This is a genomic window from Amycolatopsis sp. NPDC043885, from assembly GCF_056435685.1.
In genome coordinates this window covers 571143-628328 of record NZ_JBWKEA010000002.1, presented here as the reverse complement: position 1 = coordinate 628328, position 57186 = coordinate 571143, and the positions used below count along the sequence as shown (strand labels likewise).

Genomic DNA, 57186 nt, shown 5'->3' with positions numbered 1-57186 from the left:
GTCCCGCCGGGTTCGCCGCCGCGGCGGCCAGCCACTCCGGCGAGGAGATCCATCTGGCCGAGGTGCGCAGGACGCTCGGCGGCGCCGGGCTCACCACGGAGGATCTGCGGACGCCGGAGGACCTGCCGTTCGACCCGGTCGAACGCGACGCGTGGGTCGCGTCCGGACGGACGGCTTCGCGGGTGGCGCACAACTGTTCCGGCAAGCACGCCGCCATGCTCGCGACGTGCCGCCTGCACGACTGGTCCACAAAGGACTACCTGGATCCCGGCCATCCGCTTCAGCACGCGATCGCGGAGTGCGTCGAAGACCTGACCGGGCAACGCGTCCCGAAGGTGGCCGTCGACGGCTGTGGCGCTCCCCTGTTCGCGGTCTCGCTGCGCGGGCTCGCCCGTGCGGTCGGCAAAATCGCCGCGTCGGCGCCGGGGACACCGGAAGGCCTTGTCGCCGCAGGGATCCGAAAGCATCCGGAACTGGTCGCCGGCACCCGTCGCGACGTCACCGCGCTCATGCGCGCGGTGCCCGGCCTGATCGCCAAGGACGGTTTCGAAGCCGTCCAGGTCGCCGCCCTCCCGGACGGGACTGCGATCGCGCTCAAGATCGCCGACGGCGGTGACCGTGCGCGACGGCCCGTGCTCGCCGCCACGCTCGCGTTGTGCGGTGTAGACCAGAACGTGTTGGAGCCCACCCCCGGCCTGCGCGTGACCGGCGCGCTGGCCGAACTCGACCTCGCCGCCTGAGGAGTCTTCGATGCACCGCGTGGAACACGATCTGCTGGGGGACAAGGAAGTCCCCGCCGACGCTTACTGGGGCGTGCACACCGCCCGTGCCAGGGAGAACTTCCCCATCACCGGCACCGCGATCTCCGCGTACCCACACCTGATCGCGGCGCTCGCCTCGGTCAAGGAGGCCGCCGCCCGTGCCAACGCCGACCTCGGGTTGCTGGAGCCGGACGTCGCCGACGCGATCCGCCGGGCGTGCCGTGAGATCCGCGAAGGCGCGTTGCACGACCAGTTCGTCGTCGACGTCATCCAGGGCGGCGCGGGCACCTCGACGAACATGAACGCCAACGAGGTGATCGCGAACCGCGCGCTCGAACTGCTCGGGCACGAGAAGGGTGACTACGCCCGCGTGCACCCGAACGAGCACGTGAACCTCGGGCAGTCGACCAATGACGCGTACCCGACCGCGGTCAACGTCGCGACGATCATCGCCGTCCGCGAACTGGCCGGGGCGATGGTCGTGCTGGAACAGGCTTTCGCGGCCAAGGCCGTCGAGTTCCGCGATCTGCTGAAGATGGGCCGCACGCAGTTGCAGGACGCCGTCCCGATGACATTGGGGCAGGAATTCGGCACCTACGCGGTCATGCTCGGCGAAGACCGGCTTCGGCTCACCGAAGCGGTGACGCTGCTGCACGAGATCAACCTCGGCGCGACCGCGATCGGCACCGGGCTCAACGCCGCGCCCGGATACGCCGAGGCCGCCGTCGCGCATCTGCGCGAGATCACCGGCCTGCCCGTCGTGTCCGCGGCGGACCTCGTCGAGGCGACACAGGACTGCGGCGCGTTCGTGCACCTTTCCGGCGTGCTCAAGCGGATCGCGGTGAAACTTTCCAAAAGCTGCAACGATCTGCGGCTGCTCTCGTCCGGGCCGCGGGCGGGGCTCAACGAGATCAACCTGCCGCCGGTGCAGGCCGGGTCGTCGATCATGCCCGGCAAGATCAACCCGGTGATCCCCGAGGTGGTCAACCAGGTCGCGTTCGAGGTCATCGGCAACGACGTCGCCGTCACGATGGCGGCCGAGGCCGGGCAGCTGCAGCTCAACGCCTTCGAGCCGCTGATCCTGCATTCGCTTTCGGAGAGCATCACGCATCTGCGGTCGGCGTGCCTGGTGCTGGCGGAACGATGCGTCTCCGGGATCACCGCGAACGCGGACGTGTTGCGGGGCTACGTCGAGAATTCGATCGGGCTGGTGACCGCGCTGAACCCGAAGATCGGGTACGCGGCGGCGACCGAGATCGCCAAAGAGGCGCTCCAGACCGGGCGCGGGGTGGCGGAACTCGTCGTCGAGAAGGGGCTTCTGCCCGCCGAAGAGCTGGCGAAGCTGCTGAAGCCGGAGACGCTCGCCCGGCTTTCCTGAGACCCGCGGGGCGGTACCGGGCGGTCCGCCCCGCGCCAGTGTCAGGAAAGTGGCTTTCAGGACATTTTCGTCCTGAAAGCCACATTCCTGACATGCGGGTACGGTCGTAAGCGGAAGGTGATCCTCCGCGCGAAAGGCGGCCAGTGTGCTCGACCGACTCCTCGACCGGTACCTCGGCCTCCCACCCGCCGAAGGCCCCGCCCCCTCGGTGACCAAGGCGATCCCCGTCCCGATGCCCGACGGTGTCCGGCTGCTGGCGGATCGCTACGCCGTCCCAGGCGACGAGCCGCGACCGGTGGTGCTGATCCGCACGCCGTACGGCCGCAAGGGCCTGATGGGCAAGATCTTCGGCGAGACGTTCGCGCGGCACGGGTTGCAGACGGTCCTCCAGAGCACTCGCGGGACCTTCGGCTCAGGCGGCGAATTCCGGCCCTTCCACCTGGAGAAGGAGGACGGCCTCGCCACCGTCGCGTGGCTGCGCGAGCAGCCATGGTGTGACGGCCGGGTCGCGATGGCCGGCGCGAGCTACCTCGGCCACACGCAGTGGGCCGTCGCGCCGTATCTCGGCGAGCCGCTCGAAGCGCTGTGTCTCGGCGTCACCGCTTCGGAGTTCGTGTCGACCTTTTATCCAGGCGGAATCCTCGCTGTCGACAACATGGTCTCGTGGTCGGCGCTGATCGGCCGCCAGGAAGGCCGGTTCGCCGGCCTGCCGAATCCCTGGCAGACGAAGAAGACCCGCCGCGCCATGGCATATCTGCCGGTTTCCGGCGCCGACGTCGCGGCCATCGGCAAGCAGGTGCGGTTCCTGCAGGACGTCTCCGCGCACGCCGAACCCGGCGACGACTTCTGGGCGCCGTCGGATCACAGCGCCGAGGTCGCCGCGCTGACGACCCCGGTGTCCATGGTGACCGGCTGGTACGACCTGTTCATCTCCGCCCAGCTGCGCGACTTCAAGGAACTCGCCGCGGCCGGACGCGCACCGCGGATCACCATCGGCCCGTGGGCGCACGGCGAGCCCGCGAGCCTGAAAACCCTGATCACCGACCAGATCGGCTTCCTCTCCGCCCACCTCCTGGGTGATCGCGCACCGCTCAGGCAGTCACCCGTGCGCCTGTATCTCCAGGGTTCTGGGCGGTGGCTCGACTTCGCAAGCTGGCCACCGGAGTCCGACACCACCTCGTACTTCCTGCGTCCCGGCAGGCTTTCCCTCGATGCGCCGGTGGAGTCGAAACCGGGCAAGTTCACCTTCGATCCGGCCGACCCGACGCCGACGGTCGGCGGCCCGCTTCTGTCGGGCGTGCAGAAACAGCAGGACAACAAGGAAATCGAGGCCCGGCCGGACGTACTGCTGTTCACCGGTGACGTGCTGGAGCGCGATCTCGACGTCATCGGCGAGATCTCCGCGCTGGTGCACGTCCGGACCGACGTCGGGCACGGCGACGTGTTCGTCCGGCTGTGCGATGTGGACCGTCGCGGTGTCTCCCGCAACGTCACCGACGGGATCCTCCGCCTGCGACCCGGCGACCCGGAGTCCGGTGTGGACGGTGTGGTCGCCGCCGAGATCCTGCTCGATCCGACGGCGTACCGGTTCCGGCGCGGGCACCGCCTGCGGGTGCAGGTCGCGGGCGGCGCGTTCCCGCGCTTCGCCCGCAACCACGGCACCGGCGAGCCGGTTTTCAGCGCGGTGGACGGGAAACCCGCGCGGTTCGAGATCTTCCACGACCCCGCGCACCCGTCGCGGATCACGCTGCCGGTGTTCGGCGGCCAGTGAGGGTGGAGAGCACAGGAGCGTGTCGCGAGAGTGGCTTTCGCGACACCTCGCGACGGCGCCGCCTCGCCTGACTCCTCGTCAGGCCGGGACGACCCGCTGGTGCGTGGTCAGCCTGCCGTCGTCGTGCAGCACGTGGAACAGCAGCGACGGCGGCAGGTCGTAGTCGATCGGTCCGCCTTCACTCCAGGACCGCAGTCCGTTCCGTTCCCACGGGAACAGGATGCTCGACCCGACCGACGGTGCCGACCGCAGCGGCACTCCCGCGAACGTCGTCGACGCCGCGGCGTGGACGTGCCCGCAGAGCAGGGCGACCACGCGCGGGTGACGCGCGAGCACCTCGGCCAGCTTTTCCTCACCGTACTGGCGCATCGCGTCCACCAGCGGCAGCCCGAGCGCGACCGGTGGGTGGTGGAAGGCGATGAAGGCGGGGCCATCGCCGTCGCCGAGTACGTCGTCCAGCCAGGCCATGGTCTCGTCGTCGAACTGCCCGTCGGGTTTGCCGGGGATGGTCGAATCGGCCATGACGAACGTGACGTCGCCGACCGTGTGCGCCGCGTTGACCGGGGCGTCACCCGGCGCCTGGCCGAGCAGCCCTTCGCGGAACGGGCCGCGCTTGTCGTGGTTGCCAGGACAGACGAACAGCGGGACGTCGGTCTTGAAGAGCTCGGCCGCGCGCCGGTATTCCTCGAGGGTGCCGTGGTCGGTGATGTCTCCGGTCACCAGGATCGCGTCGACCGGTGTCGCCAGGCCTTCCAGGTACCGCATGACCCGTTCGGTGCGTTCGTCGGCGCGCTCCCCGCCGTCGAGATGGTTGTCGCTCAGATGTGCCGTCACGAACATCGTGTCACCCCATGTCTTCCAGATATGCCAACGTTTTCACCCAGTTCCGCACGAGCAGCTCCATCGCCGTCGCGAGGTCGGAGACGCGGATCGCCTCGACGATCCGGTGGTGCTCATCGATACTCTCCCTGGCGCATTCGACGCCACCGAAATAGCGCGCGTCATAGCGTTTCAGCAGCGGCTTCGTCTGCTCGAGCAGGCGCAGCAGATGCGGATTCGTGCACCGCGAGACGAGCAACGCGTGCCAACGGTCGTCCAAACTGGACAGATCGCCCTGCCGGGCGAGTTCCGCGGCCATCTCGGCGGTGATCCGGTCCAGTCCGCCGGTGAGCCCGGCGAGGTCCTGCGGCGAACTCCAGCGCAACGCGAGCGATTCGAGCTCGGCGACGAGCGGGTACAGCTGCCGGGCCTCGTCCGGGTCGAACGGCGGCACGAGGAAACCCCGGTTCGGCGCCGAGACGAGCAGGCCGCGGTCGGCCAGCCCGATCAGCGCCTCGCGCAACGGGGTCCGGCTGACGCCCAGTTCGCGGGCGAGGTGCACCTCGTTGATGCGGCTGTCCGCGGCGATGCGGCCGTCGAGCACGCGGGCGGTGATCTCCTCCGTGAGGTCGCGCCGGAGCAGGTTCCTCGTCATCGGTGCAGTATTGCATGCACTTCGGTCGTACTGTATTCAGTTAGGCATGACGGACTTCGATGTGCACCGCGCCCGCGCCGAGACACCGGGCTGCGCGGAAGTGGTCCACCTCAACAACGCCGGATCGTCCCTGCCACCCGCCCGGGTGACCGACACCGTCGTCGGCTACCTGCGGGAAGAAGCCCTGATCGGCGGGTACGAGCAGGCCGCGGCGACCGTTGAGCGGATGAACGGCGTCTACGCCTCGGCCGCGCGCCTCGTCGGCGCCGGCCCCGAAGACATCGCCCTGACCGACAACGCGACCCGGTCGTGGCAGGCGATCTTCTACGCGCTGCCGTTCGCCGCGGGAGACCGGATCCTGACGGCGAAATCCGAGTACGCGAGCAACGTCATCTCCTTCTTGCAGATCGCGAAGCGCACCGGCGCCGTCGTCGAGGTGGTCGACAACGACGAGTCCGGGCAACTGGACGTCGAGGACCTCAAGCGCCGCGTCGACGGCGACGTCAAACTGATCGCCGTCTCCCACGTACCCACTCAGGGCGGACTGGTGAACCCCGCCGAAGAGATCGGCGCGGTCGCGCGCGAGGCCGGGATCCCGTTCCTGCTGGACGCGTGCCAGAGCGCCGGCCAGATCGACCTCGACGTCGCGCGCCTGAACTGCGATGCCCTCAGCGTCACCGGCCGCAAGTACCTGCGCGGTCCGCGGGGCACCGGATTCCTGTACGCGCACCCGCGGCTGCGCGAGCGCGTCGAGCCCGCGATGCTCGACCTTCACTCGGCAGCGTGGACCGCGCCCGAAACCTACGAAGTCGATCCGACGGCGAAGATGTTCGAGGTCTGGGAACGCGATCACGCCGCCCTGCACGGCCTCGGCGCGGCGATCGACTACGCCCTCGAATGGGGCATGCCCGCCATCGAAGCTCGCGTCGCCGCCCTCGCGGCGAAACTACGCGACGCGCTCCGCGAGATACCCGGTGTCCGCGTCCACGACCAAGGCGCGCGACAGTGCGGGATCGTCACGTTCAGCGTGGCGAAAACACCGTCGCAGGAAGTGAAACAGCGCCTGGCCGCGGCGAAGATCAACGTCAGTGTCACTGAAGCGACGTCCGCCCAGTTCGATTTCGTCGAGCGTGGATTGCCGCCACTGGTCCGGTCTTCGGTGCACTACTTCAATACCGAAGACGACATCGCCCTCCTCGTCGGCGAAGTCGGAAAACTGGCCTAGCGACGGGAAAGCACCGACTCGGACGGCGGGGCGTACGGCAGCCCCGTCGTCTTCGCGCGCATACCGAGCACCAACGCCTCCCCCAGCAGGCTGACACCGATCGACAGCGTCACCGGCCGCGCGTCGGGATGTGCCCCGGCCATCGTGGCCAGGAAGCCGACCCCGAAGTTCACCAGCATCGACAGCACCCAGACGCCGAACGTCCAGCCGGTGTAGCGCAGCCACAGCACGCCGTCGCGCTCGAACAGCTTCGTGGTGGCGGCGCGCACCGCGCCGAGGCCGCATCCGACGACGGAACCCAGCACGAGCCAGGCGCCGTCCGTGAAGGTGAAGCTTTCCAGCTTGGTCAGGCCGTAGCCCGCGATCGCGAGCAGGACCACCGGCGCCCCGAACACCTCGCGGGCGACCAGCGGCTCCCCGCGCAGCCTGCGCACGACGATCACGATCACCACGGCGACGACCAGCGCGATCAGCAACCAGGTCCGCATGGACTCCCCCTTTGCAGCATGCCTGTGCTAAATAAAATAGCAAGGTCGTGCTATAAAGGCAACATGCCCAAGATCGTCGACCCCGATGCCCGGCGCCTTGAGATAGCCGAAGCCGTCTTCCGGGTGATCCAGCGGGACGGCCTCGCGCAGGCGTCGCTCCGAAGCGTGGCCGAGGAGGCCGGCCTCGCGATCGGCTCGGTGCGGCACTACTTCCGCGGCCACGACGAGCTGATCGTGTTCGCCATGCGGTCGCTCGGTGACCGGCTCGAGGCGAGGCTGCTGGGGCATCTCCCCGACCTGCTCGACCCCGCGACACCGCGCTCACGTCGGCAGGAGATCACCGAAGCGCTGCTCAGCGAACTGCTCCCGCTCACCGAGCAGACCCGGGCCGAAACCGACGTTTGGCTGGCGTTTTCGGCCGCCGCGAAGAACCGCCCGGACCTCGCCGAGGAGGCCGCCCGCATGTACGACGGGGTCCGCGCCCTCGTCCGGCGCGTGCTCGACGGAGCGAACGAAGCGGGAGGTCTCCTCGAAGACCTCGACCTGACCGTGGAGACCGAACGGCTGGCCGCACTGCTGGACGGGCTCGCGTTGTCGACGGGCCGGACTTCGCCGGAGCTGATGCGCACGGTGCTCCGGCGGCACCTGGAGAGCCTGCGGCGCCCCGAATCGGAGGCGAAATGAGCACCTTCTACGAAGTCGCGGAGCGGGATCCAGGCCGCGTCGCGGTGATAGACGTCGACGGGCGCGAGACCACCTTCGGCGAGCTGTCGGCGCGTGCGAATCAGCTGACCCACGCCTTGCGGGCACTCGGCATCGGCGAGGGCGACGGCATCGTCGCGATCATCCACAATGGACTCGCCTATTACGAGCTCCTGCTGGCGACCTTGCAGGCGGGGATGTACTTCACGCCGGTCAACCATCGGTCCTCACCGGGCGAGATCGCCTACATCGCGGCGAACAGCGGCGCCAAGGTCGCCGTCGCGGACGCGGACATCGCCGTCACGTGCACCACGGAATTGCAGGGCCTGCACCGGTTTTCGCGCGGAGAGACGCCCGGCTGGGCGGACTACGCGGCGTGGGGCGCGGGTCGGCCCACCACCACGCCCGAGCAGCGGACCGCGGGCCAGACGATGCTCTACACCTCCGGGACCACGGGGCGCCCCAAAGGCGTCCGGCGCGCCCTGTCCGGGCGGCCGCCCGCGCTGCACCCGATCCACGCGAACGTCCTCGATCGCCTGGACGTCCGGCCGGGGCACGGCGTGCACCTCGTCGCCTGCCCGCTCTACCACGCGGCGCCGGGCATGTTCTCGACCGCGATCCTGCATCTCGGGCACACGCTCGTGCTGATGGACCGGTTCGACGCCGAGGAAACGCTGCGGCTCACCGAAAGGCACCGCGTGACGAGCACGCATCTGGTGCCGACGATGTTCCACCGCATGCTCCGGCTGCCCGAGGACGTCCGCGCGCGGTACGACCTGTCGAGCCTGACGTCGGTCATCCACGGTGCCGCGCCGTGCCCGAAGGAGGTCAAGGAGCGGATGCTCGCCTGGCTCGGACCGGTGGTCCACGAGTACTACGGCGCGTCCGAGGGCCTGATCGCGGCCGTGCACGCGCGCGATTGGCTCGCCGCGCCGGGCACGGTCGGCACACCGCTGGACGGCGTGCGGGTCGAGGTGCTCGACGACGACGGCCGCGAACTCCCCGCCGTCGAGACCGGGACGCTCTACTTCAGTTCCGCGCACACGAAATTCGACTACCACGACGATCCGGACAAGACGGCCGCCGCGCGTTCCGGGGAGTTCGTCACCGTCGGGGACGTCGGCTATCTCGACACCGCGGGGCGGGTGTTCCTGTGCGACCGGCGGACGGATCTCATCCTTTCCGGTGGCGTGAACATCTACCCGGCCGAGATCGAGGCGCGGCTGCTGAGCCATCCCGACGTCGCCGACGTGGCGGTGATCGGGGAACCGGATCCCGAGTGGGGACAACGGGTCGTCGCGGTCGTCCAACCGGTCGAGGGGACGGCCGGGGACTCCGCGCTGGCGAAGCGGCTTGAAGAGCACTGCCGAGCCGAGCTCGCCGGGTTCAAGACGCCGCGCCGGTTCGACTTCCGCGAGCGGCTGCCGCGGACCGAGAGCGGCAAGATGCCACGGCGGACACTTCGGGCGGACTGAACGGCCCTTTCGGGCAGTGCCGGTCGCGGTACGGTTCGTTCATGCGCCTGCGGTCCGTGACCACACTGCTCGCCACCCTCGTTCTCGCGCTGGCCGTCCCCGCGACGGCCGACGCGACGCCCGGCTCCGGCGTGACCGGGACGATCTTCCACCAGCAGACGGTCGGGAACACCGATTACGTGCTGCGCGAGGTCGTCATCCAGCCCGGCGGCTACACCGGCTGGCACTACCACGACGGCACGCTGCACGCGTACGTCAAGGCAGGCACGCTGACGCACAACTCGGCCGACTGCGGGCTCGACGGCTTGTACCGCAAGGGTGCCGTCTTCACCGAACCGAGCGACACCGTCCACATCGGACGGAATCTCGGGGCGACGCCGGTGGTGCTGGAGGTGCTCTACGTGCTGCCGCACGGAAGCCCGCTGTCGCAGGACGCGCCGAACCCCGGTTGCCCTTTCTAGGCCCCGAACCAGCCCGCCACGTCGAGACGGAAGCCGTCCGCGGGCGCCATCGTGCGAAGGTCCGTTTCGAGCGCGCGGACCCTTTCGACGCCCAGCGTGGCGGCCCACTCCTTGCGCAGCTCCTCGAAGATCGCCGCCGTCCGGCCGAGTGAGTCGAACCCGCGGCCGGTGAGCCGCACGACCTTGCGCCGGGCGTCGGCCGGGTCGTCGACACGCGCGACGTAGCCGAGCTGCTCCAGCTTGTCGACGGTCTTGCCCGCCGCCTGCTTGCTCACGCCGAGCCGCCGCCCGATCTCGCTCGCCGTCGCGCCCTCGCGGCCGATCGCCTGCATGGCGAAGCCGTACGCCGGGCGGACGTCGGGATGCCCCTGCTCGGCCAGCTCGGCGTGCATCCGGTCGATGATCGAGCGGAAGCCCGCGAACAGCAGGAGAGGCAGCTCGAAGCCGGGCGGATCGGAATCGCGCTTGCCTGAATCGACAACTTGGTTTACCTTTTCGTCAACCACGTTGACCATCTTAAAGGGGAAGCCTTGTTCACCGATCACACCGTCGAAACCGCGCCCGAAGCCTCGCGTCGCTCGATGGAAGCGACCATCCGGAAGTTCGGCCACCTCCCCACCGCCGTCGCCCGGCAGGCGTCGTCACCCGAACTGCTCGATGGATTCCTGAAACTCAGCGCGAGCTTCGAGCGGACGACGCTCGAACCCCTCGCGCGGGAGACCGTCGTGATGACCGTGGCGACCCGCAACGGCTGCGCAGTGTGCATCGAGATCCACACCGGCAAGTTGAAGGGTCTCCACGCGGACGACGACCTCATCGCGGCGCTTCGCTCCCAGGAGCCGGTGCCCGACGAGCGTCTGGAAGCCATCCGGCAGTTCACACTCGCGGTACTCGAAACCGCCGGCGGCGTCGACGACGAGACCCTGCGGACCTTCTTCGGGCACGGATACACCGAACGGAACGCCCTCGAAGTCGTCATGGGCATCGGGGCCTACACGATGTCGACCTTGGCGAACAGGCTCATCCGCGCCTAGGTGTGTCCTGCGAGTCTGTTCGATGGGCTTCGTGATCCAGGTGATCCCTGACGGCACGGGCGGATCGGCCCCGTACCGGGTCGTACTCGGCCGAGCCCGCCTGTGCCGTCAGGGAGCACCTGGGCGCGAAGACCTCGAACATGACTTGCAGGACACGGCCTCGTCGCTCTGCGTGATCGCCGCTCGTGGCCCGGATCACTCCAATGGACGCCGATCTTGACGTATCTGGGCAGCCCCGCCCGCCTCTTCTCTTGTGTAGCCGAAAGTTCGCCACCCGCGGCGCGGCGCACACCGGCGGTCTGGCCTGCCGAGGGGGCAGACCAGACCGCCGAAGCCGAAAACGTTCCACAGGTGTTGGGGGTGCGTGAAGGCCCCCTTCCCTCGGCTCAGTCGAGGGAAGGGGGCCTTCACGTGTCTTGAGCGCATTTAGTCGACTAAATGCGGAGGGCGGGGTGGCCGAGTCCGGATCGCGGTGGTCCGTGAAGGCCTCCTTGCCTACCCTGAGGGTAGTGAAGGAGGCCTTCACTACCCTCAGGATTGCCACGTGGCCCCCACCTGCAACAGCAACCACAGCGGTCACAGCGGCCGCGCGTGAAGGACCCTTCCCTCGGCTCAGCCTTCATGTACTGCAGTGCCGGTCTGAAGCTCACCGAACGCTTCGTGAGTGACGTCAGGCTTCGAGCGCCCAGCGCACGTAGCGCATCGTCGGGACGAAACCCGTCTTCTCGAAGACCCCGAACGCGCCCGAAGGATCCGCCGAGTCCACGTTCAAACTCGCGCGGTCGTACCCCTGGTCAGCGACGGCCCGCAACGCGTGTCCCATCAGCGCTCCGGCGACACCTCGCCGCCGGTGCTCCCGAAGCGTTCCGATCACCATGAAGTGCGCGTCGCGGACGCCGGTGGCCTCCGTGTCCGCGTCCCAGCACAGGGTCACCAGCATCCCGACCGCACCGCCCGCCTCGCGAAGCAGGAAGCTGACCTCAGGCCGGAAAGTCTGGTTGGTGATCTTGTTCCGCCAGAGCTCGACTGGCATCGGCACCGCGCCCCAGCAGTCGCGGTAGGCCTCGTTCCTGACCGTCCGGAAGTCCTCGTCGTTCCGCTCCGACCACGGCTCGACCCGGAACCCTCGGGGGATCACAGGACCGTTCAAGGCGCCGAGCGAGTGCTCCATCCGCTGGAAGTAGCGCACCGGCACGAACCCCCCGGGAGCGGACGAGTTCGGCCAGGCCCGCGATGCGCTCGGGCCGGTTGACGTCCACCACGAGTTTCGAGTCGGGGTGGTGCAGCGCGGCTCGTTCTACGGCGACTTGGCCCCTTTGGATGCCTTCGATCTCGTGGTGCACATCCCGCGGCTCACTCCCGCCGAGCCGGACGACAGCGCCCTCGGGCACTCTTCCGCCGAAGTCCGGGAAGCATTCGCGCGGTGGCAAAGGACCAGCCGATGACCGCACGAGGACAGGAGGGCGACCGGGCGGGAACTGCCGCGATGATCGGATTCCCGAGGATCGCCGCGGCGCGGGCCTGGCGGGATGTGCCGGTGCGCCGGCACATCATCGAGAGCCTGGCTTGAGATCGACGGGGCCCTCGATGATCTCCGGGGGCCCCAAATCCGTTCGTGGGCGCAGTAGGGATCGAACCTACGACCGCTCGGGTGTAAACCGAGTGCTCTCCCGCTGAGCTATGCGCCCGGGAGGTGGCACCCGAGCACGGGTGCCACCGGTGAAGACTCAGGCCAGCGAGGCCACGGCCTTCTTCCACGCCTGCTGGTCGCGCGCCTCGCCGGGCTGGTTGACCTCGGCGAACCGCACGACGCCGTCCTTGTCGATCAGGAAGGTTCCACGGGTGGCCAGGCCGGCCGCCTCGTTGAAGACGCCGTAGGCCTTCGCGACCTCGCCGTGCGGCCAGAAGTCCGAAAGCAGCGGGAACTGGTAACCCTCCTGCTCGGCCCACGCCTTGAGCGAGAACGGGGTGTCCACGGACACACCGATGACCTGGACGCCCTGGCCGTCGTAGTCCGCGAACTCGTCGCGGAGCTGGCACAGCTCGCCGGTGCAGATGCCACTGAACGCGAACGGGTAGAACACGAGCAGAACCGGCTTGTCACCCTTGAAGGATGACAGCGTCACGGACTGCTTGTTGTAGTCGTTGAGCGTGAAGTCCGGGGCTTGCGATCCGACCTCGACGGCCATACCGGCGGTTTCCTCTCAAGAGCGAACAGGGGCCTGCGACGACAACCCTATCGTGTCGATCGCGCGCCCGGAGAGGTCACCGCTTGGTCTTGGACGACTTCGGCGAAACCAGCCGGGTGCCCGCCCACTTGGGGCCGGCGCTGATGTTGGCCGTCTGCGCCAGCCCGACCTGCGGCACCGCTTCGGCGATCTCACTCGGCTCGACATGCCCAGGCTGGCCCGTCTTCGGGGTCAGCACCCAGATCACGCCGTTCTCGTTCAGGGGAGTCCGGACCTCGATCAGCGTGTCACCGAGATCACCGTCGTCTTCGCGCCACCACAGCAGCACCACGTCGATGACCTCGTCGGCGTCCTCGTCGAGGATGTCGCCGCCGATCTGTTCCTCGATCGCCGCACGAAGGTCGTCGTCGACGTCCTCGTCCCAGCCGATCTCCTGGACCACCATGTCCGGCTTGATCCCGAGCCTTTCGGCGACGCTGCTCTGATCAGCGTCTCCCGCGGCGACCACTGCTGTCACTCCTCCAACTACGACGGAGCATGGTGTCGCGTCGGCCTGATCGGCCGGGCGGGCACCACACTCGGGTACACGATGCCCGTTAGCGAACACTGGTGAAGCGATCCGCGCAACCGTCCACACCGGATCTTGAACAACTCGTGTCGCGGCGTACGGACATTCAGCCCACTCTCACGGGGTCAATTCGGGCGCGCCTGGGCACCTCCGAACGCCCTGCTTTAGGGTGAGAGAGAAAACGCGCGCGCGAGTACAGGCGCGTGCGAGGCGTGTCGCAATCGGGTCCGCGAACGTTACCGATCAGTAGCGGTGACGGGAACGGAACCGGAGGACGACGATGGAAGGCGAACACGCCCGCGTACGAGCACAACCAGCTACCACCTTTCGCAAGGAGACCCCTTGGCCCCGCAGAACGACGGCGCCTCCGGCAAGGAGACCCCGGCACGCGTCCGCGTCATCCGTGACGGATTGGCGGCGCACCTGCCCGACATCGACCCGGAGGAGACCGCCGAATGGCTGGACTCCTTCGACGAGGCGCTGGCCAGGGGTGGTCAGCAGCGCGCCCGGTACCTGATGCTGCGCATCCTCGAGCGGGCCAGGGAACGCCACGTCGGCGTCCCGGCGCTGACGTCGACGGACTACGTCAACACCATCCCCACGGAGAACGAACCCTGGTTCCCCGGTGACGAGGAGATCGAGCGCCGCTACCGCGCCTACATCCGGTGGAACGCCGCGATCATGGTGCACCGCGCGCAGCGTCCCGGCGTCGGCGTCGGCGGGCACATCTCGACCTACGGCTCGTCCGCGGCGCTGTACGAAGTGGGCTTCAACCACTTCTTCCGCGGCAAGGACCACTCGGGCGGCGGCGACCAGATCTTCATCCAGGGGCACGCCTCCCCCGGTATCTACGCCCGCGCGTTCCTCGAGGGCAGGCTGACCGAGAACCAGCTGGACGGCTTCCGCCAGGAGTTCTCGCACGCCGGCGAGGGCGGCGGCCTGCCGTCGTACCCGCACCCGCGGCTGATGCCGGAGTTCTGGGAGAACCCGACCGTGTCCATGGGCCTCGGCCCGATGAACGCGATCTACCAGGCGCGGTTCAACCGCTACCTGCGCGATCGCGGCATCAAGGACACCAGCGACCAGCACGTCTGGGCGTTCCTCGGCGACGGCGAGATGGACGAGCCGGAATCGCGCGGCCTCATCCACGTGGCCGCCGGCGAAGGCCTCGACAACCTGACCTTCGTGATCAACTGCAACCTGCAGCGGCTCGACGGTCCGGTGCGCGGCAACGGCAAGATCATCCAGGAGCTGGAGTCGTACTTCCGCGGCGCCGGCTGGAACGTCATCAAGGTCATCTGGGGCCGCGAGTGGGACTCGCTGCTGCACGCGGACCGTGACGGCGCGCTGGTCAACCTGATGAACACCACGCCGGACGGCGACTTCCAGACCTACAAGGCCAACGACGGCGCCTTCGTCCGCGAGCACTTCTTCGGCCGCGACCCGCGGACCAAGGAGCTGGTCAAGGACCTCACCGACGCCGACGTCTGGAACCTCAAGCGCGGCGGGCACGACTACCGCAAGGTCTACGCGGCCTACAAGTCGTCGCTGGAGCACCACGGCCAGCCGACGGTGATCCTGGCCCATACCATCAAGGGTTACGGCCTCGGACCGTCCTTCGAGGGCCGCAACGCCACGCACCAGATGAAGAAGCTCACCCTCGACGACCTCAAGCTGTTCCGGGACGCCCAGCGCATCCCGATCAGCGACGAGGAGCTCGAGCGCGACCCGAAGCTGCCGCCGTACTACCACCCCGGCAAGGAATCGCCGGAGATCGAGTACATGATCGGCCGCCGGAAGGCGCTCGGCGGGTTCTTGCCGGAGCGGCGCCCGAAGGCCTCGAAGGCGCTCGTGCTGCCCGGCGACAAGGTCTATGAAGGCCTCCGCAAGGGCTCGGGCAAGCAGGAGGTCGCCACCACGATGGCGTTCGTCCGGCTCGTCCGCGAGCTGGCGAAGGACTCCGAGATCGGCAAGCGGATCGTCCCGATCATCCCGGACGAGGCGCGCACCTTCGGTCTCGACTCGATGTTCCCGACGGCCAAGATCTACAACCCGCACGGCCAGACGTACACGTCGGTCGACGCGAGCCTGATGCTGGCCTACAAGGAGTCCGAAAAGGGCGTCATCCTGCACGAGGGCATCAACGAAGCGGGTTCGACCTCGTCGTTCACCGCCGTCGGCACCTCGTACGCCACGCACGGCGAGCCGATGATCCCGGTCTACATCTTCTACTCGATGTTCGGGTTCCAGCGGACCGGTGACGGCCTCTACGCGGCGGCCGACCAGATGGCCCGTGGGTTCGTGCTCGGCGCCACCGCCGGCCGCACCACGCTGACCGGTGAGGGCCTGCAGCACGCCGACGGGCACTCGCTGCTGCTGGCGGCGACCAACCCGGCCGTCGTGGCCTACGACGCGGCGTGGTCGTTCGAGATCGCCCACATCGTGCGGGACGGTCTTCGCCGGATGTACGGCGAGACCGGGCCGGACGGCAACGGCGAGAACGTCTTCTACTACATGACGATCTACAACGAGCCCTACCAGCAGCCCGCCGAGCCCGAGAACCTCGACGTCGACGGCCTGCTCAAGGGTCTCTACAAGTACGCCGACGCGCCGTCGGGCGAGGGCCCGGAGGCGCAGATCCTGGTCTCCGGCGTCACCATGCCGGACGCGCTCCGCGCCCAGCAGATGCTGGCCGAGGAGTGGGGCGTCCGCGCGGCCGTGTGGTCGGCCACGTCGTGGACCGAGCTGCGGCGCGAGGCCGTCGAGGCCGACCACGACAACCTGCTCCACCCGGGCGACTCCCCGCGTGTGCCGTACATCACGCAGAAGCTGTCCGGCGCGAACGGGCCGGTCGTCGCGGTTTCGGACTGGATGCGCGCCGTGCCGGACCTCATCCGCCCGTGGGTGCCGAACGACATGCTGACGCTGGGCACCGACGGGTTCGGGTTCTCCGACACCCGCCCGGCCGCCCGGCGGAAGTTCCTGGTCGACGCCCAGTCGATCGTGGTCGGCACGCTGAGCGCGCTCGCCAAGCGCGGCGAATTCGACCGGGCGAAGGTGGCCGAGGCGGCGCGGAAGTACCGCCTCGACGACATCGCCGCCGCGGGTCCGCAGCTGTCGGACTCCGGTAGCGCCTGACGCTGAGATGAAGGGACCTTTCCTTGCGAATTTCGCAAGGAAAGGTCCCTTCATTGCATCCGGCGGCGGAGCAGCTAGGGTGAGACATCGGATGTTTGCGGAAGCAGGGAAGGGTGAGCGAGTGTGACCAAGCGTCGACTGCCGAAGCCGAGTGAGCTGAAGCAGATCCTGCGGCCGAAGCCGATCGTGCTCAACCCGACCGACCGGCGGCTGGCTGGCGCGCACACGATCGCCGACCTGCGGATGCTCGCCCGCAAGCGCACGCCGCGGGCGGCGTTCGACTACACGGACGGCGCCGCGGAGCTGGAGGACAGCCTCCGCCGCGCCCGGCAGGCCTTCCGCAGCATCGAATTCCATCCGAACGTCCTACGCGGAGTGTCCGATGTGGACACCGGCAAGGAGATCCTCGGCAAGCGTTCGGAGCTGCCGTTCGCGTTCGCGCCGACCGGGTTCACCCGTATGATGAACCACGAGGGCGAGTCCGCGGTGGCCCGTGTCGCGCAGCGCAACGGCATCCCGATGGGCCTGTCGACGATGGCGACGACGTCGATCGAAGATCTCGCGGCGGCTGCCCCCGAGGCCCGCAAGTGGTTCCAGCTCTATGTCTGGCGCGACCACAAGGCGGGCGAAGATCTGATGAATCGCGCCTGGGCCGCCGGGTTCGACACGCTCATGCTGACGGTGGACACCCCGGTCGCGGGCGCGCGGCTGCGCGACGTTCGCAACGGGCTGACCATCCCGCCCGCGCTCACCCTCAAGACCTTCGTCGACGGCGCGATGCATCCGGCGTGGTGGTTCAACCTGCTGACCACCGAGCCGCTGACCTTCGCGTCGCTGAGCCAGTTCGACGGCACGGTCGCCGAACTGCTCAACCAGCTCTTCGACCCGACCCTGAACTTCGACGACCTCGACTGGGTCCGCCAGACCTGGCCGGGCAAGCTCGTGGTCAAGGGCATCCAGAACGTCGACGACGCGCGGGACGTGGTCAAACACGGCGCCGACGCGGTGCTGCTGTCCAACCATGGCGGCCGTCAGCTCGACCGCGCGCCGACACCGATCGAACTGCTCCCGGCGGTTCTCGACGAGATCCAGGGCGATGCGGAGGTGTGGGTCGACACCGGCATTCTCTCCGGTGGCGACATCGTGGCCGCGATCGCGCGCGGCGCGGACGCGGTGCTCATCGGGCGCGCGTTCCTCTACGGCCTGATGGCCGGGGGCGAGCGCGGCGTTCAGCGGTGCGTGGACATCCTGCGCGCCGAGATGGTCCGGACGATGCAGCTGCTGGGCGTCCGCACGCTCGCCGACCTCAAGCCGTCGCACGCCACCATGCGCTGACCCGCACGCGTTTCGTCCTCTGGATGCGGTAGTTCGTATCGGCAACTACCGCATCCAGAGGACGAAACGCGGGTCAGGCAGAGGCCGTGGTGACCCCGGCCGGCGCCGTCCGGACCTGCTTGGCGGTGCGGTTCCAGCTCCACCAGCCGTGCACGACCAGCCCGGCGAACACGATATAGACCGCCGCGGAGAAGTACAGGCCCGAAGAGAGCTGAAGCGGCACGCCGATCGCGTCGACGACCAGCCACACCAGCCAGAACTCGACGAGACCCGCGCCCTGCGCGGCGAAGGCGACCAGCGTGCCGACGAAGATCGCGGCGTCCGGCCATGGCGCCCACGAGGCGTTCAGCGCGTCGAGGACCAGCGCCATCGCGGTGGTGCCGATCGCGAACGCGCCGATCATCGCCAGGCGCTCGCCGAGCCTGCCCTTGCGGACGACCACGCCGTAGACCGGGTCGCTGCGGCGGGACCAGGCCCACCAGCCGTAGATCGAGATGGCGAGGATCGCGATCTGCCTGGTCGCGAGCCCGCCGAGATGCGCGGAGAGGTAGACCGAGAACAACAGCACGGTGGCACCGACCTGGACCGGCCACGTCCACAACGTGCGACGTTGCGCCAGGAAGACCACGGCCAGCGCGAAGATCTGGCCCGCCAGCTCGGCGAACGAGATCCATTGTCCGAGCACCGTGACACCGTTGTGCAGCAGGAAGTCCACGTCCGCACCCCTCTCCGTCTACCGCTCCAACATGCTCCGTTCCGGCCCCATTCCCTAGGGAGTGTGAGGTGCGGAACAGGCGGGCGGCTCGAGGGACGCTGAGGAGATCTCACAGGGTGCGAAAAAAGGCCCTCCACCACGTGTTCCGCGGCGATGGGCCCTTTCGACTCCACGCGGGCCCGGTGCCTTCCTCGATCACCGGGCCCGCGCGGATGCTCAGGAATCTACGCGACCGATGCCCACGGGCGAAGTCGGCGGCTCCGAACGGACCTCCTGCTTGCCGCCCCCGGCCTCCAACTGGCCCTGCAGGTTGGCCAGCCAGCCCTGCCAGCGGTCCTGCGCCGGCTTGATCAGTCCGCCGCCGAAGCCGACGACGATCACGCCGCCGATGGTGGCGAGGACAGTGATCAGGACCGGCCCGGTGATCGCGGTCGCGATGTTCACCTGGCCGAGTGCGGCGATGATGCCGAACGCCATGATCATCCAGTAGGCGATCGTGCCGAGCAGCCGCCCCGCGGGCCGGGTGGACAGCGCTCCGGTCACCAGGTCGCGGACGACCTTCGCGACGGCGGCCGCGACGATCACCAGCACCAGTGCCACCAGGATCCGCGGCAGGAAGGCGATGATGTCGTTGAGCAGCGCGCTGACCGGATTGCTCTCACCGAATACGCCGAACGCGAGCTGCAGCGCGATCAGGAGAATGAAGTAGTACACGAGTTTGACGAGGATCCCGCCCGCGTCGACATTCGCCTGTTTGAGCGTTCCGGTGAGTCCGGTCTTCTCGATGAGCTTGCCGAAACCGATCTTCGACAGAACCAGTCCCAATGCCTTCGACACGGCTTTCGCGATCAGCCAGCCGATCAACAGGATGATCAGGAAACCGATCAATTTCGGCACGAAGGTGGCGACAAGGTTCCATGCTTGTCCCAGACCGTCTTTCAGCTGCTCGCCCACGGCGAACTCCCTCCTCTGCGCATCCGCGACCTACCCGGTGCGGCTTGCGAGGGATCGTTGATCACCAGCCCCGCACCGGCAACTCGGCGCTCCACGATCGAGTGAGTGAGCTAGCGGGAAAAGATCGACAAGTCCCATACTTGTTCCACCGGTGGGGACCGGGGAGACGAGGCCGTCCGGCGCAGCGAAAAACGCTAGCGCCGGGCGGCCTCGAGTTTTTATGCGAACACCTTTCACCATTCATCGCCGATGACCGTCCACTTCGGACACGGACGGCGAAAGGCCGCAGGAAGAAGGCGCCCTTTGCCCGGCGGACTAGGCGGTGTCCGGTAAGTCTGTTCGATGGGCTTCGTGATCCAGGGACCACCTGGGCGCGAAGACCACTTGCCGGACACGGCCTAGGATCGGCTGACCATGGCTGATGCGACCTCCGGACGGCGTGTGCCCAAGCACCACGGGCTGTCCGCCAAGACCCTCCGGCGGCTCGAACACGCCTCCGGCCGGCTCGCGAGCGCGAGCGTGGCGGTGATGGAAGAGCGGCTGAGCTGGTTCGCCCGGCTTCCCGCCGACCAGCGCGCGAGCGTCCTGCTCATCACCCAAGCGGGTGCCGCCGGCTTCGTCGACTGGCTTCGCGACGCGAAGGAGGCCCTCTCCCTCACCACGGAAGCCTTCCGCGAAGCACCCGCCGAGCTTTCCCGGTGGGTGAGCCTGCGGCAGGCGGTCGGCATGGTCCGGCTGGCGATCGAGGTGTTCGAGGAGCAGCTGCCCGAGTTCGCCGCGAACGAAGCGGAACGCGCCGCGCTGATCGAGGGGATCCTGCGCTACGGCAGGGAGATCGCGTTCGCCGCCGCCAACTCCTACGCGGCCGCGGCCGAGGCGCGAGGCGCCTGGGACGCGCGACTGGAAGCGCTGGTCGTCGACGGCATCGTCCGCGGCGACGCCGAGGAAGCGGTGCTCTCCCGCGCCGCCGCGCTCGGCTGGGATCCGGCCGCTCCCGCCACCGCGCTGGTCGGCACCCCGACGTCGGACGACCCGCCCGCCGTCGTGTTCGAAGTGCGCAGCCGCGCCGCGCGGGTCGGGCGCCCGGTCTTGCTCTCGGTGCAGGGCTCCCGGCTGGTCGTGGTCGTCGCCGGGCCCACCGACGGCAGCGTCAAGGACCGCGAGATCCTCACCAAGCTTTCGGTCGCCTTCGCCGAGGGCCCGGTCGTCGCCGGGCCGACGGTGCCCACGCTCGCCGAAGCACACCACAGCGCGACAGAGGCGCTTTCCGGTCTGCGTGCCGTCGTCGGCTGGCCGGGCGCGCCGCGGCCCGCGAGATCGATCGACCTGCTGCCGGAACGCGCCTTGTCCGGCGACCCCGAGGCCGAGCGCCTGCTCGTCGAGCAGATCGCGCGACCACTGGAGGAAGCGGGCCCGGCACTGCTGCGGACGGTGGAGACCTACCTCGACAGCGGCGGCGTCCTGGAGACCTGCGCGCGGACGCTGTTCGTGCATCCGAACACCGTCCGGTACCGGCTGCGGAAGGCGGCCGAACTCACCGGCCGCCACGCCGCCGAATCGCGGGACGCCTGGGTGCTGAAGGTGGCGCTGACGGTCGGGCGGCTGGCCCGTGCCCGCGGCCTCTGGTGACGCGCCCGGTGGATCGTGAGTGGAACCGCAGTGCCGAGAAGGCCTCCTTGCGGGCCCCAGAGTCCCTCGATGTTCCCCTCACCCCTCCCGGAGCACCAACTTGAACCCCAGCAGCACCACCGATCACAAGGGCGGCATGTCCGGCGCCCAGATGAGGGTTTCGTGGCCGCGGGCATGCCCTGAAAGCCCCCTTTGAGACGCAGGATGTCTTCAAGGGACCCTTCAGGACATGGCGTTCGCCACTGAGCACCGAACCAGCCCCGCCACGCCACCTTCGAGCCCCCTTCGGCCATAACGACCCAACACACTCACAAAGGCGCACCTTGCCCATCAACCCGGCTTGGTAACTCTGCGCAGTGACGGAGTTCATAGGGAAAGCTGGTTGAACCCGACAAGGCTTTTGGGTTAAGCGCGGAGATCAGGAAGGCGCTTTTGGAGGGTTCCGACAATTACGTCGGCCGGACTTGGTGAGCGTCGGCATCACGACCATGGTGGCCGAGAGTGTTCTCTAATGGGGTGACAGTTGCAGTCCTCGCCCCCGGTCAGGGTTCCCAAGCCCCAGGCATGCTCTCCCCTTGGCTCGAGCTCGACGGCGCCCGCGCGCGCGTCGAAGCCTGGTCCGAGCGTGCCGGTCTCGACCTCGTCCGCCTCGGTACCGAAGCGGACGCCGAAGAGATCCAGGACACCGCGATCACGCAGCCGCTGATCGTGGCGCTGTCACTGCTGGCGTTCGAGCACCTTCAGCGTGAGGCCCCGGTCGCCGCGGACGCGCCGGTCGCCGGCCACTCCGTCGGCGAGCTGGCGGCCGCCGCCGCCGCCGGGGTGCTGAGCCCCGAAGACGCCGTCGCGCTGGCCGCCGTCCGCGGCGCGGAAATGGCGAAGGCGTGCGCGCTGGAGCCCACGAGCATGGCCGCGGTCATGCTCGGCGACCCCGAGCAGGTCGTCGCGTGGCTCGAGGGGCATGGCCTCGCCGCGGCGAACCGCAACGGCGCCGGCCAGATCGTCGCCTCCGGCGCCGCCGACGCGATCGAGAAGATCGTGGCCGAGCCGCTGGAGGGCACGAAGGTCCGCGCGCTCAAGGTCGCGGGCGCGTTCCACACCTCCTACATGGCACCCGCGCGTGAAGCGCTGGCGGCCCACGCTGCGAAGATCACCCCGGCGGACCCGACGCGTCCGCTGCTGTCGAACGCCGACGGCCAGGTCGTCACCAGCGGGGCCGAGTACCTCGACCGGCTGGTCAAGCAGGTCACGAGCCCGGTGCGCTGGGACCTGACCATGGACGGTCTGGTCGCCGCGGGTGCCACCTCGACGCTCGAACTCCCGCCGGCGGGCACGCTGACCGGGCTGGTCAAGCGGCAGCTCAAGGGAACCGTGACCACCACGATCGCTCTGAAGACGCCGGCCGAGCTGGCGAAGCTTCAGGGGCAGGAGGACGCTTCGTGACCGACCGATCCACTTTGCGGCAGGCACCGGGCGCCGCCGGGACCCGCATCCTCGGTGTCGGGAGCTTCCAGCCCGAGAAGATCGTGACCAACGACGATCTCTCGAAGATCATGGACACCAACGACCAGTGGATCCGCGAGCGGGTCGGCATCGTCGAGCGCCGGTTCGCCGAGAAGGACGAGTCGCTGGTCGACATGGCGGTCAAGGCGGGAACCGCCGCGCTGGCGGACGCCGGCGTGGATCCGTCCGAAGTGGACACGGTCATCCTGCCGAACTGCACGATGCCCACCCAGATCCCGAACGCCGCCGCACAGGTGGCCGACCGGATCGGCATCACGCATCCGGCCGCGTTCGACCTCAACGCCGCCTGCGCCGGGTTCTGCTACGGCATCGGCGTCGCCTCGGACCTGATCCGCGCGGGCAGCGCGAAGAAGGCGCTCGTCATCGGCGCCGAGAAGCTCACCGACCACGTCGACCCGGTCGACCGCGCGAACGCGATCATCTTCGCCGACGGCGCCGGCGCGGCGGTGGTCGGCGCTGCCGACACCGCGCAGATCGGCCCGGTCGCGTGGGGCAGCGCGGGCGAGCACGTCGACCTGATCTACATGCGCGACGACAAGTGGATCTACCAGGAGGGCCAGTCGGTCTTCCGCTGGGCGACCACGCAGATCGCGCCGATCGCCATGCAGGCGCTGGAACTCGCCGGGCTCGAACCGTCCGATGTGGACGTGCTGATCCCGCACCAGGCCAACCTGCGTATCGTCGAGGCCATCGCCAAGAAGCTGCGCGCCAAGGGCGCCCGCGAGGACATGGTCGTCGCCGACGACATCAGGTACTCGGGCAACACCTCGTCCGCGTCGATTCCGCTGGCGCTGGACCATATGCGCAAGGCCGGGACCGCCAAACCGGGCGACGTCGTGCTCGCCGTGGGCTTCGGTGCCGGACTCTCCTACGCGGGCCAGGCCTTCGTCTGCCCGTGATGAATACTTCCCCTGTGGACACCGTGTCCGCGGGGCAGCCGAAAGCATCACCGAGAAGGGAACAACCAGTGGCAGACAACGCAGAGATCCTCGCCGGCCTCGCCGAGATCGTCGAAGAGGTCGCCGGTGTGGCGCAGGACGACGTGACCGCCGAGAAGTCCTTCGTGGACGACCTCGACATCGACTCGCTGTCCATGGTGGAGATCGCTGTCCAGGCCGAGGACAAGTTCGGCGTCAAGATCCCGGACGACGAGCTGGCGAACCTGAAGACCGTTGGCGACGCGGTGAACTACGTGTCGGCCAACTCCAAGTAAGTCCGACTTCTTGATTGGCGCCGACCTTGGGGAGACTCCAATGAGCAACATCGACGTCGTGATCACCGGGATGGGCGCGACCACGCCACTCGGCGGGGACGTCGCGTCCACGTGGGACGGCCTGCTCGCCGGGGCGAGCGGGATCCGCCGTATCGAAGCCGACTGGGTCGACGAACTCGAACTGCCGGTGAAGATCGGCGCCATGCTCGCCGTCGACCCGTCCGAAGTCCTGCCGCGGGTCCAGGCCCGGCGGCTGGACCGCTGTGAGCAGGTGGCGCTCATCGCCGCCCGGCAGGCTTGGGCGGACGCGGGCTTCGAGCAGCCGACCGACGAGCATCAGGATGTGGAACCCGAGCGCCTCGGGGTGACCATCGGTACCGGTGTCGGCGGTCCGGTCACCCTGATCTCCCAGAACGACCTTCTGCACAAGCAGGGACTCCGCAAGGTCTCCCCGCTGACCGTGCCGATGCTGATGCCGAACGGCCCCGCCGCTCACGTCGGGATCGACCTGAAGGCGCGTGCCGGCGTGCACTCGCCCGCGTCGGCCTGCGCGTCGGGCGCGGAAGGCATCGCCGCCGGTTACGAGATGATCCGCTCGGGCCGTGCCGACGTCGTGGTCGCCGGTGGTGCCGAATCGTGCATCCACCCGATCACCCTCGCCGGTTTCGCCCAGGCGCGGACGGTGTCCACCCGCAACGACGACCCGGCGAAGGCTTCCAGGCCGTTCGACGTGAACCGTGACGGTTTCGTCCTCGGCGAGGGCTCCGGCGTCGTGATCCTCGAGCGGGCGGACCGCGCCAAGGCCCGCAACGCGCGGATCTACGCGCAGCTGAGCGGGTACGGGATCACTTCGGACGCGTACCACATCACGGGCAACCACCCGGAGGGCGTCGGCCAGATCGCCGCCATGCGGCAGGCGATGACGATGGCCGGGGTCTCCCCTGCCGACGTCGGCCACGTCAACGCGCACGCGACCTCGACGGTCGTCGGCGACGTCGGCGAGGCGGCGGCGATCCGCAACGCCGTCGGCGAGCACGTCGTGGTGACCGCTCCCAAGGGCGCGCTCGGCCACCTGGTCGGCGGTGCGGGCGCGGTCGAGGGCATCGCCACGATCCTGGCGATCTACCACGGGCTCATCCCGGCGACACTGAACCTCGAAGACCTGGACCCGAAGGTGCAGCTCGACGTTGTCTCCGGTGAGGCGCGCAAGGTCGAGCTGGGCGCGGCGATCAGCAACTCGTTCGGCTTCGGCGGGCACAACACGGCGCTGCTGTTCACCCCGGCGGCCTGATTTCAGTACGTGAAGGCCCCCTTCACCGCGTCTAGCGCGGTGAAGGGGGCCTTCACGTACTTCGAGGCGCGCTGCGGCAGGTGCCCCGCGCGCTATGAAAGGTCCTTTCCTTGCAAATTTTGCAAGGAAAGGACCTTTCATAGCGCGCAGAGGGGGCGAAGCGGTCAGGCTTCCTGACGCTTGACCAGATGCCGCCCGGCCCACCAGGCGATCTCCACCAGCACGATCCCCACTCCGGCACAGGCGAACGCCGACAGCGTGTACGCGCTCACGCTCGGGTCCAGCGCGAAGAACTTCTGCGTGAACGGGATCAGGAACAACGCGAGCGTCAGCACGACCATCCCGCCGATCAGCAGGATCTTCCACCACCGGTACGGCCGCGCGACGATCCCGAGCACCCACAGCGCGATCGTGATGAGCGTGATCAGCGCGGTCGTCCCAGCCTGGATCTTGTCCAGTTCGGACTGTCCGGCTCCCTTGTACACCAGCAGGTAGCTCACGAACGTCGCGGTGGCGATGACCAGCCCGGCCGGGACGGCCATCCGCATCACCCGCCCGACGAAGCCGGTGCGGGCGCGTTCGTTGTTCGGCGCCAGCGAGAGCACGAAGGCGGGCAGGCCGATCGTGAACCACGCGGTGATCGTGATGTGCCGCGGCAGGAACGGGAACGGCACCTGCGCGATGCCGACCATCAGCGCCAGCAGTACCGAGTAGACCGTCTTGGTGAGGAACAGGTTCGAGACGCGCTCGATGTTGCCGATCACCCGCCGCCCCTCGGCGACGACGTGCGGCAGGGTGGCGAACTTGTCGTCCAGCAGCACGATCTGCGCGACCGCGCGGGTGGCCGGGCTGCCGGCGCCCATGGCGACGCCGATGTCCGCGTCCTTCAGCGCGAGGACGTCGTTCACGCCGTCGCCGGTCATCGCGACGGTGTGCCCCTTCGACTGCAGGGCACCGACCATCGCGCGTTTCTGCAACGGGGTCACGCGGCCGAAGACGGCGCGATCCTCGACGGTGTCGGCCAGCTTCTCCGCGTCGTCCGGCAGCTTCCGCGCGTCGACGGGCTTGTCCGCGCCCGGCAGGTCCAGGGTGCTCGCGACGGCGCCCACCGAAATGGCGTTGTCGCCGGAGATGACCTTGACCGCGACGTCCTGGTGCGCGAAGAAGTCCAGCGTGTCCTTCGCGTCCGGGCGGACCTTCTGTTCCAGCACCACGAGCGCGACCGGTTCGATCTCGCCGGGGCCTTCGGCCGTGTCGACGGCCCGCTCGGCACGGCCCAGCAGCAGGACCCGCAGACCGCGGGAACCGATCTTCTCGGCCTCCGCCCGATGCTCGCCCTCGGGCAGCAGGACGTCGGCCGCGCCGAGCACCCAGTCGCCGTCGGGGCCGAACGAAGCACCACTCCATTTGCGCGCCGAGGAGAACGGCATGGTCGTGGAGACCCGCCAGCCCGGATCTGCCCGGTGCGCCTCCGCGATCGCCTGAAGGCTCGCGTTCGGGCGCGGATCGGCGGCGGCGAGCGCGGCGAGCACGGCGTCCACCGGATGGCCCGGCGTGATCTCCCGGACCTCGGAGAGCCGCATCGCGTTCTCGGTGAGCGTGCCGGTCTTGTCCGCGCACACCACGTCGACCCTGGCGAGTCCCTCGATCGCCGGGAGTTCCTGCACCAGGCACTGGCGCTTGCCCAGCCGGATGACCCCGACCGCGAGCGCGACACTGGTCATCAGCACCAGGCCCTCGGGCACCATCGGCACGAGCGCCGCGACCATGCCGCGCAGCGCGTCCGGCCACGCCTGGTCGCCCGCGAGCTGGTTGTAGATCGTCAGCGCGCCCGCCGGGATGAGCAGGTACGTGATGAACTTGAGGATCTTGTCGATGCCCTGGCGCAGTTCCGACTTCACCAGGGTGAACTTGCTGGCCTCCGCGGCCAGCTTCGCCGCGTAGGACTCGTCGCCGATGATGTCCGCGCGGAAGGTGCCGCTGCCCGCGACGACGAAACTGCCGGACAGCACCTTGTCGCCGGGCTGCTTGACCACCGGATCGGATTCACCGGTCAGCAGCGATTCGTCGACCTCCAGCGCTTCGGCCGTCAGCGTCGGGCCGTCGACGACGATCTTGTCGCCGGGCCCCAGTTCGACGAGGTCCCCGAGCACGACGTCTTCCGGCGCGATCTCGGTGCTCTGACCGTCACGGCGGACCGTCGGTTTCGCCTGCCCGACGATCGCGAGCCGTTCCAGTGTCCGTTTCGCCCGGAGTTCCTGGATGATGCCGACCGCGCTGTTGACGATGATCAGCCCGCCGAACAACCCGTCGATGAAGTATCCCGTCGACAGGATGAGCACGAACAGCACGCCGTAGATCGCGTTGATCCGGGTGAAGACGTTCGCCCGGATGATTTCGCCGGTCGTCCGGCTGGTCTTCGTCGAGACCGTGTTGGTCTGGCCCGCCGCCACCCGCTGGGCGACTTCTTCGCTGGTGAGCCCCCTCGAGGCGTCGGTCAGCAGGGCCGGCTGATCAATTGCCATGCCCGCGACTCTATTCCGCCCGGCCCCCCCTCGCGTCAGCCTCGGGGACCATGTCGCCCCTTACTTCAGCATCTTTCGTGTTCGGGGTTGGTGCCGCCGTCGGTGGTGTCGACGCGCCATGATCCGCTCTCCAGCCGCAGCGGCAGCACCAGCCGCCAGCGGATGCACCCCTCCGGCAGGTACAGCGGCGCGTCCTCGACGTCCTGCGTACTGGTGAACGCGACGAGCACCCGGAGCATGGTCGGCGTGCTCGGCTCGACGCGGTAGACGAGAATGCTGCCGTCCCGAGTGGACTGATAGTCCTTCTTCCACTCCGCCGCGGTCTTGGTCTTGGCCCGCTCACGGGTGACCACTGATGTCCACTTCGGATAGTCGCGGTCGTTGATGGAGTCGAAATACCCCTGCAGCACCTGCCGGACGCTCTGGTACTGCGGATGCGCGAAGACGTCCGGAGTCACCTCGACGACGGGCGAGCCGGGCTGCTGCTCCGGGGCGACAGACGTCGGCGACTCGCTCACGACCGGCTCGGTGGGCGCGGCCTCCGGGCGGGTGTAGAGATCACGTGCCAGCAACCCCACGCCGACGGTCAAGGAGATCACGACCACGAGAACGGGGATCAGCCACCGCTGGCGAGAGAGGGGGCGAGGCTGGGCGGTCACCCTGAAAGGTTAGCCGCCCGCCTCTTCCGTCATCACCGGCGTCTACCCGACTTGGTGCAGCCAGGTGACAGGGGCGCCGTCACCGGCGTGCCGGTACGGTTCGAGCGCTTCGTCCCAGTTGGCGGCAAGGAGCTCGTCGAGCTTGTGCGCCAGCGATTCGCCGGTGCGGACCTTGCTCACCAAGGCACGCAACTGGTCCTCGCCCACGACGATGTCGCCGTTGGCACTGGTCCTGCCGTGCCACAGGCCGAGGCCCGGAGCGAAACAGAACCTCTCCCCGTCGACCCCCGCACTGGGCTCTTCGGTGACTTCGAACCGGATCATCGGCCACGCCTTGAGCGCGGACGCCAGCTTTCCGCCGGTGCCCGAAGGCGCACGCCAACCACATTCGGCGCGGAGCTGTCCTGGACTGGCGGGCTGCGCCGTCCACTTCAACTCGACTCGGGCACCCAGGGTGCCCGAAATGGCCCACTCGACGTGCGGACACACCGCAGACGGCGACGAGTGGACGTACACCACGCCACGGGTGTTGCCACGGGTGCTCACTGCTGACCTCCGCTACTCGACGAGGGGCGTCTTCCCCTACGACCTCGCGAGCTGCGCTGGTCTGGTGGCTCGTGCCGCCTCCCGGTACGCGTGAGCACATTGTGCACCCCAACTGTGCTGTTTGGCCACATGAACACCACAAGTCGCACCTGATTGGGACGCAGGACTCGCTTGAAGGCCGCTGCCCCTCATCCGCAGGCACGTGCCGGCGGCGCCCGAAGGGATCCCTCACGCGGGTGGTCGAGTCAGCAGTGGGGAGCGGGGTCGTGAGTGGCGATGAGCGTTCTAACCCAATGCCACGTAGCTTAAGTTGATCTTGAATGAGGTCTTGATCGTAAGCGGCGAGGATTGCCGCAGGTCACGCGCTCGGTGGCCCTGGCCGACAGGAGCCGACCGCGCCCCTGAGTGTCCACCAAGGACACTTTTCGCTGACTCAATGTCCGACTGATGCCCGGAGGGCGATTGTACGAGGTGGTCGTGAGTGGCGTTTCGGGTTAGAACCCGAAACGCCACTCACGACCAACCCGACCCACGACCAGCCCTTCGTCGCATCAGACGCAGCGAAGGGAGCCTTAACCCCACCTGTCACCCTCGCCCAAGATCAACTTAGGTACGTGGCAATGAACGTTCCAACCCTCATTGCCACTCACGACCTCCGCGCCAAAACGCATACACGGAGTCAATCGGACATTTCGCCACCCAAAACTGTCCCTTGTGGACATTCAAGACGTGACCGGCTCTCGTAGCCGGTCCAGATCCGCGCCGTGAAGGCCTCCTTGACGAACCCAGAGTCCCTCAAGGAGGCCTTCACGCACTGGCGTCCGGCTCAGCCCTGGGCGCCGAGGGATTTCGCCGCGGCGAAGGTGTCCACCAGGCCGGTGCCCTTGTCGAAGCTCGACGTGTACGGCCCGGCGGCCACGTACGGCGAGCCATTCGCGAACTTGTACGCCGTGCCCTTGATCGCGGCCTCGATGTCACCCGGGCTCGCGTTCGGCGCGACCTGGAACAACTGCGCGACGATCCCGGTGATCTGCGGCGCCGCCATCGAGGTCCCGCTGATCACGTTGTAGGTGCCGAGATCCAGGAGTCCCGGGCCGTTCTTGGGCTGGAGGCCCTGCGTGCAGATCGGCTGCGTCGGACGGCACGCCGAGAGGATGTTCTCCCCCGGCGCGGAAACGTCGGGCCAGCTCGCCTGGTCGGTCTTGAGGCCGCGCGAGGAGAAGTCGGACACCGTGCCGTCGCGGGTGCCGGTGCCCTGGTCGTTGAACGACGCCGCGGAAAGCACGCCCGGCGTCTGGTCCTGCCCCGGCGGGTTGGAGAGGTTCGCCGAACCGTCGCCGCCGTCGTTCCCGTTCGCCCACACCGTGACGACGCCTTCCGCGGCGAGAGCGCGCTGCAGCTTCACCGTCGCCGAGTTCGGGTCGAAGGTGCCGCCGCCGCTCGGGCCGTAGGAGTTGTTGGTCACCTTGATCGGCGGGCACACCGACGCCGCGACGCCCGCGCCACAAGGCGCCTTGTGGTTCTCCAGCACCCAGTTCAGCGCCGCGTCCGTGCCGAGCACGAGCAGTGCGGCCCCGGTCGAGACCGAAACGATCTTCGAGCCTGGCGCGGAGCCGCCGACCTTGGTGCCGTCGGCCAGCGTCAGCCGGTTCCCGGCGGCGATGCCGGTGACATGCGTGCCGTGGCCGCCCAGGGCGAGGGTGTCGGTGTCGACGGAGGTCGGGACGTCGACGATGCAGTTCGTGGTGGTGCCGTCCAAGCAGAGGCTCTTGAGGTTGCGCACCACCCGTGTCTTGCCGTCGGCGCCCTTGAAGGCCGGATGCGTCGGGTCGACGCCGGTGTCGATGATCGCGACCGAGACGCCCCTGCCGTCCACGGGAGCGCCACCGGCGTCCTTGAGCTGCGTCTGGGTCTGGAGGCTTCGCGTCGCCGTGGTGCCGGCGCTGCCGTGTGCCTTGAGCTTCTCGTTGCCTTCGACGTAGGTGACCCCGGCGGCCCCGCGGACCGCGCGCACCTGGTCCGCCGTGCCCCGGACGGCGACGACGCCGACCTTCGCGAACGAGGTGATCTTCTTGAGCCCGGCCGCGCGGGCGGCGCGTTCGGCGGTGGCGATGTCCTCGGCGTGCACGAGCGCGGTCACTCCCGTGGCGCCGGTGGCGGTCGAGAGCAGCCGGGAGAGTCCGGGGGCGACGGGTGCGACCGGTCCCGCGGCCTGCGCGGGGGCCATCCCCGCGGCCGGGACGGCTAGCAGGGCGACGACGAGTGCTGCACGTCGACGCCAGTGGCGAAATGCGGCCATGTGTTTCTCCTGGTGACAAGGGGCAGGGAACTGTCACCTACCAACGAGTACCACCCGGACGGGTGACGGTACTCACGCGCATTACAACTTTTCGGAGCAATATCACCTCGCCTACCTGCGACGTGTCTTCCCTGGAATCGGTACAGCGGCGCGAAGCGCCACCTTTGAGGGTGGTGGCGGGGGCATGGATGGACGGATGGAGGCGCTAGTTTGTGCACCGAGACCGACGAGATGGGGAGGGGTTCGGTGCGACTCGTTCGCCTCGCTCAGCAGCCGTCCCGGGTGGCCGAGGACGTCCGCGCCGCGCTGGCATCACTCGGCCGGGGCAGCAACGTCGTCGGCGGGGTCGCCCTGATCGGCGCCAGCCCGGTCGACGGCAGGCCCGTCGAAGCCGTCGTGGTCATGCCGAAGGGTGTCCTCATCGTCATCGGCGTCGACCTGCCGGATCCGGCGCTGAAACTCGAAGCCCCGCTCGGCGGGCCGTGGAAGGCCGACGGCTGGCCGCTGGTCCACGGCGACACCTCGATCAACCCGGCCTCGGACGCGCTCTCGCTGTCCGCCGCGTGCACCCACAAGATCGCGGACGTCGCCCCTGGCGCCGGGCCGATCGGCACGATCATCGCCGTCGGGCCGTATGTGGAGACGGTCGACCAGCCCGCCGCGGATCTCGCCGGCTCGGTCCGCGTCCTCTACCCGACGGCGACGACGATGCTCGCCGCGACGGTCTCCCTGGCCACCGCCCCGCGCCCCCGCTCGGTCCAGCAGGCGCGGGAGCTGATCGCCGCGCTCGCCCCGGACGCGCCGCCGATGCCCGAGGAGATGTTGCTCGGGGAAGGGTTCAGCGCCTACTCCGACGACGAGCCGACGGTGATCCGTGAGAACCCGCTCGTCGCGATCGCCCAGACGGTTCCGGTGCAGCATCCGGGGAAGAGACCCACGAAATCGGCCGTCCCTCCCGCTCCGCCCGCCAAGCCGGTGCAAGCCACTCCGCCGGTTCAGCAGGCCGTCGCCGTGCAACCCGCCAGGCAGGCCCCGTCACCGGAGGCCGTCCCCGCCGAGCCCCGCCCGAAGACGTCGCACCAGTCCAAGACGGTGAAATGGCTCCCGATCGCCGCGATCGGCTTGCTGATCGTGCTGCTGGTCGCGGCCATCAGCGTCGCTTCCGGCGGTGACGACACCGCGTCCACGCAGACTCCCCCGCCGCCGACCCCGGCCACCAGTCCGCCGCCGCCGAGCAGCAGCGCGGTGGAGAACATCCAGTTCACGTCGCGGGCGTCCGCCGCGGACCAGAAGTGCGCGTCGCACGCGTACGGCGACGTCCAGGCGAGCCTTCAGCAGACGAGTTGCTCCGCGGTGAAACGGGCCAGCTTCGCCAGCTCCATCGACGGCCGGGCCGCCGCGGTGACGATCGCCGTCGTGGAATTCCCGAGCACGGACCAGGCGACCGCGTTCAAGGCCACCGCCGACACCCCCGGCGGGGGCGGCATCCTCGACCTCGCCACCGAGACCAACCAGTGGCAGGGCGAAGTCCCGGTGTTCGAGGGCGCCGCCTACCAGAGCAGCCTGGACGGGAAGTCGGTCCGGTTGGTCCAGGTGGTGTGGGTGCCGGGACCGTCCACTCCGGACGACCCCGGCCTCGTTCGCGGCGCGAAGGCCGCGCTCGAACTGCCCGTGAACGGCTAGAGCCCGTAAGCCTCCAGCAGACGCAGCCACACCTCGCTGATCGTCGGGAACGACGGGACCGCGTGCCACAGCCTCGACAGCGGGACCTCGCCGACGATCGCGATCGTCGCCGCGTGCAGCAGTTCCGCCACGTCCTGCCCGACGAAGGTCGCGCCGAGCAGGACGCCGCGTTCGGTGTCGACGACGATCCGCGCCTTACCCGCGTAACCGTCCGCGTGCAGTGACGAACCGGCCACCGCGATGTCGATGTCGACGACGCGGTGCGGCTTGCCCTCCTCCGGCCCGGCGAGCCCGACCGAAGCGACCTCCGGGTCGGTGAACACGACCTGCGGGATGGCGTAGTGATCGGCCGTGGCGCAGTGCGCGCTCCACGCGGCGGAGTCGACGGGCTTGCCCGCGGCCTGCGCCGCAACCGCGTCGCCCGTGGCCCTGGCCGCGTATTTGCCCTGATGGGTCAGGGGCGCCCGGCCGGTGACGTCGCCGACGGCGAACAGCCAGCCACCGTCCACGGCGGACACCCGGCCGTTGTCGTCCGTGGTGAGAGGCGCGCCCGCTTCGAGCCCCAGCGTCTCGACGCCGAGTCCGTCGGTCGCCGGGCGCCGCCCGGTGGCGACGAGCAACTCGTCGACGGCCAACCGCTCACCGCCTTTCAAGGCCAATTCCTTACTGTCGTCCACAGCGGACACGGAGTCGAGACCGGAGCCCGTGTGCACGGTGACCCCGGCTTCACGGAGACCCGCGACGACGGCGTCTCCCGCGAACTCCGGCAGCCGAGGCAAAGGACGTTCACCCGAGATGATCAGGTGGACTTCGGCGCCGAGCGTGGCGAAGGCCTGTGCCATTTCGACACCGACTACACCGCCGCCCAGTACGCCGAGGCGGCCCGGAACCTTCTCCGCCGAAGTCGCCTCTCGCGAACCCCACGGGGAAACGGTGTCCAGCCCTGGGATCGACGGCGTCCGCGGGACGCTGCCCGTGGCGACGATCACGGCGTGCCGCGCGGTCAGCACGTCACCGCCGTCGACCGTGATCTCCCGCTCACCGGTGATCCGCCCGTGGCCGCGGATCGGGACGATCCCGACGCCTTCCGCCCACTTGACCTGTCCGGTGTCGTCTCCCTTTCCGGTGAACCAGTCCCGGCGCGCGAACACCTCGGCCGGGTCGACCGTGTCGCCAACGGGGACGCCGGGAACCCGTTTGGCGGCGGCGAGGAGGTTCCCCGGCCGCAGCAGTGCCTTGCTCGGAATGCAGGCCCAGTAAGAACATTCGCCGCCGAAGCGTTCGTGTTCGACGAGCGCGACCCGCAGGCCGCCCCGCGCGGCCCGTTCGGCGGCCACCTCGCCGACCGGGCCGCCTCCGATCACGATCACGTCAAATTCCTGTACTGACATGCATTCAGCGCACACCACCGCGCAGCTTCGCGCAACCTGCCGCTATCCTCGTGTCGCTGCGTGAGTCATCAGCCGCGGGTCAGGTTTCGCCGTGCCGGTTACGCAGTAGAACGATCGAGCGCGGGAGGTTTTTCATGGCCAGGAACACTGCTGTGCATTTGCTGGATGATCTGACCGGCGAGGCGGCCGAAGAAACGGTCGCTTTCGGTTTGGACGGAATCGCTTACGACATCGACCTTTCGGCCGACAACGCCACCGCACTCCGGGAAATCCTGCGTGCCTATGTGGAGAACGGCCGCCGGATCGGCGGACGCAAGCTGCGGCCGCGGGTCGTGCAGCGGCCCAAGGGCGCGCGCGTGGCCAAGTCGACCCCGAAGACCGCGGCCACCGCCGCGAAGGCCGAGGCGAAGACGGCCGCGAAGCCGGGCCGCAAGCCCGCCTCGAAGGGGGTCGCGGGCCGCAAGCCCGCCGCCGCCAAGGCCGCTCCCAAGACCGCCGCCGCGAAGACCACCGCCGCCAAGGCGGAGGCCAAGGCTCCTGCCAAGACCACGGCGAAAGCCACTGCCGCCAAGGCGAAGTCGGCCCGCGGCACGGCGGCGAAGGCCACCTCGGCCAAGGCTCCGGCCAGTCGCGCGAAGACCGCCGCCGCGACCAAGACCACGGCCAAGGCGGCGCCGAAGGTCACGGCCAAGACGACAGCCGCGAAGGCCGCTCCGAAGGCAGCTGCCGCGAAGACGACGGCTGCCAAGGCCGCACCGAAGGCCGCCGCCAAGGCTCCGGTGAAGAAGGCCGCGGAGCCGAAGAAGACCACGCGCGCCGCCCGCAAGGTGCCCGCCGTGACTTTCTCGGCCACGGAAAAATAGTTCCCGAAATACCGATCGGGCCCTCTCGCGCAATTCTGTGAAGAGGGCCCGATTGCATGGGGCTCGTGAGTGGTAAGGACGGTTCTAACCGTCCTTACCACTCACGAGCCCGGACGCTGAGCGCCCTTGGCATGCCATTCCTGGTAGTGATACCGCGTGTGCTGGAGCGAGCGGTGCCGCTCCAGCTCCTCGGCCGAGGGCTTCCGGATGGTGAGTTCACCCAGTCGCGCGGCCGCCGCCACACGGACCGCGGCCGTGACTTCGGCAACACCTTTGCGCAGGCCATGCTCGGCGAGCGACGCGACCGGGCTCCGATGGGAGTCGAGCGGCCGGGGATCCGAGGGTGCCGAAGTGAGATACCGGCCGACCCGTTCCGCCGCGGTAGAGACGAGCAGCGTGGAGTGCGCGAGCAAGCCCGTTCTCGTCCGGAACACGGCGAAACCGCACAGCTTCGCGTCACCGACGAACAGGCCGCGATCACCGAGCCGCGACGGCAGCCCGAGTTCGGCCACCGTCGCGGTCATCAGTTCCCCGAGTGCTTCCAGCGGTCTGTCCGACGGTCCCGGCAGGACGAGCGTGATGTTGAGATTGCCGGGATCGTGGAACACGGTGCCGCCGCCGCTGGCCCGGCGCAGCACCGGGACGCCGTCGCTCGCACAGACGTCGGCCTTGACCTCGCGTTCGATCTTCTGCCCCCGCCCCACGACCACACAGTCGGTGTTGCGCCAGATCCACAGGACCGGCGCCTCCGGTGCGGCACGCAGGAGGGCTTCGTCGAACGCGAGGTTGTCGGCCGGGTCGTCGAACGAGGCGACGACTTCCGAGGGACCGATCACAGTGCTTTGAGTTCCTCCACGATCTCGCCCACCGACGATTTGGCGTCGCCGAAGAGCATGCTGGTCTTCGCATCGTAGAAGAGCTCGTTGTCGATGCCGGCGAAGCCCGAGCTCATCGAGCGTTTGAGCACGATCACCGACCGGCTGTGGTTCACCTTGAGGATCGGCATCCCGTAGATGGGCGAGCCCGGATCGGTCTCCGCGGCCGGGTTCGTGACGTCGTTCGCGCCGATCACCAGCGCGACGTCGGTCTGGGCGAACTCGGAGTTGATCTCGTCCATCTCCTTGAGCTGCTCGTACGGGACGTCGGCCTCGGCGAGGAGCACGTTCATATGCCCCGGCATCCGGCCCGCCACCGGGTGGATGGCGTACGCGACCGTGATCCCCTTGGCCTCCAGCAGTTTCGCCATCTCGCGGACCACGTGCTGCGCCTGCGCGACGGCCATGCCGTAGCCGGGCACGACCACGACCTTGTTGGCGTACGCCATCTGGATCGCGGTGTCGGACGCGCTGGTGCTGCGGACCGGCCGGACCTCGCCGGATCCACCGCTCGCGACCGCCGTGCCGCCGCCGAACCCGCCGGCGACGATGGCCGGGATCGACCGGTTCATCGCCTTCGCCATCAGGTTCGTCAGGATCGAACCCGAAGCGCCGACGATCATGCCCGCCACGATCAGCGCGGTGTTGTCGAGCGCGAGCCCCATGGCCGCGGCCGACAATCCGGTGAGCGCGTTCAGCAACGAGATGACGACCGGCATGTCCGCGCCGCCGATCGGCAGCACGACCACCACGCCGAGCACGCCCGCCGCGACCAGCAGGCCGATCATCAGCAGTTCGGCGTCACCGCCGCTCGCGATGACGACCGCGAGCACGATCGCGGCGATCAGCACCAGGGCGTTCACCGGCTGCTGCAGTTTGCCCAGCGTGATCGGGCGGCCGGAGATGAGTTCCTGCAGTTTCCCGAACGCGATGTTCGAGCCCCAGAAGGACACCGAACCGACGATCGCGGCGAACAACGACGCGATCGCGACGTACGCGGGCTCGTGCGCGTAGCCCTCGGTGGTGCGGAACTCGACCCACGCGATGAGCGCGACCGCTCCGCCGCCGACGCCGTTGAACAGCGCCACCATCTGCGGCATCGCGGTCATCTTCACCTTGCGCGCGGACGGCACGCCGACGACGACCCCGATCGCGACGCCGAGCGCGATGAGCAGCCAGTTGCCCATGCCCGGCGTCAGCAGTGTCGCGATCACCGCGATGCCCATGCCGACCGCGGCGATCCAGTTGCCGCGCACCGCGGTGCGCGGACCGGTCAAGCCCATGAGGCCGTAGATGAACAGCGCGAAGGAAATGATGTAGAGGACGGCGATGAAGGTCGTCACTTGTCACCACCGTCTTCCGGCTTCTTCGCCTTGAACATCGAGAGCATCCGGTCGGTGACGAGGAAGCCGCCGACCACGTTGATCGTGCCGAAGGCGATCGCGATCACCAGCAGGATCTTGTTCAGTACGCCGTCGACCCCGAGGCCGAGCACGATCAGCCCGCCGAGCAGGACGATGCCGTGGATCGCGTTGGTGCCCGACATGAGCGGGGTGTGCAACGTGTTGGGCACCTTGGAGATGACCGTGAAGCCCACGAATCCGGCGAGTACGAGGATCGCCAAACTGCCTACGAGCATCACTCGCCTCCTTCTTCTTTTCCGGCCACGCAGGCCCCGGCGACGATCTCGTCGGAGAAGTCGAGCGCGAGCTTGCCTTCCTTGTCGACGAGCAGTTCGAGCAACTCGGTGACGTTGCGCGCGTAGAGCTCGCTGGAATGCGCGGGCATCTCCGCGGCGAGGTTGAGCGGCGAGCAGATGGTGACGTCGTGCTCGACGACCTCCTCACCCGGTTTCGTCAGTTCACAGTTGCCGCCGGACTCTCCGGCGAGGTCGACCACGACACCGCCGGCGGGCATCCCCTTCACCGCGTCGGCGGTGACGAGGACCGGCGCCCGGCGGCCGGGGACGAGCGCGGTGGTGATCACGACGTCGAACCTCGTGATCGCCTCGGTGAGCCTGCGTTGCTGCTCGGCCTTTTCCTCGTCGGTCAGCTCGCGGGCGTACCCGCCTTCACCGACCGCCTCGATGCCGAGGTCGAGGAATTTCGCGCCGAGCGACTTCACCTGCTCGCCGACCTCGGGCCGGACGTCGTACCCGGTGGTCTGCGCGCCGAGCCGTTTCGCCGTCGCCAAGGCCTGCAACCCGGCGACACCGGCGCCGAGCACGAGCACCTTCGCCGGTGGCACCGTCCCGGCGGCGGTGGTGAGCATCGGGAAGAAGCGGGTGAGCTTCTCCGCGGCCAGCAAGACCGCGCGATAGCCCGCGACGCTGCTCTGCGACGACAACGCGTCCATCGCCTGCGCGCGGGAGATCCGCGGGATCGCCTCGACGGCGAAGGCGCGCACGCCCGCCGATTCGAGCGCCGCTATCCCGCCGGGATCACCCCTCGGATTCAGGAAGCCGATGAGAATGGTGCCCTGTTTGAGCTTCGCGACTTCGGCCGCGCTCGGAGGCGCCACCTTTACCACGATGTCGGCATCCCACGGATCGCCGATCACCGCTCCCGCCTGCTCGAAGGTCTCGTCGGCGAGCAGCGCGCCGGCGCCCGCGCCGGGCTCGACCACCACCCGCAGTCCGCGTCCGGAAACGCGCTCGATGAGTTTCGGTACCAGCGCGATACGGCGTTCGCCTTGTCCGGTTTCCCGGACCACACCGACCGTGAGCTGCTCGTTCTCTGCCGCCACAGGCGACCTCCTCGCTGGAGAGGACCACACGAACCCGCACTTCTTACCACGCCCAGCCGACAACTTTCCTGGCTGAACGTATCCGGATGGCATCTTTCCGTGACATCGATCATCACGATCGATCCAGCCATCGATCCAGGTGCGCGACGTCATAAGGGGCTTATGGCAGCGCTTTCCGCATCACGGAACGCTGCGCCAGTTCGGCACGCCCAGAAAGATCAGCCGCAGCCGCCGTTCGGCCGTGCGCACGATCTCGTCGTCACGCGAAGGTGTTTCGAGCAGCTCCAGCACCGTCGTGAGCATGGTCGTCACGATCAGGTCGGCGAGCAGGTGGAGGTCTTCGGTGCTCCATTCGCGGAGATCGTCGAACCGCGCGAGGTCGACGGCGAGCTCGCTGACGAAGAGCTTGAGTTCGAACGCGATCGCCTGCCGGACCGGTCCCGTGCCGCCGTAACGCTCCCTGGTCAGGAAATGGAAGTGGTCCTCGTGCGCGCGTACGTGCTCGCGCAGGATGCGCACGGACGTCCTGATCATGTCGTTGTACGCGGTCGGTTTGGTGCGTGCCGACCGGATCATCGTGCGCAGCGTGCGCATCGACTCCTCGACGAGCGCCACGCCCAGTTCGTCCATCGACGCGAAATGGCGGTAGAACGCCGTCGGCACGATCCCGGCCTGCTTCGCCACCTCGCGCAGGCTGAGCCCGGAGAACCCTCGTTCCGCCACCAGATCCAGGGCAGCGTCCAGCAGCGCCTGCCGCGTGCGCTGCTTGCGCTCCTGCCGGGAAACGGGCTCCGTTGTCACGACGGACAGCGTAATCGCCTCGGCGGTATCACTCACGTCACATCGCCCTCCTCTCGCGTTGACAAGCGCGACCATCGCCACTTCACTATTGAGTGTACAAGCGTTCACTGAATTTGGGAGAAGTGATGACGGCACTGGTACCGCGCAGGGCCAGGCAGCTGGCCTCGCTGGCCGAGGCCCTGCTCACGCCCCATGGCATGGACCGCTACCTCGAACTCGTCGATCCGATGCTGGTCCGCCGTGAGATCCGCGGCCTGGTCACCGACGTCCGGCGGCAGACGCCCGACACGGTCACGCTGACCATCCGGCCGAGCCGCGCCTGGCGCGGACATGTCGCGGGCCAGTACGTGCGGGTGACCGTCGAGATCGACGGCGTCCGCCGGACTCGCTGCTACTCGCCCGCCGGTTCGGAGCACGACGGATCACTGGAACTGACCATCAAGGCCGACCCGCGGGGACTCGTCTCGCGGCACCTGAACCGCACGGTCACCATCGGTTCGGTGCTCGGACTGTCCACTCCGGACGGCGAGTTCACCCTGCCATCGCCGAGGCCCCGGCGGATCCTGCTGCTGAGCGGCGGAAGCGGGATCACTCCCGTCCTGTCGATGCTGCGCACGCTGGCGGACGAGAAACACGAGGGCGATCTCGCCTTCCTGCACTACTCCAACGGCGCCGAAGACGCGCTCTACCGCGCCGAGCTCGCCGACCTCGCGCGCCGCCTGCCGGGACTGCGGGTGGTACACGCGTTCACTCACGCCAAGACCGGCGGGGACCTGCACGGGTTCTTCTCGAAGGAACACCTCGCCGAGACCGCGCCGTGGTACCCCGACGCCGAAACCTTCCTGTGCGGTCCGAAGCCACTGATGGATTCGGTCCGCGAAGTCTTCGAGGCCGACGGCCTGGGTGCACATCTGCACACCGAGGAGTTCACGCCGCCGGCGCTCACCTTCGACACCGAAAACGCGGAAGGGCAGGTGCGGTTCGCGCGCAGCGGCCGCGAGTTCGCCAACTCCGGGAAACCGTTGCTGGATCAGGCCGAAGAGGCGGGGCTCAGCCCGGAACACGGCTGCCGGATGGGCATCTGCTTCTCCTGCACGCAGATCAAGACCTCCGGCTGCGTGCGCAACGCCAAGACCGGCGAGACCTCCAGCGAAGAGAACGAAGAGATCCAGCTCTGCATCTCCGTCCCGGTCGGGGACGTCGAGATCAACGCTTAGAAAGGAGCCCGTGATGACCGGCTTGCAGGACAAGCTCACCCCCGCCCAGGTCGAGGAGTTCGGCCGCGAACTGGACGAGATCCGGCGGCGGATCGTCGCCGATCTCGGCCAGGCCGACGTCGACTACATCCACAACGTCATCAAGACCCAGCGCGCGCTCGAGGTCACCGGCCGCGGGCTGCTGTTCGCCGGGTTCTTCCCGCCGGCGTGGGTCGCCGGGGTGACCGCGCTCTCGGTGGCGAAGATCCTCGACAACATGGAGATCGGCCACAACGTCATGCACGGCCAGTACGACTGGACGCGCGACCCGGCACTGAGCTCGCAGAAGTTCGAATGGGACACCGTCGCGCCGTCGGAGAACTGGCGACACTCCCACAACTACATCCACCACACGTACACGAACATCCTCGACAAGGACCGCGACATCGGTTACGGCGTCCTGCGGATGGACCCGGCACAGAAGTGGAACCCGTACTACCTGGGCAACCCGGTGTACGCGACGCTGCTCGCGCTGTTCTTCCAGTGGGGCGTCATGCTGCACGACCTCGAGTTCGACCGCGTCGTCAAGGGCGAGCGCAAGTGGTCGGACAACAAGGAGGTCGGCCTGAAGATGCTCAAGAAGGCAGGCCGCCAGGTCGGCAAGGACTACGTGCTGTTCCCGCTGCTGACCGGTCCGCTCGCGCCGCTGACCTTCCTGGGCAACGCCACCGCGAACCTGACCCGCAACCTGTGGGCGTTCTCGATCATCTTCTGCGGGCACTTCCCCGCCGACGTCGAGAGCTTCACCGAGGAGGAGACCGAGAACGAGTCGCGGGGCCAGTGGTACCTGCGGCAGATCCTCGGCTCGGCGAACATCACCGGCGGCAAGCTCTTCCACATCATGACCGGGAACCTCTCGCACCAGATCGAGCACCACCTGTTCCCGGACATCCCGGCGCGCCGCTACCCGGAGATCGCGGGCGAGGTGCGGGCGATCTGCGAGAAGTACGGCCTGCCGTACAACACCGGCCCCCTGCACAAGCAGCTGTTCTCGGTGGCGAAGAAGATCGTGAAACTGGCCCTTCCGTGGAACGGTGAGCCCCGCACTCCGGCTACCGTGGAGAGCGACAAGACCCTCCGAGCGGCTTAAGGTGTCTGACATGGTCGGTCAGTTCGAAAGCACCAAGGACGTGGTCCAAGAGGTCACCGAGTCCGCGGCCACCCACATCGGCAACATCGCGACGATCATCACCGGCGCGATCCGGGACATCGCCCGCGAGACCGGCGACTGGCTGACGGACGTCATCGAGATGCGCGAGGCGTCCCAGCGGGCGCAGGCGGACGAGAGCCGCGAAGACTAGCGGAGTCGCGCCCGGCTGAGGTCGGCTATGCGGGGCTGTGTGGATTTCGGGACGTTGGATGACCCGAAATCCACACAGTCGTGATCACTGTCGGGTGACGGCACGAGCGCGCCGGAGTGAGTTCTAGACGAAGATTACGGAAAACCGGATGGGCACGAGCCGGGTGGCCACGGCAGGCTGAAGCCGTGATCACCCACCTCGCCCTGACTCGACGCGTCCTCAGCGCACAGCTGAGCCGCGCGTACTGGGCCGAGCTGGCATGGGTGATCATCGGTGCGCCGCTGACGCTGGCGTTCGTGGTGCTCGTCGTCGTCGGGCTGCTCCTCGGCTTCGGCCTGAGCCTGCTCACCATCGGGCTGCCGGTGCTCATCGGCGTCCTGGCGGGCGCGCGGCTGATCGGCATCGCCCACGTCGGCCTGGCGCGTGCCCTGCTCGGGACGACGGTCACCCCGCCTGCCCGGCCCGAACCGCGGCCAGGCCTCTGGAACGGCGTGAAAGGGCGGCTCGGGGATCCTCTCGGCTGGCGGTCGATCGCCTATCTGATGATCCGGCTGCCGCTGTCGTTGATCGAGTTGTTCCTGGTCGCGACCCTCTTCGTGTACGCCGTGAGCACGCTGAGCTATCCGCTGTTCTGGTTCACCCTGAACGGCGAGGCCATGCCGACGTTCGACCTCCGCGTCGACACCTGGCCCCTCACCCTGCTGCTCGCCGTCACCGGGCTGGCCGTCCTCCTGGCGATGCCGTGGGTGGTCCACGGTCTCACCGAATTCGACCGCCTGCTGGTGCGCGGAGTCCTCGGCGCCGAGGACCTCTCCCAACGCGTCCGCGACCTCGAACGCAGCCGCGCGACCGCGGTCGACGACGCGGCGCGGCGGCTGCGCCGGATCGAACGCGACCTGCACGACGGCGCGCAGGCCCAGCTGGTCGCGCTGGCGATGAAACTCGGCATCGCGAAGGACGAGCTGGCAGGCGGCGGCGACATCGAGCAGGTCACCGCCCTGGTCACAGCCGCGCACGCCAACGCGAAACAAGCCCTGGTCGAGCTGCGCGACCTCGCCCGAGGGATCCATCCCGCCGCGCTCGACGCGGGCCTCGACGTCGCTCTGTCCACTTTGGCCGCGGGCTCGGGCATCGACGCGCGGATCACCGTGGACCTGCCGGACCGGCCTTCGCCGTCGATCGAGACCATCGTCTACTTCACCGTGGCCGAGCTGCTGACGAATGCCGCCAAACACACTTCCTCCGCGATCGAGGTCGACGTGGGTATCGTCGGCGAAGACCTGCGGCTCGTGGTGCGCGACGCCGGCGAAGGCGGGGCCCGGCCAGTACGCGGCGGAGGGCTCGCCGGGATCGCCGAGCGGCTCGCGACGGTGGACGGCGGGCTCGACATCGACAGCCCTCCGGGAGGGCCTACGGTGATCAGCGCGGAAATACCGATACGGAAATAGGGGGCGGCGTGCGCGTCGTGATCGCGGAGGATTCGGCCATCCTCCGGGCGGGGCTCGTCGAACTGCTGAACCTTCGGGGGCACGAGGTCGTCGCGGCCGTCGCCGACGGGGACAGCCTGTGCGCGGCGGTGCGTGAACACCGCCCCGATGTGTCCATTGTGGATATCCGGATGCCGCCGACGCACACCGACGAGGGGCTGCGTGCGTCCATCGCGCTGCGCGCTGAACTGCCGGGATGCGCGATTCTGCTGTTCTCGCAGTACGTCGAGACGCAGTACGCGACGGAACTCCTGGCGGACCGCGCGGGCGGTGTCGGCTACCTGCTGAAGGACCGCGTCGCGGAGGTGTCGGATTTCCTCGACGCGCTCCGGCGGGTGGCCGACGGCGAGACCGTGCTCGACCCGGAAGTGGTCAGCCAGCTGTTCACCGCCACCCGGAAGACGGACGCGCTCGCCGGTCTGACGCCGCGGGAGCGTGAAGTGCTGGGCTTGATGGCCGAAGGGCGGTCGAACTCGGCCATCGCGGCGGCGCTGTTCCTTTCGGCGGGCTCGGTGGAGAAGTACGTATCGAGCATCTTCGGGAAGCTGGCGCTGCCCCAGTCCGAAGGGGACAACCGACGGGTTCTCGCCGTGCTGCGGTATCTGGAGTCCTAAGAAAAGGGCCGAAGGGGACCTTCCCGCATCTCGTGCGATGAAGGGCGCTTTCGCTGCATCGCACGAGCCTGTTGGCGCATTCGTGGCTGCGCGGAGGATCCCGGTCGTCGCGTGATCTTAAGGCGATCACGCGTGACAGGAGGGCGATCTCGCGTGATCGGACACGGAACTCACGGCGGATCCGGCCATGGGCGAGTTCCGCCTCCAGCCACGCGAGATCGGTGTCCGATCACGGATGATGTCCGTCGACGTGAACCGCCAGGCCACGAATTCGCCAACAGCGTCATCGCATGCGGGGAAAGTCCCCTTCGGCCCCGGCTTATCGAGGTTCCACCGGAACCCCGTCCGGCTGCGGCAGGCACAGCTGCACCCACGCGACATCGCGCCATGCCCCGTGTTTGTACCCGATCCGCCGGTACGTCCCCACCGGCTCGAAGCCCAGCGCGCGGTGCAGCCCGGCGCTCGCGTCGTTCGGGAGCACCATTCCCGCGCAGAAGTTCCGGAAACCGCGCGACGCCAGCCTGTCCAGCAGCGCCTGATAAAGCGCGCGTCCGCCGCCTGTCCTCCGGCGGCCGAGCTCCAGATAGATGCTGACCTCACACGACCACCGATAAGAAGGGCGGCCGCTGAAGGGGCCTCCGTAGGCGTAGCCGGCGACACGGCCTTCGTCGTCTTCGAGCACAAGCCATGCGTGTGAGCGCTGTGCCTTGGCGATGCGCTCGGCCATCTCGTCCGGCTTGGGCGGCTCGGTCTCGAACGAGATCACCGTGTCGGTGACATACGGCGCGTAGATCTCCGCGCACGCCGTCGCGTCGGCTTCCGTCGCATCCCTGATCACCATGGAGACCATAGTAACCGAGACTGCCACTATAGTGAGCAGCATGTCCGATCCCTTGTCCGCGTCGCTCGCCGCGACGCTCCAGTCCGCGAGACTCGACCAGAACCTTTCGGCCAACGCCCTCGCCGAGATGTCGGGCGTGTCCAGGGCGATGATCGGCAAGATCGAACGGGGCGAGGCGCAGCCGACGGCGGTCCTGCTCAGCAGGCTTTCCGCCGCGCTCGGGATGACGTTGTCCGAGCTGATCGCCCGCGCCGAACACGGCGACCGGCGCGTCGTGCGCGCCGCCGATCAGCCGACTTGGACCGACCCCGACACCGGGTACGTGCGCCGCGCGGTGTCGCCCACGCTCGGCGGGCCGCTGGAACTGGTCGAGGTCGTGCTGCCCGCGGGCGCCGAGGTCGCCTTCCCCGCCCACACCTATGCGCTGACCCATCACCAGATCTGGGTGCTCGACGGGCATCTGCGCTTCCGCGAGGGCGACGTCGAGCACGAACTCGACGCCGGCGACTGCCTTCAGCTCGGCACCCCCAAACCGTGCGCCTACGTCAACCCGACCGGCGAACCGGTCCGATATCTGGTCGCCCTCGCCCGGCGGCACGCCTGATACTCGGCTGATGAACCAGTGGGCACTTGCGTACGTCGCGGCGAAAGCACGCGGTGGGCACGAGGCCGGGCTGCCGGTGACGCTGCACTTCCATCCGGACAGGTCCACAATGGACGGACTTCCGCCGCTGGCGGCGATGGCCGAGGACGGGTTCTACCGCAACCAGTTCGAAACCGGGACCAGCAACGGAGGACTCACCGCACATCCCGGCGGAGATCGCCGGCACTGGGAGAGCCGGATGTTCGGCGGCGCCTACGACGACGCGCCCGCCGCCGAACGGCCGAAGCTGAACCCGGCGGATTTCGGCTGCGGCACCAGGGTTTCCGCACTGATCGCGCTGGCGGAGCAGGACGACTCCGATCTTCTCGACGACTACATCGAGGCACACGTCCACGGTCCGGTCGATCTCACGAAGGACGTCGAAGCCCTCGTTCTCGACCCGAGCCACCGCGGCACCGACGTCGAAAAGGCCGCGTCGAGGCTCGGCTGCCCGGTCGAATGGCATCCCGGTTTCCGCCTGTCCACCGAAGAACTCGAACGGCATCCCGGATACCGTGGTCCCGAATTCGTCGAACTCGGCCTGGCACTGGCCGAAGACGGCTACCTCGACCCTCGGGTCCTCGGCGAAGCCCGCGACGTCGACCAGCAGGCCCTCAAACGCGTCTGGCACTACGTGGCGCGCTTCGGGGCACTACCGTGAAGAGCATGTATTCCACGGAGATCGAGGTGCGCACCGGCAGCGTGGCCGTGGTGCACGACCTGACCAAGGACGCCGAGGCCTTCCTGCGCGACGCGGACGCCGAGGACGGGATCCTGCACGTCTTCGTCCCGCACGCGACGTCCGGGCTGGCGATCCTCGAGACCGGCGCCGGCAGCGACGAAGACCTGCTCACGGCGCTCGACGAACTGCTCCCCCGCGACGGCCGCTGGCGGCACCAGCACGGCAGTCCCGGTCACGGCCGTGACCACGTCCTGCCAGCGCTGCTGCCGCCGTTCGCGACGATCCCGGTGCTCGGCGGGGCGATGACGCTGGGCACCTGGCAGTCGGTCTGCCTAGTGGACACCAACCTGGACAACCCGGTCCGGCGTGTCCGCTTCAGCCTTCTGGAGGGCTGACCGGCCCGGCCACAGCGCGAGCACCAGCCCCACCGCGAGCAGTCCGCCGAGCACCCACACCCCGGTCGTGACGTCCGGCGCGCCGGGCACGCCCTGCAGCAGGCTCCGGAGCCCTTCCGCGGCGAACCGGAACGGCGTCCAGGACCACAGCACCGCGCGGTACGCGGGGTTCAGCAGCTCCGGTACCTGACCCGCGACGGCGGGCGCGACCAGGTACAGCGGGCCGAGGATCGCCATCGCCCGTACGCCGAGCAGTCGCAGCAGGCCGGTCTGCAGGGCCGCGAACGCGGTCGAGGACAGGAAAAGAAAGCCCAGGACGTCCCAGCCGAGCGGGAGCGCGGGGTCCCACAGCTTCAGGAACCCGGCCAGCACACCGGTGACCAGCACGCCCGCCGAAACGATCTGTGTGAAGCGTGCGGCGACTCCCGCATCCCTGCCGATCCGTCGTCCGGCCAGGATCAGCACGGCGCCCGCGGCCAGGCAGCCGACCCAAGCGAGCGCACTCAACGCGAGCGGCGCGACCCGGCCCGCCGCACTCGCGGGATATAGCGTTTCGACCTTCGGCGTCCCGCCGAGTGCCTGCGCGGCGCCGGTCAGTACCTGCTGCGCGATCTGCGTTCCGGACGGATTCACCGCGCCGGAGACCACGACCGTCGACGGCAGTTCGAGAATGCCGTAGACCTCCTTGTCCGCCAACAGTTTCCGCCCCTCCTCGGGTGAGGTCACCCGCCACGAGACCTGGCCGCCGCCACGGGAGGCGATCCCCTGCGCGGCCGCCTCGAGGGGACCCGGGGGCGCGGCAACGGCGATGGGCAGCCCGTCGGGCGCGACGGTGGCCTGCGCGCCGAAGGTGAGAAAGCCGAGCACGACGGCGACCAGCGCACCGGCCACCGCGGCGAGTAAGGCGAAGGCCCCGGCGGGGCGACGGTTCGACATGACCGTCCTCCATTTATTCTTCGTCTGTTGAATTAGCTGTCAAGGTAGGCCTCTCGCCCACGGAAGTCAACAGACGTTGAATAAGCTCACCGGTACCGTCGACCGCGTGACTACTCCGCACCGGCTCGTGCTGTGGGACATCGACCAGACCCTCGTGGACCTGCGCGGCATCGGCGCCGCCTGGTACACGACCGCGCTCGCCGAGGTCGCCGGCGTCGAACTGCGGGCGTTGCCGAATTTCGGCGGCCGCACCGAACGCGCCATCAGCGCGGACATCCTGACCTCGCACGGCGTCGAGCCCACCGAGGAGAACGTGCGCAAGCTCTGGCTCGCGCTGATCGCGGTCTCCGAGAGCCACGCCCCGACACTGGCTTCGAGCGGCCGGGCGCTCCCGGGCGCGAAGGACGCGCTGAACGCCTTCGCGACGCATGGCGGCGTCGTCCAGACACTGGTCACCGGGAATCTGCCGGAGATCTCCGTGCACAAGCTGACCGCGTTCGACCTGCACGAGCACGTGGACTTCGAGATCGGCGGTTACGGCTCGCTCTCGGCGCACCGCCCCGATCTGGTGCCCGCCGCCGTCGGCCACGCTTCGGCGAAGCACGGCACCGATTTCGCGCCGGCGTCGGTCGTCGTCATCGGCGACACCCCGGACGACGTGCGGGCCGCGCTCGACAACGGCGCCGTCGCGGTGGCCGTGGCGACCGGGCAGTTCAGCGCGGAGGAACTGGCCGACGCGGGCGCGCACACCGTGCTCGGAGACCTGTCCGACCTGGCAGCGGTACGTGCGGCCGTGCTCGGGGACGTTAACTAAGCTCGCTTCATGGCATACCCAGGCGGCAACGGCTGGCCGGAGCAGCAACCGCAACAGCCCTACCAGCAGCAACCCCCGCAGCAGGGCTACCCACCCCAGTACGCCCAGCAGCAGTACCAGGGTTACCAGCAGTTCCCGCAGCAGACGTACCAGGGGTTCGCGCCGGAGCCGCCGAAGAAGGGCAACAAGGGGCTGTGGATCGGCCTCGGCGCGCTGGTCCTGGTGATCGCCGTGGGCGCCACACTCTTCTTCGTCCTGCGAGACGGCGAGGAGCCGCAGCCCCAGGCCGGGCCGCCGCCTTCCTCCGCGCCGGTGCCGCCGTCGTCTTCGGCGTCGAAGCCGCCGTCCTCGAGCAGTGGTGCCCCGAAGGACAACAAAGTGCCCTCGACGACGCCTGGCTGGCAGGGGATCCTGGCAGTGAAGGACAAAACCGCCTACGACCTGCCCCCGTCGGGCTGGGAGACCAAGCCGGGCCAGATCGTCGGCTACAACGAGGGCGAGTTCAAGATGGTCATCCACGAGGCGTCGACGTACAAACTCGGCGCCTGCCCGGATGCCCGCGGCTCGAACCGCGGTGTCGTCGGCTTCGCCACCGCGGACCGGATCCCGGTCGAGAACGCCGCCAGGGGCGCCGTCCGGCTCTGGATCCAGTCCGCCACCGGCAAGCCCGACGTCCCGATGCCCGCCATCACGCAGGTGCCGATCGCGAGCGGGTCGATCCAGGCGGTCAGCTCGACCGGGACGTTCACCCCTGCCGAAACCGAGGACTGCCGGGCGCCGAGCGTGAAGGTCACTTCGGCCGCGTTCAAGTCCGGCGACCAGACCATCTGCTTCGTCATGGCCATCGACCAGGGCACACCGGACGCGCTGCCCGAGGCGGACGCCCAGAAGATCCTCGCGAGTTTGAGGCCGCAGCAATGACCGGCCCCGGTGGGCGGATCGACGAACCTCGGCCGTGGTTCGTCGATCCGCTCACCGGGCAGCCACTCGAAACCGAAGCCGAGCAGACGAGGCCGCTCCCGGTCGTCCGGGACGCCGTCCCGCCGCGCCGTCGCTTCCGCATCAGGCCGACGCTGGGTGTCCTCGGGCTGGCCGTCGTCCTCGCCGTCGGCACGACGGCCACCTACCAGGCCAAGACCGCGCCTCCACCGCCGTCCGCCCACGATCTCGTCCTGTCCGACCCGGCGCCCGCCACGCGGATCCGGCCCGTGATCGCGGGCTGGCAACCGGTGGTGTCCGACGATCATCCGTTCGTCTACGACGTCCCGCCCGACTGGAAGATCGAAGAGCCCGACGTCGCCATCGGCTACGAGACTCCGGCCGGGGACCTCGTCACCCTGCAGGGGGTCGCGCGGTTCCGCCGCGCCTTCTGCCCCAGCACCGATCTCTCGGCACGCGCGACGGCGGGATTCACCACCATCGACGAGGGTGAAGTCGGCGGCCTCGCCCAAGCCGCCGAGGAAACGACGCTGCGCTGGGCCGAAGCGGCGTACGGACGCTCCCCGAAAGCGGAGATCGGCGAAACCGGTCCGGTGCCGCTCCTGGACGGCGGGACGACCGCCACCGCCGTGACCACCACCGTCGTCCCGGCCCCGGACGGCCCGTGCCCCGCCCCGTCGGTCGCGATCACCGCGATCGCCCTCCCCCTGCGCGCGCTGCCCGGATCAGGCCGCTACCACGTCCTCCTGGTACTGGCGGACCAGGAGATCCCCGGCGCGATAGCCAGGGGTGTCGTCCTCAAGATGGGTGAGAGCATCCGTCGCGAGTAGCACGCCCCTAAGGGAAAAATGGGTCCCGTGCCGGATGTGTCCGAGCACCTCCCGGACCTAATTTGAGTTCCATGCCAAAAGGGGGAAGCGGGACGGCCGCGCCGGGCCGGACGCACAAGATCGCCACGGTGCTGAGGCACCGGCTGCCTTTCACCAGCCTCGTCACGCTGACCATGCTCGCGCTCGCCTTGGCCACGGGCGCGCTCTGGTCGGCCGCCGAGGACCGCGCGGTGTACCCGTACATCGCGTATGGGCTGCCGTCGCTCGAATCAGGCCGGTGGTGGACCTTGTTCACCGGACCGCTGTTCGCGGTCGTCCCGCTGTACTACCTGCCGATGGTGCTCAGCTTCGCGTTGTTCGCCGGGTTCGCGGAATGGCGGCTCGGCACCCGGCGGGCGATGGCCGTCGCCATCGGCGGCCAGTTCGTCAGTGTGCTCGTGGCGGTCCAGTTCCTGGCGCTGAGCCGCAACTCCGGCTGGGAATGGGCGGAACGGGTCGCGGGCAGCCTCGACGTCGGGTTCTCCGGCGGCGCGCTCGCCGCGGTCGCGGTCGCCAGCGCCACCCTGCGCCCGCCGTGGCGCCTGCGGTTGCGTGCCGGCCTGTGCGTCTACGCCGGGGTCGCGATCATCTTCGTCGGCACGCTCGCCGACCTCGTGCACTTCTTCGCCCTCGTCCTCGCCCTGCCGTTCGGCCGGAAGCTGCTCGGTGCCAAGGATTCCTCGCGTGAACGGCGGCCGAGCCTGCGCGAGTGGCGGTTCTACGTCGTGGCCGGTCTGCTGGTGCTGACGGTCGCCGAACTGGTGATGTCCTTCGTACCGGGCAACGGCCCCTTCGGTTCGTCCGAAGAGCTTTCGCTGTCCACCTGGGAAGTCGTCGTCCTGTGCTTGATCGTGGTGCCGATCATGAACGGCCTGCGCAAGGGCAGCCAGGTCGCCTGGTGGTGCGCGATGATCCTGACCTCGTTCGTCATCCTGCAGGTGATGGTCTACGGCGGGGTGCTCACGCTGGCGGAGATCTTCGGTGAGGACGCCGGCGTGGTGGATCCGCCGCTGTTCTTCGTGGACAACCTGCTCTGGACGGTCGAATTCGCGCTGCTGGTCTCTTCGCGTGGCGCCTTCCGGGTGCCGTCGCGACGGAAGTGCCGCCGTCTCGGCCGGATGGGCAACCCCGCGCTGGCCCGCACGCTGCTCAGCCGCCACGGCGGGAGCACGCTTTCGTGGATGACGACCTGGCCGCAGAACTCGTACTTCGTGGCCGCGGACGGCAAGTCCTACCTCGCCTACCGGCGGCACGCCGGGGTCGCCATCGCCCTCGGCGACCCGATCGCCCCGGACGGCGCCGCCGACCGGACGATCGCCGAGTTCATCACGATGTGCGAGAACACCGGTCTCGTGCCGTGCCTGTTCTCCGCCACCGGCGACATCACCGCCAAGACCGAAGAGCTCGGCTGGAAGCAGGTCCAGGTCGCCGAGGACACCCTGATCGAACTCGAAACGCTGGAGTTCCGTGGCAAGCGCTGGCAGGACGTGCGGACCGCGCTCAACCGGGCCAAGAAGGACGGCATCGAGTTCCGGCTCGTCCGGCTCGCCGACCAGCCACGCGCGGTGATCTCGCAGGTCCGCGCGATCTCCGAGGAGTGGATCAGCGACAAGGGCATGCCGGAAATGGGCTTCACCCTCGGCGGGGTCGACGAGGCGATGGATCCCGAGACCCGCGTGGGTCTCGCGGTGGACGCCGACGGCGTGGTCCACGGCGTGACATCGTGGCTGCCGGTCCACACCGGCGCGGGCGCGATCGGCGGCTGGACACTCGACGTCATGCGCAAACGCGCCGACGGATTCCGCCCGTCGATGGAGTTCCTGATCGCGTCGTCGTGCCTGGCCTTCCGCGAGGAAGGCGCGAAGTTCGTCTCGCTGTCCGGCGCCCCGCTGGCGAGCTCCGGCGAACCCGCGCACGCCGTCGAGCGGGTACTGGACGCGCTCGGCACGATGATGGAGCCGTTCTACGGCTTCCGTTCGCTGCACGCGTTCAAGGCGAAGTTCCAGCCGCGCCACGTGCCGCTGTACCTCGCGTTCCGCGACGAGGCGGACCTGCCGCGGATCGGGATCGCGCTCGGCCGGGCGTATCTGCCGAACACCGGGCTGCTGCGGCTGGCGAAGCTCGCGCGGTCGGGCAAGAAACCTCAGCGCCTATCGGTGGACCCGCGTCCACGATCGACGTCGGCGGGGCGCGGGCTGGTAGCCCACGTCGCGGTGGGCGAACAGGGCGCCCTGCCACCGCGATAGTGGGGCCTACGGCCGGCGCGGGTTCGTCAGCCTCAGCGCAGGGTCGAAGGCGGCGGCGTGATGGTCTTGCGGTCGGCCTCCGGGACACCCCGGTAGGTCTTGAGGATCTTCAGGATCAGCTCGCGGTCCGCACCGCCCGGCGCGTCCTGGCCCGAATAGACGGCCAGGGCCGCCGAGGCTTCGCCCAGTTCCGGCGCGATCACTCCGACCAGGGCGCGCTGGGCGCCACACGGTCCCGGCGGGGTGACGACCTCCGCGAGAACGATGCTCGCGGGGACTTTCTTGCCGGTACCGAGGGTGAACTCGGTCGTCTGGGGCGGTTCCGGGGTGATCTTGGCGGTCAGCGGGCCGTTCTCCGGGTTGTAGGCGCTGACCGCGAGGTCGTCGACCGCCTTCTTCGCCGCGGCGGCTGGATCGGCGAGCTTGATGTTGGCCACGCCGGCGCCGCCGATCCTGCTTCGCTTCTCCTGCGGGCAGTAACCCTCGCCGACGAAGGCGCTGGCGACCATGGTGATGCCCGGGACCTGGGTGCCCTTCTCCCAGCCGTGGATCGTGCCGGGTTTCGGCGTCCAGTTCGGCGGGACGTCGTAGGCGTAGACGCCGTCCTTCCCGGCCACCGACTGCCAGCCTTCGGTCACCGGCGGCGCGACGACCCGAGGCGAAGGCGTGTAGACGACCGGGGCCCGGGTGGTCGGCGCGCTGCTGTCCGACGACCTGTCACTGTTGTTCGCGAGCGCGGCGACCGCGATGACACCGATCGTCGCGAAGAAGCCGTACATAGCCCTTCGCCCGCTCCGCGACATCGGCTGCTTCGCGGGCTTCTCCGGCTCTGGTTCAGGAGCCGGGGTCTCGGGAGCTGGCGTGTAGCCGGACGAGTCCGAGGGCTGATAGCCCCCGAACCCGTCCAGCGCCGCGTTGTCCTCGTAGCCTGGGGAATCCCGGCGCTTCTTGCCGAACATTACGAACGGACGAGCTTGACCAGGTGCTCCACGACGGCGTCGACGGCGATCTCCTCGCGGTCGCCGGTGCGGCGGTCCTTGACCTCGACGACGCCGTTCGCCAGGCCGCGCCCGACGACGAGGATCGTCGGCACACCGACGAGTTCGGCGTCCGCGAACTTCACGCCGGGGGTGGCCTTGCGGTCGTCGAGGACGACCTCGATGCCGGCGGCGTCCAGTTCGGCGGCGAGCTTCTCGGCGCCCGCGGCGACCGTCTCGTCCTTGCCCGCGATGACGACGTGCACGTCGAACGGCGAGACCTCGCGCGGCCAGACGATGCCGAGGTCGTCGTGGTTCTGCTCGGCGAGCACGCCGACCAGCCGCGAGACGCCGACGCCGTACGAACCCATGGTGATGCGGATGGGCTTGGAGTCCGGGCCCAGCGCGTCGAGTTCGAACGCGTCCGCGTACTTGCGGCCCAGCTGGAAGATGTGCCCGATCTCGATACCGCGCGCGGCGACCAGGGTGCCCTTGCCGTCGGGCGACGCGTCGCCCTCGCGGACCTCGGCGGCCTCGATCGTGCCGTCACCGGTGAAGTCGCGGCCCGCGACCAGGTCGACCACGTGGTGGTCGCGCTCGTCGGCGCCGGTGACCCAAGCGGTGCCGTCGACGACGCGCGGGTCGAGCAGGTAGCGGACGCCGTTGTCCTTCAGCGCCTTCGGGCCGATGTAGCCCTTGACGAGGAAGGGGTTCTTGGCGAAGTCGGCCTCTTCGAGCAGCTCGAACTCGGCGGGCTCGAGCGACGCTTCGAGACGCTTCGTGTCGACCTCGCGGTCGCCGGGGAGGCCGATGGCCAGCAGCTCCCACTCCTTCGCGCCCGGCTGGCGGGTCTTCACCAGGACGTTCTTGAGCGTGTCCGCGGCGGTGAAGGTGCGGCCGAGGTCTGCGTTGTTGAGGAACGTGACCAGCGACTCGATGGTCGGGGTGTCCGGCGTGTGATGGACCTTCGCCTCGGGCAGGCCCTCGATCGGCTTCGCCTCGGGAGCGGGCGTGGTGACCGCTTCGACGTTGGCCGCGTACCCCGATTCGGTGCTGCGGACGTAGGTGTCCTCGCCCGTCTCGGCGACGGCGAGGAACTCTTCGGAGGCCGAGCCGCCCATCGCGCCGGAGGTCGCCTTCACGACGACGTACTCGATGCCGAGGCGGTCGAACAGCTTCGTGTACGCCTGGCGGTGCAGCTCGTACGACTTCGTCAAGCCCTCGTCGTCGAGGTCGAAGGAGTAGGAGTCCTTCATGACGAACTCGCGGCCGCGCAGGATGCCGGCGCGGGGGCGTGCCTCGTCGCGGTACTTCGTCTGGATTTGGTACAGGACGACCGGGTAATCCTTGTACGAGCTGTATTCACCCTTCACGGTGAGCGCGAAGAGCTCTTCGTGCGTCGGGCCGAGGAGGTAGTCGGCGCCCTTGCGGTCCTTGAGGCGGAACAACGCGTCGCCGTACTCGGTCCAACGGCCGGTGGCCTCGTAAGGTTCCTTCGGCAGCAGCGCGGGGAACTGGATCTCCTGCGCGCCGATGGCGTTCATCTCTTCGCGGACGACGTTCTCGATACGGCGCAGCACCCGCAGGCCCAGCGGCAGCCAGGAGTAGCCGCCCGGGGCCACCCGGCGGACGTAGCCGGCGCGTACCAGGAGCCGGTGGCTCGGTACCTCGGCGTCCGCCGGATCCTCACGCAGGGTGCGAAGGAACAACGACGACATCCTGGTGATCACTTCTGGGCTCCTCGCTGGAATTACGTGCTGAGACGTTCTGCGCAGCGTAGTCACCCCGCCCGGGGACGGTTCAACCGGTTATCGCGGGCGCCCGGTTTTGTCGGTGGGCGCCGCTAGCGTGCCGCCATGGGTATCGAACTGGGCATGGTCACGATCGACTGCGCGGATCCGCGCGGGCTCGCGGAGTTCTGGACGAAGGCGCTCGGGGTCGAGGTGGATCAGGACCACGACGGCGAGTTCCTGATCCTGCACGCCAAGAAGGAGAACGGGCCGGTGTTCGCCTTCCAGCGCGTGCCGGAGGAGCGGGCGGGCAAGAACCGGGTCCACATGGACTTCGGTACCGACGACGTGGAGAAGGAGGTGGAGCGTCTGGTCGGGCTGGGCGCGAAGAAGCTGGACAGGCACGAGATGCCGGGCTTCGCCTGGACGGTGCTGGCCGATCCCGTCGGCAACGAGTTCTGCGTCGCGGCCCACGGAGGGTGACGCCGGTCGTGACGGCCAGAATGGCGGCATGACGGAGCGAGCCATCCTGCCCTGGTCCGACATCGAGCTGCCCGAGGGGCTGAGCGCGCGGCTCTACGACGGTAGGGGTCCGCTGCCGGACGAGGGCCTCGATGACGTCGAGGTCTACGTGCTGCCGTACGACACCGGTGCCGAGCCGATGAAGCAGCTCTCCCGGCTTCCGTCGCTGAAGCTCGTGCAGTCGTTGTCGGCCGGGGTCGAGAAGCTGTTCCCGCTGGTGCCGGCGGGGGTACGGCTGGCCAACGGCCGCGGCCTGCACGACCTCAGCGTGGCCGAACACGCGCTGGCGCTGATCCACGCGTCGCAGCGGGATCTGCCGCGCTGGTTCGCGCAGCAGGCGACGGCGTCGTGGGAGCGCGAGCACACGCGTTCGCTGGCCGACAGCCGGGTGCTGCTGGTCGGCCACGGCTCGATCGGCCAGGCCATCGAGCGGCAACTGGTCGCCGCCGAAGCGATCGTGACCAGGGTGGCGAGCACGGCCCGGCCCGCGGAACGCGTGCACGGTGTGGCCGAACTGCCGGAACTGCTGCCGTCCGCCGACATCGTGGTCCTGATCCTGCCCGAAACGCCCGCGACCATGGGCCTGTTCGGTGCCGCGGAACTCGCCGCGCTGCCGGACGGCGCCCTGGTGGTGAACGTCGGGCGGGGCTCGGCGATCGACACCGCGGCGCTCACGGCCGAGGCCGTCTCCGGGCGTCTTCGTGCCGCGCTGGACGTCGTCGATCCGGAACCGCTGCCCGCCGGGCATCCACTGTGGACCGCGCCGGGAGTGATCATCACGCCGCATATCGCGGGCGGGTCGGCGTCGTTCTACCCGCGCGCGAAGCGGCTGGTCGCCGAGCAGTTGCGCCGGTACGCCGCCGGCGAGGAGCCGCTGAACCTCGTGAACGGTAAGGACGGTTAGAACCGTCCTAGCCACTCACGAGCCCTGTCTCCGAGCCGAGGTGTCGCTCCCCCGCCGGAGGCGTCACTGTGGCTTTCGCAACGCGCCTCGACCTCGGCGCGCCAAGGAGCAAGCCGGCTCCGCGTACCCCACGCACGTGAAGCACAGGCCCTCCACAAGCCTTGTGGCCAGGTGAGCGCTACGGGCACCGCAGCGTGGCCGGTCCGGGTGGTCGTGGGGGGGGGGTTTGGGTTTTCCCCCAACCCCCCCCCCCCACCCCCCCCCACCCAACAAAACCCGAAGAGAAAACGGCTTAAATCCAATCCCCTGGTGGGCAAT

General features: G+C 68.9%; 55 protein-coding genes and 1 tRNA gene (1 of these 56 cut by a window edge). 32 read left to right on the top strand and 24 right to left on the bottom strand.

What is annotated here, in order from left to right:
- From AC069I_RS12810 to AC069I_RS12800, 3 genes are all read left to right on the top strand, one after another.
- On the top strand, nt 1–740 hold the 3' portion of the coding sequence (locus tag AC069I_RS12810) for an asparaginase (protein WP_478265470.1). It extends 214 nt beyond the left edge of the window; the window shows 740 of its 954 coding nt (coding positions 215–954); the start codon falls outside the window, past its left edge; it ends in the stop codon at nt 738–740.
- 10 nt (nt 741–750) lie between these two features.
- Nucleotides 751–2139 (top strand): aspartate ammonia-lyase, encoded by a 1389-nt coding sequence (aspA, locus tag AC069I_RS12805; protein ID WP_478235960.1) that lies wholly within the window; start codon nt 751–753, stop codon nt 2137–2139.
- A gap of 145 nt (nt 2140–2284) precedes the next feature.
- On the top strand, nt 2285–3910 hold the full coding sequence (locus tag AC069I_RS12800; protein WP_478265469.1) for a CocE/NonD family hydrolase: 1626 nt from the start codon (nt 2285–2287) through the stop codon (nt 3908–3910).
- A gap of 78 nt (nt 3911–3988) precedes the next feature.
- Here AC069I_RS12800 and AC069I_RS12795 read toward each other — a convergent pair whose 3' ends face one another.
- Together AC069I_RS12795 and AC069I_RS12790 are read right to left on the bottom strand one after the other, a co-directional pair.
- Nucleotides 3989–4750: a metallophosphoesterase gene (locus tag AC069I_RS12795; protein ID WP_478265468.1), complete on the bottom strand. Its 762-nt coding sequence runs from the start codon at nt 4748–4750 to the stop codon at nt 3989–3991.
- 4 nt (nt 4751–4754) lie between these two features.
- Nucleotides 4755–5384: a GntR family transcriptional regulator gene (locus tag AC069I_RS12790; protein ID WP_478230223.1), complete on the bottom strand. Its 630-nt coding sequence runs from the start codon at nt 5382–5384 to the stop codon at nt 4755–4757.
- A 46-nt stretch (nt 5385–5430) separates the two neighbouring features.
- Here AC069I_RS12790 and AC069I_RS12785 point away from each other — a divergent pair, with 46 nt between their 5' ends.
- Entirely contained in the window at nt 5431–6609 is a 1179-nt protein-coding gene (locus AC069I_RS12785) for an aminotransferase class V-fold PLP-dependent enzyme (RefSeq protein WP_478265467.1), read from the top strand.
- Here the strand turns inward: AC069I_RS12785 and AC069I_RS12780 are convergent.
- Complete coding sequence (locus tag AC069I_RS12780; RefSeq protein ID WP_478230221.1) at nt 6606–7097, bottom strand: DUF1453 domain-containing protein; 492 nt, start codon at nt 7095–7097, stop codon at nt 6606–6608. The genes AC069I_RS12785 and AC069I_RS12780 overlap by 4 nt on opposite strands.
- A 63-nt stretch (nt 7098–7160) precedes the next feature.
- Between AC069I_RS12780 and AC069I_RS12775 the strand changes: the two genes are divergently transcribed.
- Genes AC069I_RS12775 through AC069I_RS12765 form a run of 3 tightly spaced genes read left to right on the top strand, consistent with a single transcriptional unit; the run spans nt 7161 to nt 9735 of the window.
- Complete coding sequence (locus tag AC069I_RS12775) at nt 7161–7781, top strand: TetR/AcrR family transcriptional regulator (protein ID WP_478235956.1); 621 nt, start codon at nt 7161–7163, stop codon at nt 7779–7781.
- Entirely contained in the window at nt 7778–9274 is a 1497-nt protein-coding gene (locus AC069I_RS12770) for an AMP-binding protein (RefSeq protein ID WP_478230219.1), read from the top strand. The genes AC069I_RS12775 and AC069I_RS12770 overlap by 4 nt, the downstream gene beginning before the upstream one ends.
- A 41-nt stretch (nt 9275–9315) precedes the next feature.
- Nucleotides 9316–9735 (top strand): cupin domain-containing protein, encoded by a 420-nt coding sequence (locus AC069I_RS12765; protein ID WP_478230218.1) that lies wholly within the window; start codon nt 9316–9318, stop codon nt 9733–9735.
- Here the strand turns inward: AC069I_RS12765 and AC069I_RS12760 are convergent.
- Nucleotides 9732–10250 (bottom strand): MarR family winged helix-turn-helix transcriptional regulator, encoded by a 519-nt coding sequence (locus tag AC069I_RS12760; protein ID WP_478230217.1) that lies wholly within the window; start codon nt 10248–10250, stop codon nt 9732–9734. The genes AC069I_RS12765 and AC069I_RS12760 overlap by 4 nt on opposite strands.
- A gap of 15 nt (nt 10251–10265) precedes the next feature.
- On the opposite strand from AC069I_RS12760, the gene AC069I_RS12755 reads away from it, so the two are divergent.
- Nucleotides 10266–10769 carry a carboxymuconolactone decarboxylase family protein gene (locus AC069I_RS12755; protein ID WP_478230216.1) on the top strand — a complete coding sequence of 168 codons (504 nt, stop codon included), beginning with the start codon at nt 10266–10268 and terminating at the stop codon, nt 10767–10769.
- Nucleotides 10770–11439: 670 nt separating this feature from the next.
- Here AC069I_RS12755 and AC069I_RS12750 read toward each other — a convergent pair.
- Nucleotides 11440–11958 (bottom strand): GNAT family N-acetyltransferase, encoded by a 519-nt coding sequence (locus tag AC069I_RS12750; RefSeq protein WP_478265466.1) that lies wholly within the window; start codon nt 11956–11958, stop codon nt 11440–11442.
- A gap of 252 nt (nt 11959–12210) precedes the next feature.
- Between AC069I_RS12750 and AC069I_RS12745 the strand changes: the two genes are divergently transcribed.
- Entirely contained in the window at nt 12211–12339 is a 129-nt protein-coding gene (locus AC069I_RS12745; RefSeq protein WP_478230214.1) for a hypothetical protein, read from the top strand.
- Nucleotides 12340–12385: 46 nt separating this feature from the next.
- Here AC069I_RS12745 and AC069I_RS12740 read toward each other — a convergent pair.
- The 3 genes from AC069I_RS12740 to AC069I_RS12730 all read right to left on the bottom strand — a co-directional run bounded on the left by AC069I_RS12740 (nt 12386) and on the right by AC069I_RS12730 (nt 13466).
- Nucleotides 12386–12457, bottom strand: a tRNA-Val gene (locus AC069I_RS12740).
- 39 nt (nt 12458–12496) lie between these two features.
- A complete protein-coding gene (locus AC069I_RS12735) occupies nt 12497–12958 on the bottom strand; it encodes a peroxiredoxin (protein WP_016336116.1) in 462 nt (153 codons plus the stop codon).
- 76 nt (nt 12959–13034) lie between these two features.
- A complete protein-coding gene (locus tag AC069I_RS12730) occupies nt 13035–13466 on the bottom strand; it encodes a DUF3052 domain-containing protein (protein WP_034311133.1) in 432 nt (143 codons plus the stop codon).
- A 402-nt stretch (nt 13467–13868) separates the two neighbouring features.
- Here AC069I_RS12730 and aceE point away from each other — a divergent pair, with 402 nt between their 5' ends.
- Complete coding sequence (gene aceE, locus AC069I_RS12725) at nt 13869–16664, top strand: pyruvate dehydrogenase (acetyl-transferring), homodimeric type (protein WP_478265465.1); 2796 nt, start codon at nt 13869–13871, stop codon at nt 16662–16664.
- Nucleotides 16665–16787: 123 nt separating this feature from the next.
- On the top strand, nt 16788–17999 hold the full coding sequence (locus AC069I_RS12720; RefSeq protein WP_340687432.1) for an alpha-hydroxy acid oxidase: 1212 nt from the start codon (nt 16788–16790) through the stop codon (nt 17997–17999).
- 73 nt (nt 18000–18072) lie between these two features.
- Here AC069I_RS12720 and AC069I_RS12715 read toward each other — a convergent pair whose 3' ends face one another.
- Nucleotides 18073–18714, bottom strand: coding sequence for a nicotinamide mononucleotide transporter family protein (locus AC069I_RS12715; protein ID WP_478230211.1), 642 nt, complete (start codon nt 18712–18714; stop codon nt 18073–18075).
- 216 nt (nt 18715–18930) lie between these two features.
- Complete coding sequence (locus AC069I_RS12710; RefSeq protein ID WP_478265464.1) at nt 18931–19668, bottom strand: mechanosensitive ion channel family protein; 738 nt, start codon at nt 19666–19668, stop codon at nt 18931–18933.
- Nucleotides 19669–20082: 414 nt separating this feature from the next.
- Between AC069I_RS12710 and AC069I_RS12705 the strand changes: the two genes are divergently transcribed.
- The 5 genes from AC069I_RS12705 (at nt 20083) to AC069I_RS12685 (ending at nt 25325) form a co-directional block, all read left to right on the top strand.
- On the top strand, nt 20083–21297 hold the full coding sequence (locus AC069I_RS12705; protein ID WP_005164946.1) for a PucR family transcriptional regulator: 1215 nt from the start codon (nt 20083–20085) through the stop codon (nt 21295–21297).
- 516 nt (nt 21298–21813) lie between these two features.
- Nucleotides 21814–22740: an ACP S-malonyltransferase gene (locus AC069I_RS12700; protein WP_478265463.1), complete on the top strand. Its 927-nt coding sequence runs from the start codon at nt 21814–21816 to the stop codon at nt 22738–22740.
- Nucleotides 22737–23720, top strand: coding sequence for a beta-ketoacyl-ACP synthase III (locus AC069I_RS12695; protein WP_125673101.1), 984 nt, complete (start codon nt 22737–22739; stop codon nt 23718–23720). Before AC069I_RS12700 ends, AC069I_RS12695 begins: the two co-directional genes overlap by 4 nt.
- 68 nt (nt 23721–23788) lie before the next feature.
- Nucleotides 23789–24034: an acyl carrier protein gene (locus tag AC069I_RS12690; protein ID WP_004559006.1), complete on the top strand. Its 246-nt coding sequence runs from the start codon at nt 23789–23791 to the stop codon at nt 24032–24034.
- A gap of 40 nt (nt 24035–24074) precedes the next feature.
- Nucleotides 24075–25325, top strand: coding sequence for a beta-ketoacyl-[acyl-carrier-protein] synthase family protein (locus tag AC069I_RS12685; protein ID WP_340687428.1), 1251 nt, complete (start codon nt 24075–24077; stop codon nt 25323–25325).
- A 164-nt stretch (nt 25326–25489) separates the two neighbouring features.
- On the opposite strand, the gene AC069I_RS12680 is transcribed toward AC069I_RS12685, so the two are convergent.
- From AC069I_RS12680 to AC069I_RS12665, 4 genes are all read right to left on the bottom strand, one after another.
- On the bottom strand, nt 25490–27850 hold the full coding sequence (locus AC069I_RS12680) for a cation-translocating P-type ATPase (RefSeq protein WP_478265462.1): 2361 nt from the start codon (nt 27848–27850) through the stop codon (nt 25490–25492).
- A 65-nt stretch (nt 27851–27915) separates the two neighbouring features.
- The gene (locus AC069I_RS12675) at nt 27916–28509 is read right to left on the bottom strand and encodes a hypothetical protein (protein WP_340687459.1); all 594 of its coding nucleotides are present in this window, start codon (nt 28507–28509) and stop codon (nt 27916–27918) included.
- Nucleotides 28510–28551: 42 nt separating this feature from the next.
- Nucleotides 28552–29055: a DUF3145 domain-containing protein gene (locus tag AC069I_RS12670; protein WP_091599164.1), complete on the bottom strand. Its 504-nt coding sequence runs from the start codon at nt 29053–29055 to the stop codon at nt 28552–28554.
- 826 nt (nt 29056–29881) lie between these two features.
- Nucleotides 29882–31354: a S8 family serine peptidase gene (locus AC069I_RS12665; RefSeq protein ID WP_478265461.1), complete on the bottom strand. Its 1473-nt coding sequence runs from the start codon at nt 31352–31354 to the stop codon at nt 29882–29884.
- 246 nt (nt 31355–31600) lie between these two features.
- On the opposite strand from AC069I_RS12665, the gene AC069I_RS12660 reads away from it, so the two are divergent.
- Nucleotides 31601–33037 carry a hypothetical protein gene (locus tag AC069I_RS12660; RefSeq protein WP_478265460.1) on the top strand — a complete coding sequence of 479 codons (1437 nt, stop codon included), beginning with the start codon at nt 31601–31603 and terminating at the stop codon, nt 33035–33037.
- Here AC069I_RS12660 and AC069I_RS12655 read toward each other — a convergent pair.
- Nucleotides 33034–34407: a dihydrolipoyl dehydrogenase family protein gene (locus tag AC069I_RS12655; protein WP_478265459.1), complete on the bottom strand. Its 1374-nt coding sequence runs from the start codon at nt 34405–34407 to the stop codon at nt 33034–33036. The two genes, AC069I_RS12660 and AC069I_RS12655, sit on opposite strands and share 4 nt — an antisense overlap.
- Nucleotides 34408–34562: 155 nt before the next feature.
- Here AC069I_RS12655 and AC069I_RS12650 point away from each other — a divergent pair, with 155 nt between their 5' ends.
- Complete coding sequence (locus tag AC069I_RS12650; RefSeq protein ID WP_478235943.1) at nt 34563–35291, top strand: Lsr2 dimerization domain-containing protein; 729 nt, start codon at nt 34563–34565, stop codon at nt 35289–35291.
- Between the two features lie 101 nt (nt 35292–35392).
- Here the strand turns inward: AC069I_RS12650 and AC069I_RS12645 are convergent, their stop codons facing one another.
- The 5 genes from AC069I_RS12645 to AC069I_RS12625 form a co-directional block, all read right to left on the bottom strand.
- Nucleotides 35393–36127 (bottom strand): lipoate--protein ligase family protein, encoded by a 735-nt coding sequence (locus AC069I_RS12645; protein WP_478230201.1) that lies wholly within the window; start codon nt 36125–36127, stop codon nt 35393–35395.
- Nucleotides 36124–37509, bottom strand: coding sequence for an NAD(P)(+) transhydrogenase (Re/Si-specific) subunit beta (locus AC069I_RS12640; RefSeq protein ID WP_340687420.1), 1386 nt, complete (start codon nt 37507–37509; stop codon nt 36124–36126). The genes AC069I_RS12645 and AC069I_RS12640 overlap by 4 nt, the downstream gene beginning before the upstream one ends.
- A complete protein-coding gene (locus tag AC069I_RS12635) occupies nt 37506–37805 on the bottom strand; it encodes an NAD(P) transhydrogenase subunit alpha part 2 (RefSeq protein ID WP_007032801.1) in 300 nt (99 codons plus the stop codon). Before AC069I_RS12635 ends, AC069I_RS12640 begins: the two co-directional genes overlap by 4 nt.
- Nucleotides 37805–38911 (bottom strand): Re/Si-specific NAD(P)(+) transhydrogenase subunit alpha, encoded by a 1107-nt coding sequence (locus AC069I_RS12630; protein ID WP_478230200.1) that lies wholly within the window; start codon nt 38909–38911, stop codon nt 37805–37807. Before AC069I_RS12630 ends, AC069I_RS12635 begins: the two co-directional genes overlap by 1 nt.
- Nucleotides 38912–39091: 180 nt before the next feature.
- A complete protein-coding gene (locus AC069I_RS12625; protein ID WP_478230199.1) occupies nt 39092–39748 on the bottom strand; it encodes a TetR family transcriptional regulator in 657 nt (218 codons plus the stop codon).
- Between the two features lie 89 nt (nt 39749–39837).
- Between AC069I_RS12625 and AC069I_RS12620 the strand changes: the two genes are divergently transcribed.
- From AC069I_RS12620 to AC069I_RS12600, 5 genes are all read left to right on the top strand, one after another.
- Nucleotides 39838–40929 (top strand): ferredoxin reductase, encoded by a 1092-nt coding sequence (locus tag AC069I_RS12620; RefSeq protein WP_478265458.1) that lies wholly within the window; start codon nt 39838–39840, stop codon nt 40927–40929.
- Nucleotides 40930–40942: 13 nt separating this feature from the next.
- Complete coding sequence (locus tag AC069I_RS12615; RefSeq protein ID WP_478265457.1) at nt 40943–42058, top strand: fatty acid desaturase family protein; 1116 nt, start codon at nt 40943–40945, stop codon at nt 42056–42058.
- Nucleotides 42059–42068: 10 nt separating this feature from the next.
- Complete coding sequence (locus AC069I_RS12610; protein ID WP_340687415.1) at nt 42069–42269, top strand: hypothetical protein; 201 nt, start codon at nt 42069–42071, stop codon at nt 42267–42269.
- Between the two features lie 185 nt (nt 42270–42454).
- Nucleotides 42455–43717: a sensor histidine kinase gene (locus AC069I_RS12605; protein WP_478265456.1), complete on the top strand. Its 1263-nt coding sequence runs from the start codon at nt 42455–42457 to the stop codon at nt 43715–43717.
- Nucleotides 43718–43725: 8 nt separating this feature from the next.
- Entirely contained in the window at nt 43726–44370 is a 645-nt protein-coding gene (locus AC069I_RS12600; protein ID WP_125673115.1) for a response regulator transcription factor, read from the top strand.
- A gap of 319 nt (nt 44371–44689) precedes the next feature.
- Here the strand turns inward: AC069I_RS12600 and AC069I_RS12595 are convergent, their stop codons facing one another.
- A complete protein-coding gene (locus tag AC069I_RS12595; protein WP_340687412.1) occupies nt 44690–45220 on the bottom strand; it encodes a GNAT family N-acetyltransferase in 531 nt (176 codons plus the stop codon).
- 31 nt (nt 45221–45251) lie between these two features.
- Between AC069I_RS12595 and AC069I_RS12590 the strand changes: the two genes are divergently transcribed.
- Genes AC069I_RS12590 through AC069I_RS12580 form a run of 3 tightly spaced genes read left to right on the top strand, consistent with a single transcriptional unit; the run spans nt 45252 to nt 46931 of the window.
- Complete coding sequence (locus AC069I_RS12590; RefSeq protein WP_478265455.1) at nt 45252–45815, top strand: helix-turn-helix domain-containing protein; 564 nt, start codon at nt 45252–45254, stop codon at nt 45813–45815.
- Between the two features lie 10 nt (nt 45816–45825).
- The gene (locus AC069I_RS12585; protein WP_478265454.1) at nt 45826–46515 is read left to right on the top strand and encodes a DUF3626 domain-containing protein; all 690 of its coding nucleotides are present in this window, start codon (nt 45826–45828) and stop codon (nt 46513–46515) included.
- Nucleotides 46516–46520: 5 nt separating this feature from the next.
- On the top strand, nt 46521–46931 hold the full coding sequence (locus AC069I_RS12580; protein WP_478230193.1) for a secondary thiamine-phosphate synthase enzyme YjbQ: 411 nt from the start codon (nt 46521–46523) through the stop codon (nt 46929–46931).
- Here the strand turns inward: AC069I_RS12580 and AC069I_RS12575 are convergent.
- Entirely contained in the window at nt 46869–47867 is a 999-nt protein-coding gene (locus AC069I_RS12575) for a YhgE/Pip domain-containing protein (RefSeq protein WP_478265453.1), read from the bottom strand. The two genes, AC069I_RS12580 and AC069I_RS12575, sit on opposite strands and share 63 nt — an antisense overlap.
- Before the next feature lie 127 nt (nt 47868–47994).
- Here AC069I_RS12575 and AC069I_RS12570 point away from each other — a divergent pair, with 127 nt between their 5' ends.
- The 4 genes from AC069I_RS12570 (at nt 47995) to AC069I_RS12555 (ending at nt 52735) form a co-directional block, all read left to right on the top strand.
- Nucleotides 47995–48681, top strand: coding sequence for an HAD hydrolase-like protein (locus AC069I_RS12570; RefSeq protein WP_478230233.1), 687 nt, complete (start codon nt 47995–47997; stop codon nt 48679–48681).
- Nucleotides 48682–48690: 9 nt separating this feature from the next.
- On the top strand, nt 48691–49602 hold the full coding sequence (locus AC069I_RS12565; protein ID WP_478265452.1) for a DUF8017 domain-containing protein: 912 nt from the start codon (nt 48691–48693) through the stop codon (nt 49600–49602).
- Nucleotides 49599–50450: a DUF8017 domain-containing protein gene (locus AC069I_RS12560; RefSeq protein ID WP_478265451.1), complete on the top strand. Its 852-nt coding sequence runs from the start codon at nt 49599–49601 to the stop codon at nt 50448–50450. Before AC069I_RS12565 ends, AC069I_RS12560 begins: the two co-directional genes overlap by 4 nt.
- A 71-nt stretch (nt 50451–50521) precedes the next feature.
- A complete protein-coding gene (locus tag AC069I_RS12555) occupies nt 50522–52735 on the top strand; it encodes a bifunctional lysylphosphatidylglycerol flippase/synthetase MprF (RefSeq protein ID WP_478265450.1) in 2214 nt (737 codons plus the stop codon).
- A 32-nt stretch (nt 52736–52767) separates the two neighbouring features.
- Here AC069I_RS12555 and AC069I_RS12550 read toward each other — a convergent pair whose 3' ends face one another.
- A complete protein-coding gene (locus AC069I_RS12550) occupies nt 52768–53694 on the bottom strand; it encodes a DUF8017 domain-containing protein (RefSeq protein WP_478265449.1) in 927 nt (308 codons plus the stop codon).
- Entirely contained in the window at nt 53694–55442 is a 1749-nt protein-coding gene (locus tag AC069I_RS12545; RefSeq protein WP_478230187.1) for a proline--tRNA ligase, read from the bottom strand. The genes AC069I_RS12550 and AC069I_RS12545 overlap by 1 nt, the downstream gene beginning before the upstream one ends.
- Before the next feature lie 126 nt (nt 55443–55568).
- On the opposite strand from AC069I_RS12545, the gene AC069I_RS12540 reads away from it, so the two are divergent.
- Together AC069I_RS12540 and AC069I_RS12535 are read left to right on the top strand one after the other, a co-directional pair.
- Nucleotides 55569–55925 (top strand): VOC family protein, encoded by a 357-nt coding sequence (locus tag AC069I_RS12540; protein WP_478265448.1) that lies wholly within the window; start codon nt 55569–55571, stop codon nt 55923–55925.
- A gap of 28 nt (nt 55926–55953) precedes the next feature.
- Nucleotides 55954–56868 carry a 2-hydroxyacid dehydrogenase gene (locus AC069I_RS12535; RefSeq protein ID WP_478265447.1) on the top strand — a complete coding sequence of 305 codons (915 nt, stop codon included), beginning with the start codon at nt 55954–55956 and terminating at the stop codon, nt 56866–56868.
- Nucleotides 56869–57186 lie beyond the last annotated feature (318 nt).

Coding starts and splice junctions, on each gene's coding strand:
- aspA (WP_478235960.1), top strand. CDS start 751: ATGCACCGCGTGGAACACGATCTGCTGGGGGACAAGGAAGTCCCCGCC.
- AC069I_RS12795 (WP_478265468.1), bottom strand. CDS start 4,750: ATGTTCGTGACGGCACATCTGAGCGACAACCATCTCGACGGCGGGGAG.
- AC069I_RS12790 (WP_478230223.1), bottom strand. CDS start 5,384: ATGACGAGGAACCTGCTCCGGCGCGACCTCACGGAGGAGATCACCGCC.
- AC069I_RS12785 (WP_478265467.1), top strand. CDS start 5,431: ATGACGGACTTCGATGTGCACCGCGCCCGCGCCGAGACACCGGGCTGC.
- AC069I_RS12780 (WP_478230221.1), bottom strand. CDS start 7,097: ATGCGGACCTGGTTGCTGATCGCGCTGGTCGTCGCCGTGGTGATCGTG.
- AC069I_RS12775 (WP_478235956.1), top strand. CDS start 7,161: ATGCCCAAGATCGTCGACCCCGATGCCCGGCGCCTTGAGATAGCCGAA.
- AC069I_RS12770 (WP_478230219.1), top strand. CDS start 7,778: ATGAGCACCTTCTACGAAGTCGCGGAGCGGGATCCAGGCCGCGTCGCG.
- AC069I_RS12765 (WP_478230218.1), top strand. CDS start 9,316: ATGCGCCTGCGGTCCGTGACCACACTGCTCGCCACCCTCGTTCTCGCG.
- AC069I_RS12760 (WP_478230217.1), bottom strand. CDS start 10,250: ATGGTCAACGTGGTTGACGAAAAGGTAAACCAAGTTGTCGATTCAGGC.
- AC069I_RS12745 (WP_478230214.1), top strand. CDS start 12,211: ATGACCGCACGAGGACAGGAGGGCGACCGGGCGGGAACTGCCGCGATG.
- AC069I_RS12735 (WP_016336116.1), bottom strand. CDS start 12,958: ATGGCCGTCGAGGTCGGATCGCAAGCCCCGGACTTCACGCTCAACGAC.
- AC069I_RS12705 (WP_005164946.1), top strand. CDS start 20,083: ATGGCTGATGCGACCTCCGGACGGCGTGTGCCCAAGCACCACGGGCTG.
- AC069I_RS12685 (WP_340687428.1), top strand. CDS start 24,075: ATGAGCAACATCGACGTCGTGATCACCGGGATGGGCGCGACCACGCCA.
- AC069I_RS12680 (WP_478265462.1), bottom strand. CDS start 27,850: ATGGCAATTGATCAGCCGGCCCTGCTGACCGACGCCTCGAGGGGGCTC.
- AC069I_RS12665 (WP_478265461.1), bottom strand. CDS start 31,354: ATGGCCGCATTTCGCCACTGGCGTCGACGTGCAGCACTCGTCGTCGCC.
- AC069I_RS12650 (WP_478235943.1), top strand. CDS start 34,563: ATGGCCAGGAACACTGCTGTGCATTTGCTGGATGATCTGACCGGCGAG.
- AC069I_RS12635 (WP_007032801.1), bottom strand. CDS start 37,805: ATGCTCGTAGGCAGTTTGGCGATCCTCGTACTCGCCGGATTCGTGGGC.
- AC069I_RS12620 (WP_478265458.1), top strand. CDS start 39,838: ATGACGGCACTGGTACCGCGCAGGGCCAGGCAGCTGGCCTCGCTGGCC.
- AC069I_RS12615 (WP_478265457.1), top strand. CDS start 40,943: ATGACCGGCTTGCAGGACAAGCTCACCCCCGCCCAGGTCGAGGAGTTC.
- AC069I_RS12610 (WP_340687415.1), top strand. CDS start 42,069: ATGGTCGGTCAGTTCGAAAGCACCAAGGACGTGGTCCAAGAGGTCACC.
- AC069I_RS12595 (WP_340687412.1), bottom strand. CDS start 45,220: ATGGTCTCCATGGTGATCAGGGATGCGACGGAAGCCGACGCGACGGCG.
- AC069I_RS12590 (WP_478265455.1), top strand. CDS start 45,252: ATGTCCGATCCCTTGTCCGCGTCGCTCGCCGCGACGCTCCAGTCCGCG.
- AC069I_RS12585 (WP_478265454.1), top strand. CDS start 45,826: ATGAACCAGTGGGCACTTGCGTACGTCGCGGCGAAAGCACGCGGTGGG.
- AC069I_RS12580 (WP_478230193.1), top strand. CDS start 46,521: ATGTATTCCACGGAGATCGAGGTGCGCACCGGCAGCGTGGCCGTGGTG.
- AC069I_RS12575 (WP_478265453.1), bottom strand. CDS start 47,867: ATGTCGAACCGTCGCCCCGCCGGGGCCTTCGCCTTACTCGCCGCGGTG.
- AC069I_RS12565 (WP_478265452.1), top strand. CDS start 48,691: ATGGCATACCCAGGCGGCAACGGCTGGCCGGAGCAGCAACCGCAACAG.
- AC069I_RS12560 (WP_478265451.1), top strand. CDS start 49,599: ATGACCGGCCCCGGTGGGCGGATCGACGAACCTCGGCCGTGGTTCGTC.
- AC069I_RS12555 (WP_478265450.1), top strand. CDS start 50,522: ATGCCAAAAGGGGGAAGCGGGACGGCCGCGCCGGGCCGGACGCACAAG.
- AC069I_RS12550 (WP_478265449.1), bottom strand. CDS start 53,694: ATGTTCGGCAAGAAGCGCCGGGATTCCCCAGGCTACGAGGACAACGCG.
- AC069I_RS12540 (WP_478265448.1), top strand. CDS start 55,569: ATGGGTATCGAACTGGGCATGGTCACGATCGACTGCGCGGATCCGCGC.
- AC069I_RS12535 (WP_478265447.1), top strand. CDS start 55,954: ATGACGGAGCGAGCCATCCTGCCCTGGTCCGACATCGAGCTGCCCGAG.